This is a genomic window from Polaribacter atrinae (genome assembly GCF_038023995.1).
Taxonomy (GTDB): Bacteria; Bacteroidota; Bacteroidia; order Flavobacteriales; family Flavobacteriaceae; genus Polaribacter; species Polaribacter atrinae.
In genome coordinates, this window is the sequence record NZ_CP150660.1 from 3,063,749 (window position 1) to 3,121,419 (window position 57,671).

Here is a 57,671-nt window from a genome sequence, read left to right on the forward strand (position 1 = left end):
CATGCGAAGAAAATCAAGATAAAAAGGATGTCTTAGAAGCTAGTATTGCAGATTTAAAAGTTCAATTACAAGCAGCTAAAGATGAAGTTTCTGATGAGGTTGCACAAAATGTTGCTGATTTAAATACACAAATTTCAGAATTACCAGCTGCTACATTACAAGATCAAGAATTAATATTTTCTTTTCCTGGTCCTGGTACTTATACTGTTGGTTTAACAGTAACAGATAATTTAGGTAAATCTGCTTATACAGAAAAGTTAATAACAGTAAGTCAAGCAGTTCCTACTATTGCTGTGCCAGAAATAGGAGAGCCAGGTTTTGATGATGGTACTTTATTTGATGGAACTGGAGATGGTAGAGATTCTTGGAGAGCGCCTAGTAGTAGTGCTTGGGGAAGTGTATTTCAGATTAATTCAAAATCTGAGTTAGGTGTATTGCCTTCTGGCTTGCAAGCAGCTAAATTTCCTGCAGATGGAACTAGAGTAGGTTATCAAGAAATAGAAGTTACTCCTGGAGCAACTTATGTGTTAACATATTTTAGTGAATTAGATCCTAATAATGTTGGAGACGTAACTGTTTCCTTAATCAGTCCAAATGCAACATCACTTGCAGAATCAAAATTAGAAGCTAACATTATTGCTTCTAGAACAGATAGCAGTGTTGGGCGTGTAGCTGATGTATTTAAAAAACATGCTATTACGTTTGAAGCAGGTCTTAATGAATCAGTAATTATTTTGCTGACTAATTCTAATACAGAATGTAGATTAGATGCTTTTGATATAATAGTTAAACAATAAAATAGATTCTAAAATTAATATTATGAATTATAAATTAATTAAAAAAATCAATAAAGGCATTTTCATTATTCCTTTAATCCTTTTGGGACTTGTATCTTGCTACGATAGCGGATATGAGGAGTTTGTGCCACCAACAGGAAATGTAAATAATATACAACCTAGCACACTTTTTACAACAAGCACAAATGGAGATCATACGATGTCTATTGTATTTAGAAGTTACTCTACAGATGCGGCTTCTTACCATTGGGATTTTGGAGACGGAACAACCTCTTCAGAAGCGAATCCAGATTATACATACACAAAAGGAGGTGAGTACAATGTAAAATTAACTACTACAAGTTCAGATGGTTTAATAGCTGTAGATTCTGTAACTGTAGCACCTATTTTTGTTGATTTTAATTCTTCAAATATAGATTCAAAAGTTACTTTCGAGAATTTAACTTCTGGAGCAAAATCATTAGTTTGGAATTTTGGAGATGGATCTACTTTAACATGGAACGCAGAGGATACAGAGCAAGACCCAAGTTTTAGTCCTTCTCACATATATCAAACTGCAGATACTTTTGAAGCTACTTTAACTGCAACCAACTTTTTAGATGTTGAAGTTTCTGTTTCAAAAAATATTGAAGGATTGGTTTTATCAACAGTACCAGATTTTACTTTTGATGTAAATGGTCTTACTGTTCAATTTACAGACGCTTCACTTTTAGCAGTAACGAATACTTGGGATTTTGGAGACGGAACTACATCAACAGAAGTGAGTCCATTACATACTTTTCCAGCAGAAGCAACTTATGATGTAACTTTAACAACAACCAATGAAGCAGGTGTTTCTAAAAGTGAAACAAAGGCGGTTCCTGTAGGGGCGGTAAAACCTACTTTTAAAGCAATTGTTCAAAATGGTACAGCAGATGATTTTACAAAAAACACAGGTGATAATGCTGATGCATGGGATATGACTCCTAACAGTAGTGTAGAGGATAATTCTGGTAATACCGTAGATAGTCCATTTAGAGCATTATGGAACAATACCGCTCTAAATGCCTATATAGATGTAGCTTTTGGTACAAATGAGCAACCAGGTTCATCAAGTGATGGTTCTTATGTTAACGGTTCAAAAACTAGAGCTGTTAAATTATCTAATACCTCTAGACGTCTATATCAACTTGTACAAGTAGAGGCAGGTGTTGTTTATTCTTTTACAATTGATACTCGTTCTGAAGCAGAAGGTATCAATACAGAAGTATTCATTTTAAATAATGAAATTACAACAGAAGAAGATATCAATACAGATCCTGCAAATAATGCAAATGTAGATGCGTATTATAATATTACTAATGACTATAATTCTAGTAAAGGATCTGCAAGTGAAAATACGTTTACAACTAGCACATTTACTTTTAAAGCTACATCTAATATAGTTGTAATTTATGCTAGAGCATTAAACGCTGTAGATAGCAGCAATGAAGTGTTTATAGACAATATAGATATTATTACTCCTGGATTTTAATTCAGAAGTCAATATTCTTCTTTGAAATAGCTGTTATTTTATTTCAACTGATGAATAAATATAGACAAACTTATAGGTCTATAATAAAATGGATTACACACATTATAATTTCTAAATAATGTGTGTAATTTTTTTTTGCACTAATTTTTAGGGATTAATTCACTTTATTAATTACTAAATATAAATTTTTTAGCCAATTAATATTTCTATTAAATTCAAATTTATATACGATATTCAGGTACTGAATTGCAGTAATTTTAGAGACTATTTTAGTCTTAAAAATCAAAATATTTAGGTTAATTTCTACGAATTATAATTTGATATGATACACAGATTATAAAATTTTAATTCTTTTTCTATAATTTCGAAAAAGTATAAAGTTTTTTTCTATAATTTTTTTTGCTTTTTTCTCATTACAATTTTATTTTAATATTTACTTGACCTAATCAATTAGGATGAAGTTTTGATGATAAATAGCACTTAATTTACCTTCTAAATAGATGTAAAAGGACTCATTAAAAATCAATTATTTACATTATTTTTAATCTCATATTTATAAATTTCACTTCTTTCTTTTGATGATTTACAAGTTTAAAAAAGGCATTTAATTAATAATTAAATAGGTTATAAATTCAAGTGAATAGAGCGTTTTTTTTCTAAGTAAATTTTATTTTGAATACAATTTGACAACTCTTTTTTTTATTGTAATTAGGGTGCTCTGTGTGGTTTGTTAAGTGAAATGAGTTTAGTTTAAGGGATTGTCATTCAGCTTATTATGTTTTTAATGTGTTGATTTTTAAGCCTAAGCATATTTGTCCAATTAGTTTTATTGTTTTTTTGTATTAAATAATTTATGAGTTTAATGGAGTTTTGAAAAATTAATTAATTGTGGTGATAATTTACTTCAAAATTGTGTTCCTTTTTATTTTATTATAAGACTAAGAAGATAAGTTGAACAGGAACTAGTAACTCATTTCTAAGTAATAATTTTTTTTAATTGAAATATAATATTTCTGATTTTAACTAGAATAATCTTCAATAAAACTGCATTTAACAATTTAATTAAATTAAAATAGTTTAGTGAAATAATTAGCAAAGTTTTTTATAGGTAAAAAAAAATAGTATATCTTTGAAAAATTGAAAATGGTAAACCAATTTGGTAAACCAATTTGGTAAACCAAAAATAAATGGTTTTAGATATTCTTTATAAACCAATTTATTTTAACTATAAAATTAGCAGTATTTAAAGTTTAAAAGGTTTATTAAAATTTCTAGAATTAAAATAAATAATTCAAAACAATTAACAATAAGTTTAAAGGTTAATTTAATTTTTTTTATAACAATGTTTTTCTTATAATTAGTGTTACTATGTCATAAAACTATAAAATTTGAATAAATGAAATTAGAAGTGCTTACAAAAAATGAAAATCAAAAAATCCAAGATTCAATAATTAAAGGAATTAAAGAACTTATTAATTATAAAAATTTAGAACCTGGAGATAAACTACCTTCTGAAAGAATGCTTTCAGAAAAATTTGTAGTAAGTAGAAGTAACGTAAGAGAAGCAATTCAGAAATTAGAATTTTATGGTCTTTTAAAATCTATCCCACAAAGTGGAACATTTGTAGCCAATATAGGTGTTATTGCTATGAATGGTATGATAGACGATATTTTAAGGTTAGAGAAGTCAGGTTTTAAATCTCTCGTAGAAACTAGAATACTATTAGAATTAAAAACCGTAAGATTAGCTGCATTAAGGAGAACGGATGATGATTTACTAAAAATAGAAGAAGCGTTAGAAGCATACAAAGAAAAGGTGCTTAATGGAGAAGACGCTGTACAAGAAGACTTGTTATTTCATTTAGCAATAGCAAAGGCTTGTCGTAACAGCACTATGAATACATTTATGTTGATTGTTACTCCAGAAATTATTACAAACTTTAAGGAGCACCATGTTTGTGATGCAGACTTAGCGCATAGAGGAATAGCTGATCACCAGGCTATTTTTGAAGCTATTAAAGCTAAAGACCCTCAAATGGCAAAACTAAAAATGAAAGAGCATTTTAGAGAGCTCTATACATATTGTTATAATGTTTAATTAAATAAGTATATAAAATAAAAGGATTACGTTGGTGGGTCGTCGCATTGATTGCTATAGCTACTATTATTAATTATATTGATCGGACTTCATTAAGTGTCCTTTGGCCTGAAATAGCCAAGGATTTATATCCTGGGCATACAGCTGATGAAACAAAAGCAATTTATGCTCTTATTTCAATTATTTTCGTATTTCCTATGCTTTCGGACAAGCAATATTTGGGAAAATATTTGATTGGGTAGGTACACGATTCGGGTTTGTTTTGTCTATTGGTGTGTGGTCTGTTGCTACAGCATACACGCATTTGCTCAAGGAGTTTTAAGTTTTGGTATATTCCGTGCGATTTTAGGAGTTTCTGAAGCAGGAAACTGGCCAGGTGCTACAAAGGGAAATGCAGAATGGTTTCCTACTAAAGAACGTGCACTTGCACAAGGTATCTTTAACTCAGGTGCTGCGATAGGTGGAATTATTTCCATTCCGTTAATTGCTTTTTTAACAGTATATTTTAGTTGGAAAGGTATATTTATTTTAATTGGTTTAGCAGGTTTACTATGGTTGGTGCCTTGGTTAATTTTAGTAAAAGCACCACCAATAAATCACCCATGGATTACAGATGAAGAGCGTGATTATATTTTAACAGGTCAAAAGAATGAAGATTTTGATGTAGATGGAGTAAATGATCAAGAATACAATCCAGATACAAAAGAGTTATTAGGTCATAAAGAAAGTTGGGGTGTAATATTAGCGTCAGCATTTATTGATCCTATCTGGTGGTTGTTTGTTTTTTGGATACCAATCTATTTAAATGAAGTGTATGGTATGGATGTAAAATCTATCGGGCTTTATGGTTGGGTACCTTATGCAGGAGCTATGTTAGGAGCTTGGTTTGGTGGTCTTTTGGCACAAAACAGACTTAAAAAAGGATGGACTATTAACAAGACCAGAAAAATGATAATTACATTAGGTTGTCTAATAATGTTACCAGCTTTATTGGCAATGGCTAGTCCTGGAGGACCAACAACTGCAGTAATTATTATGGCTGTTATTTTATTCGGATTTCAAACAGCGATTGGAAATGTTCAAACTTTAACAAGTGATCTTTTTAGTGGAAAAACTTGGATTCAATGTTGTAATGCAACAAAGCGTTTATGTTTTTTGATGTTACTAAGCTACAAATTTAAGCTCAAGATCTATCATTTCTTGAGGAGTTTTATAACCAATAATTTTTCGAGGTCTGTTGTTCAATTTTTCTTGAATAATCTGTAGTTGATTTAGGTCAATTTCATTGAAGTTTGTTCCTTTAGGAAGATACCTTCTAATGAGCCCATTAGTGTTTTCGTTTGTACCTCTTTCCCAGGAAGAATATGGATGAGCAAAGTATATTTTCATACCTGTATTTTTGGTGATTATTTCGTGTCTTGCCATTTCAATTCCGTTATCATATGTCATTGATTTTTTGTAAATAGGATTTAATTTATTTAATATTTTAGAAAATTTGTTTGCTACTTCACCTGCTTTTTTAGACTCTAATTTCACTATTAAAGTAAATCTAGTTTTGCGTTCTACTATAGTTCCAATAGCACTTTTATGATTTTTTCCAATGACTAAATCCCCTTCCCAATGTCCAACTTCATTTCTGAGATCAATATGCTTAGGTCTATTGTCAATGCTGATTTGATTGATTATTTCTTTAATTTGATCAAAAGAACCATTAAGAAAAACCCATTTTACGCTATCTTTTATATTTGTGTTTAAAATAGTAAGATACTTTTCTTTTAATGCAGAACAAACTATAATACAACCCTTATCCTTTAATTGCACTATTGCTAATTTGTTTAATGTTTGTAACCAATCGAATCTATCATCATCATTTAAGGCTTCTCCATTAGACATTTTTAAAATGTTTTTTTCAGTATGAAAGTCATCTCCATCAAAAAAAGGAACATTTAATTCTTTAGATAATAAATGTCCAATAGTGCTTTTTCCAACACCAGAAACTCCCATAATAAAGGTAATGTTTGTTTTTAAATCGCTCATATATTTTTGGTTAACCAGTTTGGATACCCAAATATATGTATTTTAAATTAAAAGCCATTACATACACCTGTTTTTTTTAAATTCAGATAATTGCCTGATAATTAGTTTTAAAGATGTTTTGAGTTAGACCAGAGTTCTAGTATGTCTAATTTCTTAGAATATGATTTTTGTAAAATGTAATTTTAGAAGTAAGAATGTTTTTGATGAAAACTAAAATTCTATAGGTTGATTTTTGATCAATAGAAGTGAGTTGAAAACATTTCTTTTTATGAAGATAATTTAAATATGAGTAAATGATATGCAATAAAAAAGCCTTTAGAAAATGAATTCTAAAGGCTTTTTTTATTTTAATATTGAAGTTTTTATAACTTAAAAGCTTCTTTTATCGTATCAACATAATCTAATTTTTCCCAAGTAAAAGTTTCTACTTCTTCAGAAGTTGTTTCTCCCATTGGATTTGTAAACGTAACCGTTTTTACTTCTGGAGTTCTACCCATGTGACCATAAGCAGCAGTTTCAGAATAAATAGGAGATCTTAATTTTAAACGTTTTTCAATAAAGTAAGGACGCATATCAAAAATAGATTCTACTATTTTACTAATTGCTCCGTCAGATAAATCTACGGTTGCAGTACCATACGTTTCAACATTAATACTTGTTGGTTTAGCAACACCAATTGCATAAGAAACTTGTACTAAAACTTCTTTACAAAGTCCGGCAGCAACTAAGTTTTTAGCAATATGTCTTGTTGCATAGGCTCCAGATCTATCTACTTTAGAAGGGTCTTTTCCAGAAAAAGCTCCACCACCATGTGCACCTTTTCCTCCGTAAGTATCAACAATAATTTTTCTACCAGTTAGACCAGTATCACCGTGAGGTCCACCAATTACAAAAACACCTGTTGGGTTGATGTGATAAGTAATGTTATCTGTAAATAATTTCTGAATATGAGCAGGTAATTTTGCTACAACTCTAGGAATTAAAATTTCAACAATATCTTTTTTAATTTTAGCTAACATCACATCATCAGACTTGTCAAAATCATCATGTTGTGTAGAAATTACGATAGCATCAATTCTTTGCGGCACGTTATCATCAGAATATTCTATAGTAACCTGACTTTTAGCATCTGGTCTTAAATAAGGAATATCTTTGTTTTCTCTTCTTAATGCTGCTAACTCAATTAACAATCTATGAGATAATTCTAAAGCCAAAGGCATGTAGTTTTCTGTCTCATCGGTTGCGTAACCAAACATCATTCCTTGGTCTCCTGCACCTTGTTCTTCTGGGTTTGCTCTATCAACACCTTGGTTAATGTCTGGAGATTGCTCATGTATAGCAGATAAAACTCCACAAGAGTTTCCGTCAAACATATAAGCTCCTTTTGTGTAACCAATTTTGTTAATTACATCTCTAGCAATTTTCTGAACATCTAAATATGTTTTAGATTTTACTTCTCCTGCTAAAAATACTTGACCCGTTGTAACCATGGTCTCACAAGCAACTTTACTTGTTTTGTCGAATGCTAAAAAGTTATCAATTAAAGCATCAGAAATTTGATCTGCAATCTTGTCTGGGTGTCCTTCAGAAACACTTTCTGAGGTAAATAAATATGACATAATAAATCTTCTTTTATAATTAATGAAAAATGAAAAGAGATTGCGTTGGTCGCTAAAAGTAGTAGAATATTACTGCTTTAGCATTTTTTGTTTCAGCAGATATAAATATCAGCGTCAGAGGTTGCAATCAGTTCAAATTTTTCCTCTAAAATTCTCTGCAAAGGTACATTATAAATTTACATATCATAATTTTTAGTAATAATATTTTATTATGGTATCATCAATAAAACAAAGTTCATTGCTAGTAAATTATTTGATAAATATTAAAAGAGGGGTTTTAATATGATATTTATATTTCTAAAAAATAAATTGGATTTTTCTTGTATATTAAAATTTTCTAAACATATATTTGCATTCAGAAAGTTCAATAACTTATCGAAATGTTATCAAGAAAGGTGGAGGGAAAGACCCGTTGAAACCTTAGCAACCCTTTTCGTGAGGAAAAGAAGGTGCTAAATTCTACTTAATTTCAGATTCATTTATCAGAAATTGGATAGATAACCCAAAAACAATTACACTTCCGTGTATTTGCATAATTCTTAATAACATTTTTCTAGTAAGTACATCAAATTTTTGATGCATTCGACTTTTGGTTTAATCATTTATTAACTCAAAAAAAATAGAAAAATGAGCACGTACAAATTAGCAACAAACGCATTACATGCAGGGCATGATGTAACTAAGAATGGAGGAACAAGAGCAGTTCCAATCTATCAAACATCATCATATGTTTTTAACAACTCAGAACATGCTGCAAATCTTTTTTCATTAAAAGAATTAGGATTTATTTATACACGTTTAACCAACCCAACAAACCAAATTTTACAAGATCGTTTAGCAGCTGTAGAAGGCGGAATTGGAGCTGTAGTTTTTGCATCTGGTACAGGAGCAATTGCAACAGGTTTATTAACACTTTTAAAAGCAGGAGATCATATTGTGGCTTCTAGCAGTTTATATGGTGGAACGTACAATTTATTAAGTGTTACGTTACCAAGATTAGGTATTACAACTACGTTTGTAGATGCATCTAACCCAGAAGAATTTAAAAAAGCTGTACAAGATAATACAAGAGCATTTTTTGTTGAGTCTTTAGGAAATCCTAAATTAGATGTTTTAGATTTAGAAGCAATTTCTGTAGAAGCAAAAGCAGCAGAGGTTCCTTTTATTGTTGATAATACTGTGGCAACACCAGCATTATTAAACCCAATTAAACACGGAGCAAATCTTGTAATTCATTCTTTAACAAAATATATTGGCGGACAAGGAACGTCTTTAGGAGGTGCTATTATTGATGCAGGAACTTTTAACTGGGCAAACGGTAAGTTTCCAGAATTTACAGAGCCTTCTGCAGGTTACCATGGTTTAAAATATCATGAAGCTTTAGGTGCAGCAGCGTTTACTTTTAAATTAATTTTAGAAGGTTTACGTGATTTTGGTGCAGCTTTAAGCCCTACAAACGCATTTAATATCATTCAAGGTTTAGAGACTTTACCAGTTAGAATTAAACAACACTCTGCAAATGCATTGGCATTAGCAACTTGGTTAGAAGCGCAAGAAGAAGTAACTTGGGTAAATTACCCTGGTTTAGCAAGCAGTAAATACAAAATGTTAGCAGATAAATATTTACCAAAAGGACAAAGTGGTTTGGTAACTTTTGGTGTAAAAGGAGGATTTGAAGCAGCAAAAGTAATTGCAGATACTACAAAAGTGTTTTCTTTATTAGCTAATATTGGTGATACAAAATCATTAATTATTCACCCAGCAAGTACAACGCATCAACAATTAGATGAAGCGGCACAAGCAAGTGCAGGTGTAAGTCAAGATTTAATTAGATTATCTGTTGGTCTTGAAGATTTAGAAGATTTAAAAGCAGATTTAACTGCTGCTTTTTCAAAAATATAATAAATAGGTCTCTTTTGAGTGTAGTCGAAAGGTTGTTGTATTAGAATCAATGAGTTTTGGACTACGCTCTAACAGATAAATAATTTAAAAATTTAGCCAATAATTGGAACATCAACTAGAACATATCAAAATAAAAGATTTCACTACAGAAGCTGGTGTCTTAATCTCTGAAATGAATTTGAGTTATCAGGTTTTTGGTCAAGAATTAGGTGATGCTCCTATTATTTTAATTAACCATGCATTAACGGGTAATAGTGATGTTGCGGGTAAAAATGGATGGTGGGTTGATATTGTTGGAAAAGAAAAGGCCATAAATACTGATGTTTATACTATTTTATCTTTCAATATTCCAGGAAATGGTTTTGACGGTTTTTTAATTGAAAACTATAAAGACTTTATAGCTAGAGATGTTGCTGAAATATTTTTACAAGGATTATCAGCATTAAAAATTGATACACTTTTTGCTTTAATCGGAGGATCTTTAGGAGGAGGAATTGCCTGGGAAATGATGGTTTTAAATACCAAATTAACCAAACACTTTTTGCCAATTGCAACCGATTGGAAATCTACAGATTGGTTAATTGCAAATTGCCAAATTCAAGAACAGTTTTTAGTAAATTCTAGTAATCCTGTTCATGATGCTCGTATGCACGCAATGTTGTGTTATAGAACACCAGAATCTTTTAAAGAACGTTTTCATCGATCAAAAAAAGACGATTCAGATATTTTTGATGTAGAAAGTTGGTTGTTGCATCATGGTAAATCATTACAAGAACGGTATCAATTATCTTCTTATAAATTGATGAATCAATTATTAAAAACAATTGATGTTACTGTTGGAGGAAAAAAAGATATTGAAATTCTAGATCAAGTGAGTGCAAATATTCACATTATTGGGGTCGATTCAGATTTGTTTTTTACTGCGGAAGAAAACAGAGAAACGCATAAAAAGTTAGCATTAACAAAAGATAATGTTACGTATAATGAAATAAATTCTGTGCATGGTCATGATGCTTTTTTGATGGAGTATGACCAATTACAGAAAATTATTGAGCCTATTTTTAATAAAGATTATAGAGAAAAGAAGATGAAAGTTTTAAAATTTGGAGGAAAATCTTTAGCCAATGGCAAAGGATTAGAAAACGCAATTGAAATTATTGCAAGTAAATATAAAGCCGGAGTAAAAATTACAATTGTTGCTTCTGCAAGAGGAAACTCTACCAATGATTTAGAAGCTATTTTAGAGTTAGCAGCATCAAAAAAAGAATATAAAAGTAATTTTGAAGAGTTTAAAGAATATCAACTAGCGCCAAATAGTGCTGTTGATTTTTCTGAAGAATTTTCGAAATTAGAAACCATTTTTGAAGGTGTTTCTTTATTGGGAGATTATAGTCAGAAAATTAAAGATGAAGTTTTAGCACAAGGCGAATTATTATCTGTAAAATTAGTGGCTAGTTTGTTAGAAAAGGAACAGGTTTCTGCAAATGCAGTAGATTCTAGATCTTTAATTATTACAGATGAAAACTTTGGAAATGCCCAACCAATTACGGCGGTTTCTAAAGAAAATGTAATTAGTTATTTTAAGGAAAATAACCAGAAAATTAATATTGTTTCTGGTTTTATTGCATCAAACAAAAAAGGAGAAACCACTACTTTAGGTAGAAATGGAAGTAATTATACAGCAGCACTATTAGCAAATTACTTAGATGCTGATGAGTTACAGAATTACACACACGTTAGCGGTATTTTTACGGCAAACCCAGATTTAGTGGCAGATGCTAAAAAAATTGAACAATTATCATTCTCGGAAGCGAATGAATTGGCCAATTTTGGAGCGACTATTTTACATGCAAAAACCATTATTCCTTTATTAGAAAAGAACATTAATCTTAGAATTTTAAATACATTTAATAAAGAAGATAAAGGAACTTTAATTACTGCGGAATCATCAACAAAAGGAATAAAATCTATTTCTACGATTGAAAACGTTGCCTTATTAAATTTTGAAGGTAGAGGTTTGTTAGGTAAAGTTGGTGTTGATGCACGTATTTTTAAGACTTTAAGTGATAGAAATATTAGTATCAGTATTATTGCACAAGGTTCTTCGGAAAGAGGAATTGGGTTAATTATTGATGCAGATAAAGCGCAAGAAGCGGTTGCAGCTTTAGAAAGAGAATTCGAAAATGATTTTTATTCGCAAGATGTTAATCATATTTCTATTGTAAATAATGTGGCGGTAATTTCTATTATTGGTCAAGATTTAAGTGAGTTTCATCATCCTTATAATGCATTAATTAAAAACCAAATTGTACCTGTTTTATTTAATAATACGGTAACAGGTAAAAATGTGAGTTTGGTGGTTAGAAAAGATCAATTAAACAAGGCTGTAAATGTAATTCATGGTCAGGTTTTTGGAGTTACTAAAAAAATAAACATTGCCGTTTTTGGTAAAGGTTTAGTTGGCGGAACTTTAATTGATCAAATTATAGAAAACACACAATCTGTTTTAGAGAGAAGAAAAATTCAACTGAATGTCTTTGCCGTAGCAAACTCTAAAAAAGTGTTGTTAAATAAAAATGGAGTTTCTAAGGATTGGAAACAAAATTTATTAGAAAACGGAGAAGAAAATGTAACTGTTACTGATATTATCGCATTTGCAAATGCAAACCATTTTGAGAATTTAATAGCAGTAGATAATACCGCAAGTGTAAATTTTGTAAGTAATTATATTCCTTTTATAGAAGCTGGTTTCGATTTGGTTTCTTGTAATAAGATTGCCAATACCTTGTCTTTTGATTTTTACAAAGAAGTTAGAGCGAAGTTAAAAGAATACAAAAAGCAATACTTGTACGAAACAAATGTTGGTGCAGGTTTGCCTTTAATTGATACGATACGGTTATTGCATGAATCAGGAGAAAATATCACGAAAATTAGAGGTGTTTTTTCTGGAAGTTTAAGTTATTTATTTAATAATTTTTCAAATAAAAATGCTCCTTTTTCAGAAATATTAAAAGAAGCAATTGATAAAGGTTTTACAGAACCAGATCCTAGAGAAGATTTAGGAGGAAATGATGTTGCTAGAAAATTATTAATTTTAGCAAGAGAGTTAGAGTTAGAAAATGAATTTGATGAAGTTAAAATTAAAAATTTAATTCCAGAGAATTTAAGAGGAGGTTCTGTTGCCGATTTTTTAGGTAATTTAGAATTGTTAAATGAAGAGTATCAAACTTTAAAAGACAATCAAAAACCAAATCACGTTTTACGTTATATTGGTGAATTAAGTGGAGATTTATCACAAAATAAAGGTACTTTAGAGGTAAAGTTAGTATCCACAGAAGAAAGTACACCTTTAGGTTCGTTAAAAGGTTCTGATGCAATTTTTGAAATTTATACAGAATCTTACGGAGAACAACCAATTGTAATACAAGGAGCAGGAGCGGGAGCAAGTGTAACGGCAAGAGGTGTTTTTGGAGATATTTTAAGATTAGCAAAACATAATAATTAATATAGAAAAGAGAAAAAAATCAAGAGTACTAATATTTACTCTTTGTTCTTGATTCTTAAAGTGAAACGGTCTTTTTTCTAAAAACATAATAAATGAGCAAACATTTCGAAACAGAAGCAATTAGAAAACAAACAGAAAGAAGTCAGTTTTCTGAACATTCTACACCCTTATATTTAACATCAAGTTTTGTTTTTGACGATGCAGAAGACATGCGTGCATCCTTCGCAGAAGAAAAAGAACGTAATTTATACAGTCGTTTTACAAACCCAAATACAACAGAATTTGTAGATAAAATTGTAGCGATGGAAGGAGCAGAGGCAGGTTATGCTTTTGCAACAGGAATGTCTGCTATATTCTCATCATTTGCGGCTTTATTAAATGCAGGAGATCATGTAGTTTCTTGTAGATCTGTTTTTGGATCTACACATAGTATGTTTACCAAGTTTTTACCAAAATGGAATATAGAAACTTCTTATTTTAAGGTAGAAGAGGTTGATTTAATAGAAAGTTTAATTAAAGAAAATACAAAGATTCTTTATATAGAAACACCAACAAACCCTGCTGTAGATATTTTAGATTTAGATTTAATTGGTAAAATTGCTAAAAAGCACAACCTTATATTTATTGTTGATAATTGCTTTGCAACACCCTATATTCAACAACCGATAAAATTCGGAGCAGATTTAGTAATTCATTCTGCAACGAAATTAATTGACGGACAAGGAAGAGTTTTGGGTGGCGTAACGGTTGGTAATAAAGAATTGATGCGAGAAATTTATCTTTTTGCAAGAAATACTGGTCCTGCAATGTCTCCTTTCAATGCTTGGGTTTTATCAAAAAGTTTAGAAACCTTATCTATTAGAGTAGAAAAGCATTGTGAAAATGCTTTAAAAGTTGCTGAATTTTTAGAAAGTAATGAAAATGTAGAATTTGTAAAATATCCATTTTTAAAATCGCATCCTCAATATGAAGTAGCTAAAAACCAAATGAAATTAGGAGGAAACATTGTTGCTTTCGAAATTAAAGGTGGAATTGAAGCTGGAAGAAAGTTTTTAGATGCGATAAAAATGTGTTCATTATCTGCAAATTTAGGAGATACAAGAACAATTGTAACGCATCCATCTTCTACAACTCACGGACGTTTGTCTCTAGAAGATCGTTTAGAAGTTGGTATTACAGATGGTTTGGTGCGTGTTTCTGTAGGTTTAGAACATGCAGACGATATTATTGCTGATATTAAACAAGCTTTAGCATTGTAATAAATAATAGATATTTTGGTTGTTTAAAGAGTTGATTTTAATCTCTTTATTTAATTAAGTAATAATTTTATTTAAAATTACAGTAAATTGGTTAACCAATTTTGTATTTTTAAAAATTCAATTATTAATGTCATTATTTTTATGAAAATTTCTTTCAGATTATTGTTTATTGGTTCATTATTTTTATCTTTTTTTTCTTGTAGCTCTGCAGATTCAGAAGAAGAAATAGTCGATATTTTGTCTTTATCTACGATTGCCGAATTTTCTGCAAGCCAAGAAACACAAACCGTTGAGGTAACTGCAAATGTATATTGGTACACGAGTAATACTAATAATTGGATTGCGGTTACACCAACAAACGGAACCAATAATAGAACCATAGATATTTCGGTTACAGCAAATTCTGAGTTTAATAAACGTACAGGAGTAATTACGATTATTGCTGGTAGTGTTTCTAAAAGCTTAACAATTACGCAAGCTGCAAGGTTAGAAATTACTGGTGACTTAGATGCAAGTAAAGTACCATCAGCAAATTTTGATTTATCTACGTGGAATCTAAGTGTTCCTGTTGATAAAGGAAATGGTACCGCAAAAACAATTACGGTAAGTGAGCTTATTAGTGAATATGAAAATAGTAATTATTTTTATACAGCAGAAGATGGTGGAATGGTTTTTAAATGTCCGGTAGCGGGGTTTAAAACATCAGAAGACACGAGTTATACTAGAGTTGAGCTTCGCGAAATGTTAAGAGGAACAGATACGGATATTGATACCCAGGGAGTCAATAAAAATAATTGGGTTTTTGGTACTGCTCCGCAAGCGGATAAAAATGCAGCTGCTGCATTTGATGGAGAAATGTCTGCGACACTTTCTGTAAACCATGTAACCAATACTGGAGATTCTGGTCAACAAGGACTTGTTATTGTTGGTCAAATTCATGCAAATGATGATGAACCTATTCGTTTTTATTATCGAAAATTAAAAAACAATACATTAGGATCTATTTATTTTGCACATGAACCTACTGAAGGAAATGGTAGTGAACAATGGCATGAAATGATTGGTTCTAGAAGTAGTTCAGCTTCAAATCCAACTGATGGAATTGCATTAGATGAAAAGTTTAGTTACAGAATAAAAGTTGTTGGAGACGATTTAACAGTTACTTTATCTAGAGAAGGTAAACCTGATGTTGTTAAAGAGGTAAACATGATAAATAGTGGTTTTAATGTAAGCGGACAATATATGTATTTTAAAGCTGGTGTTTATAATCAGAACAATACTGGGGATGCAGATGATTATGTACAGGCTACTTTTTATGCCTTAGAAAAAGGACATACAACTAATTAAGACTCTTTTTTAATAAGAATCGTTTTATTGTATTTAGTATCCTATGTTATTTATAAATAAAAAAGTATATCCTACTGTTTTAGTATAGTAATTAAATTGCGTAATTTTGTAGTATGCTATCAAAGAAAACAAAATACGGAATTAAAGCACTTACCTATCTTGCAAGACTAGAAGGTAAAACACCTGTTTCTATCGCTACGATTTCTAAAAGTGAAAATATTTCTTTAAAATTTTTAGAAACCATTCTTTTAACGCTTCGTAAAAACGGATTGTTAGCCTCTAAAAAAGGAAAAGGTGGTGGCTACTATCTACTAAAAGAGCCTAAGGATATTCAAATGACTACGATCATGAGAATCTTAGAAGGGCCAATTGCTATGATTCCTTGTGTTAGTTTAAACTTCTATGAAAAATGTGATGACTGTCCTGATGAAAACCTTTGTGCTGTAAATAAGTTAATGGTTCAGGTAAGAGATAGTTCTTTGCAGATTTTTAAAAATACTACTTTGGCAGATTTATGTAATTGCTAAAAAAACTTCTTAATAAATTTACATACAAGTGAATAAAGTTGCAAGCAATTAGTATTTGTTACTGTAATTGTATTCAATATAAAAACCTATTGATCTGTATTCTTTTCATTAGGTGCATACTAACTTGGTCAAAAAAATAATAGACATAGTTCCGTTTTAGAATTAGGTCTAGATTTCCTTTATATAATTTTAATTACTAAATCCTTGTAGTAGTTAGATATTCGTAATTTATTGCTTCTTTTTTTATTAATCTACTAAATCTATAGGGTTTAGGTAATTTTTAAGATTTAATCTCGACTTTTTGTATAATAAAAATGTAAGTTTGCATACCCTATTAAAGTAGTAGGGTAATTATTTGAATTAATTTTTTTTATGATTTTAGACCAAATCATTTTTAACAAAAAAGCACAGACTAAAGGTTTTAAAGAAGATAAAACTTCTGAAAAACCTTTACGAAGTGTGCTTAAGGCATTAAGTTGGAGGGTTATAGGGACAATAGATACTTTAATAGTATCTTATCTCTTAACAGGAGAGTTATCCGTAGCAACTTCAATTGCATCAATAGATTTTTTAACAAAATTAGTTTTGTACTTTTTTCACGAGAGAGTATGGAATAAAATAAAATGGGGGAAATAATGAGCTTAAACTTAACACAAGTTAACGCAGAATTAAAAGATAAAAGTCCAGCAGAAATAATAGCTTGGGCTATTTCTTTAGCTAAAAATCCGGTAATCACAACAAACTTTAGACCTTATGAAGTTGCAATTTTAAAAGCGGTTACGGATGTGCAAAAAGACATTAAAGTAATTTGGTGTGATACAGGTTACAATACGATGCAGACTTATAAACATGCAGAAGATATTATTGAAAAACTGAATTTAAATATTCATTTATATACACCAAAACAAACAGCAGCTCACAGAAATGTTGTTTTAGGAGTTCCTTCGGTAGAAGATCCAAAACATGTGTTGTTTACAGAACAAGTTAAGTTAGAGCCATTTTCTAGAGCCATGAAAGAGCATCAACCAGATGTTTGGTTTACAAACTTAAGAAAAGGTCAGACTGCATTTAGAAACAGTATCGATATTGTTTCTCAAAGTAAAGACGGTGTAGTAAAAGTAAGTCCATTTTATAATTGGACAGATGAACAGTTAGATACTTATTTAGTAGAACAAAATTTACCAAATGAGTTTACATATTTCGATCCAACAAAAGTAGAAAGTAACCGCGAATGTGGTTTACATATCTAAAAGACATATAATTATGAGTCAAGAAACAATACAAGTAGATGCTTTAGAAAGTGAAGCAATTTATATTTTTAGAGAAGTAGTAGCGCAGTTTGAAAAACCTGTTTTATTATTTTCAGGAGGAAAAGACAGTATAACTTTAGTGCGTTTGGCACAAAAAGCATTTTATCCTGCAAAAATTCCTTTTCCTTTAATGCATATTGATACAGGTCATAACTTTCCTGAAACAATAGAGTTTAGAGATCGTTTGGCAAAAGAATTAGGCGTTGAGTTAATTGTAAGAAATGTACAAGACAATATAGATTCTGGTAGAGTAAAAGAAGAAACTGGTAGATATGCAAGTAGAAATATGTTGCAAACAGAAACGTTGTTAGATGCAATTGAAGAGTTTGGTTTTGATGCTTGTATTGGTGGAGCAAGAAGAGATGAAGAAAAAGCAAGAGCTAAAGAAAGAATCTTTTCTGTAAGAGATGATTTTGGTCAGTGGGATGAAAAAAACCAACGTCCAGAAGTATTTGATATGTTAAACGGACGTATAGATTTAGGGCAGAATGTTCGTGTTTTTCCAATTTCTAATTGGACAGAATTAGACGTTTGGTCTTATATAGAACAAGAAGATATCGAAATTCCATCAATCTATTTTGCACATAAAAGAAATATTTTTGTGAGAGACGGAATGATTTGGTCTGCAGATGATGCCGTTGTTTTTAGAGATGAAGAAGAAGTTGTAGAAGAAAGAATGGTTCGTTTTAGAACTGTTGGAGATATGAGTTGTACAGCAGCAGTTTTATCCGACGCAGTCGATATTGCAAAAGTTGTAGAAGAAATTAGAGATTCTTCAATTTCAGAAAGAGGCGCAAGAATAGATGATAAACGTTCTGAAGCTGCAATGGAGAAAAGAAAACAACAAGGGTATTTTTAAAAATTTGTTTTACAAATTTTTCACATTTCGCTTTTGGCAATTAGTCATCAGTATAAATAAAAGAATATAAAATTAGGCGAATAGCTATTTAGCGAAAAGCCAACAGCTCAAAAAAAAAATGAAAGTACTAAAAATAGCAACAGCAGGTAGTGTAGATGATGGTAAGAGTACCTTAATTGGTCGTATTTTATACGATACAAAATCATTGACTGACGATAAATTAGAAGCAATAGAAGAAAAAAGTAGACAACGCGGTTTTGACTATTTAGATTTTTCTTTAGCAACGGATGGTTTAGTAGCAGAACGTGAACAAGGAATTACTATTGATGTTGCACATATCTATTTTTCTACACCTTCAAAAAGTTTCATTATTGCAGATACTCCTGGTCATATTGAGTATACAAGAAACATGGTTACAGGTGCATCAACAGCACAAGCTTCTATTGTTTTAATTGATGCAAGAAACGGAGTTATAGAACAAACATACAGACACTTTTTTATCAATAATTTATTGAGAATTAAAGACGTTGTAATTGCCATAAATAAAATGGATTTAGTTGATTTTTCTGAAGAGAAATACAACACCATCAAAAGTGAAATAGAATATTTAGCAAGTAAGAGTGAGTATAAGGGGCAGAATTTAACCTTCATACCAATGTCTGCTTTACAAGGAGATAATGTGGTTCATAAATCTGAAAATACCCCTTGGTATAAAGGAGAAACTTTAATGCATCATTTAGAGAGATTGGATGTAGAAGATATTAATGATGCTTCTCAAACTCGTTTTCCTGTACAAACAGTAATCAGACCAAAGACAGAAGAATATCATGATTTTAGAGGATATGCTGGTAAAATTTATGGTGGAGATTTATCTGTTGGAGATGAAATTGCTGTTTTACCTTCTCAAACAAAATCGAAAATTAAGACGATTAATTTCTTCGATAAAGAATTTAAAACTGCAAAAAGAGGAAGCTCTGTTACTATTACTTTAGAAGATAATGTAAATGTAAGTAGAGGAGATATGTTGGTAAAAGTAAATGAAGAGCCAACTATTGCAAAACAATTAAACGCAACGATTTGTTGGATGGATAAAGAGCCTTTACAAGCTTCTCAAAAATACTATATAAAACATGGTGTAAATGATGCGCAGGCAAAAATCACTCAATTGTCTAGTATTATAAAAACTGATTTTTCAGGTATTGAAGAAAATCCATCAGAATTAGTTTTAAACCAAATAGGAGACATACAATTAAAATTAAGCAAACCATTATTGGTAGACTCTTATAAAGATAATAAGTCTAATGGATCTTTTATTTTGATTGACTCAAAAACGAACAATACAGTTGGTGTAGGTTTTATTAAGTAAAAAGATTTAAGAATAAAGTAGATAGTACAAAGTAAAATATATTGTAGAAAAGTTGAGGTATTAAATTTCTTAATACTTTATTCTAACTACTTAATACTAAGAAAGAATGCAAAGTTTTAGAACCGAAATAGAGAATCCAGTTGTAGAAAGAGATATTATTGAATTAGCAGATAAAATTGCAGCATTTAATAATTTACAAATAGACGAAGAAAAATTTAGAAGTTTACGTTTAGCAAGAGGTGTTTACGGTCAGCGTCAAGAAGGCGTACAAATGATTCGTATTAAATTGCCTTATGGTAAAGTAATGAGTAATCAATTACGTAGAATTTCTGAAGTTTCTGATGAGTATTCTAGAGGAAGATTGCATATTACAACACGTCAAGATATTCAAATTCACTATGTAGATTTACAAAGAACTCCAGAATTATGGGCGGAATTAGAAAGAGATGATGTTACGTTGCGTGAAGCCTGTGGTAATGTGGTAAGAAATGTTACTGCATCAGAAACTGCTGGAATTGATGTTAATGAGCCTTTTGATGTTTCTCCGTATGCGGATGCATTATATAAATTCTTTTTACGTAACCCTATTTGTCAAGAAATGGGACGTAAATTCAAGGTTTCTTTTTCTTCTACGGATGAAGATACAGGTTTGTCTTATTTACACGATTTAGGATTTATTGCTAAAATAGAAAACGGAGTAAGAGGTTTTAAAGTGATGGTTGCAGGAGGATTAGGTTCTCAGCCAAGACATGCAGAAACTTTATATGAGTTTTTACCTTCAGATAAAATAATTCCAGTAATGGAAGGTGTTTTAAGAGTTTTTGATCGTTATGGTGAACGTAAAAGTAGAGCCAAAGCAAGAATGAAATTCTTACTAAAAGATATCGGTTTAGAAGCTTTTAAAGAATTGGTAGCGCAAGAACAAAATGCAATTGCATTAAAAACGGTTGCAATTGATGCAGAAGGTTATGTTGCGTCAACTCCAGTTTCTGTTGATGCTCCAAAAGTAGAGATAAAAAATCAAGAAGCATTTGAGTTATGGAAATCTACCAACTTAATTCCGCAAAAACAAGCAGGTTATGTAGCTATCGGAATTAAAGTTTTATTAGGAGATTTTTATACGGATAAAGCACGTTTATTAGCAGATTTAGTAGATACATATGCTGCTGGAGAAATTCGTTTAACCTTGCGTCAGAATATTGTAATCCCTTTTGTAAAGGAAGATTTAGTTCCTTATTTCTATCAAGAATTAGAAAAATTAGGTTTTGTAGAAGCGGGTTATAATAAAGCGGTAGATATTACAGCGTGCCCAGGAACTGATACGTGTAATTTAGGTATTGCAAGTAGTACAGGTATTGCAGCAGAATTAGAAAAAGTAATTGCAGCAGAGTATCCTCAGTATTTAAAAAACGAAGATCTTGTTATTAAGATTAGTGGTTGTATGAATGCTTGTGGACAACACAATATGGCAAACATCGGCTTTCAAGGAATGACGGTTAGAACACCAGATAAATTAGTGGCGCCAGCGTTACAAGTTTTATTAGGTGGTGGAAACTTAGGAAACGGAAATGCATTATTTGCAGATAAAGTAGTAAAAGTACCAAGTAAAAGAGGACCAGAAGCATTGCGTAGAATTTTTAACGATTTTGAAGCAAATGCAGATGGAAAATCATTTGTAGAGTATTATAAAGTTACAGGAGAACGTTATTTTTATGATTTATTAAACGATTTACAAGATGTTACTAATTTAACTCAAGAAGATTTTATCGATTGGGGAGAGGCAGATAAATATGTAAAAGAAATCGGAATTGGAGAATGTGCAGGTGTTGTAATCGATTTAATTGCTACCTTGTTTTTAGAAAGTGATGAAAAAATTGAGAATGCTAATGAAGCTTTTGAAAACAAAGTCTATTCTGGAGCTATTTATTATGCATATCAATCTATTGTAAATTCTGCAAAAGCATCTTTATTGGCGGCAGATAAGAAAACAAATACACATGCAAGTATTGTTTCTCAGTTCGATGAATTCTTTATTTCATCAGAAAAGATAGATTTAGGAGGTTCTTTTTCAGATTTGATTTATCAAATTAATAAGTTTGCACCAACAGAAGAATTTGCAAAGAAGTATATTAGCGATGCAAATACGTTTTTACAGAAAGTAAGAGCTTTTAGAAACGCAGAAACTGCAATTGCAGAGTAGGTGATAAAAGAAAAAAATGAGTTTTAAAATACCAAAGTTAACAGTTGTAGGTGCTGGCCCTGGAGATATCGATTTAATTACAGTAAAAGCCATTAAGGTTTTAAAAACAGCCGATGTAGTTTTATATGATGCTTTGGTAAATGAAGAATTATTAGCATATATAAATCCCGATGCGGAACAAATTTTTGTAGGAAAACGTAGAGGGTGTTATAAATATCAGCAAGAACAAATTAACGAATTGATTGTTGCGCGCGCAAAAGCAAGCGGACATGTAGTTCGTTTAAAAGGTGGTGATCCGTTTATATTTGGACGAGGAGCAGAAGAAATGGAATATGCAGCTAGTTTTGGGCTAGAAACAGCGGTTGTTCCAGGAATTTCATCATCAATAGCAGTTGCGGCTTATCAAAATATACCTCTTACAAAACGTGGTAGTGCAGAAAGTTTTTGGGTAATTACAGGAACAACAAAAGATCATAAAATTTCTAATGATATTGAGTTGGCTGCAAAGTCTAACGCAACGATTGTGGTGTTAATGGGCATGAGTAAGTTGCCGCAAATTGTTAAATTATTTCAAGCAGAAGGTAAAAATAATTTGCCTGTTGCAATTATTCAAAGAGGTACTACTTCTAGAGAAAAAATGGGAATAGGAACTGTGGATACCATTGAGAAAATTGTTGCTGATAATGAATTGAAAAACCCAGCAATTATTGTTTTAGGGGAAGTAGTAAAACATCGTCAGGCAATTTTAGATATTCAAGAACAATATGCAAGTACTTTAAAAGAATAGATTTATGGAAAGAAATAATTTATATCCTATTTTTTTAAAAGCAAAAAACCTTCATGTTTTAATAATTGGAGGTGGTTTTGTAGCAGAAGAAAAATTAACGTTCTTATTAAAATCGAGTCCAGATGCAAATGTAACAATGGTTTCTCCTATGTTTAGAGAAGGAACAAAAACATTAGCTAAGAAAGGAAACGTAAAATTGATCAAAGAAAAATATCATAAACGTTACTTAAAAGGAAAACATATTGTTGTAGCAACAACAGAGTTTCCAGAAGTAAACGAAAAGGTTTATAAACATTGTAGAAAGCGAAGTATATTGGTAAATGTTGCTGATAATCCTCCTTTTTGTGATTTTTATATGGGCGGAATTGTAACCAAAGGAAATGTAAAAGTAGCCATTTCTACAAACGGAAAATCGCCAACAACAGCTAAGAGGTTACGTCAATTTTTTGAGGATGTAATTCCTGAAAACGTAGATGATTTAGTAAAGAACCTAAACGAATTTAGAAAAACAATAAAAGGAGATTTCGAAGAAAAAGTGGAAACGCTAAACGAATTCACCAAAGGATTAATAGAGAAAAAAGAATCTTAAGATGATTACAACAGACATACTTATTATTGGAGCAGGACCAACGGGGTTATTTACAGTTTTTGAAGCTGGTTTATTAAAATTAAAATGTCATTTAATTGATGCGTTACCGCAACCTGGAGGGCAATGTTCTGAGATTTATCCGAAGAAACCTATTTATGATATTCCTGCATATCCAGAAATTTTAGCAGGAGATTTAACACATAAATTAATAGAACAAACAAAGCAATTTGAGCCTGGTTTTACATTAGGAGAAAGAGCAGAAACTATTGATAAACAAGACGACGGAACTTTTATTGTTACAACCAATAAAGGCACAAAACATCATGCTAAAATTGTTGCAATTGCAGGTGGTTTAGGTTCTTTTGAACCAAGAAAACCATTAATACCTAATATTGCAGATTTTGAAGATAAAGGTGTTGAGTATATTATTAAAGAGCCAGAATTTTATAGAAATAAAAAAGTTGTAATTTCTGGTGGTGGAGATTCTGCTTTAGATTGGGCTGTTTTCTTGTCTGATGTAGCTTCAGAGGTAACTTTAATTCACAGAAGAAATGAGTTTAGAGGTGCTTTAGATTCTGTAGAAAAAGTACAAGAATTAAAGAATTTAGGAAAAATAAGAATGATAACTCCTGCTGAGGTAAAAGGAATTATTGGTACAGATAAAGTTACAGGTGTTGCGGTAGAGAAAAAAGGCGAAGATGCTTTTATTGTTGATACAGATCATTTTATTCCTTTATTTGGATTGTCTCCAAAATTAGGTCCAATTGGTAATTGGGGGTTAGAAATTGAGAAAAATGCAATTAAAGTGAATAATGCTTTAGATTATCAAACAAATATTCCTGGTATCTATGCTATTGGAGATGTAAATACATATCCTGGTAAATTAAAATTGATTCTTTGTGGTTTTCACGAAGCGACTTTAATGTGTCAGAGTGCATATCAAAGAATTTTTCCGGATAAGAAATACGTTATGAAATATACTACTGTGGGTGGTGTAGAAGGATTTGATGGAACAAGAAAAGATGCACCAAAAGCTGTTGTAAAAGCTATTCAATAATAAAACAGAATATCCTGCAAGGTTTTTTAAATCTTGTAGGTATAAAATGTGTTTATTCTAATTTTTAAATACCTTTTAGTTATAACCAATTTTTGTTAGGTTTGTGTAACTTTGCAGACAATATCAATAAAAGAAACAAATAGATGCAAGACATCAATATAAAAATAACTGATAGAAACGGTGTAATGCACGAAGTTGTAGCACCAACAGACATGGCAATGAACCTGATGGAAGTTGTTCGTTCTTACGAATTAGCAGAAGAAGGTACCATAGGTATTTGTGGCGGAATGGCCATGTGTGCTTCTTGCCAGTGTTATGTAAATTCAGATCATGAATTACCAGAAATGACAGATGATGAAGATGCTATGTTAGCAGAAGCATTTAATGTAGAAGATAATAGTAGACTGGGATGTCAGATACAAATGACACCAGAAATGGATGGTTTAGAAGTAGCATTAGCGCCAGAAATGTAAATGGTTAAAATGAAAGAAACAGAGCAGATAATTACATTTAAAAACTATAGCATGTGTTTAAGAGATGCTGTAGAGATTTTTACGAAACAGTTAATCAATAATTTGTTTGATGAACGTCATTTGTCTGAAAGTGGTGCAGAAACCAGATTAAAGTTTTTAAAAATTTTAGAAAGACTATCCGTAGAAAATGGAGAAAATTTGTGGAATGATTTTGAAAGTTCTTTTGTTTCTATTCGTTATAAATTAGATTTAGATGCTGCTGCTGCAGAAAAAAATGATCCTGCTGCTAAAAGTTTAGAAGAAATTTATTTAGCATATCCAGGTTTTTATGCCATTGCAGTTTATCGTTTAAGTCACCAATTGTTACAATTAGGAATTCCTGTTTTTCCTAGAATAATGAGTGAGTTTGCACACAGTAAAACAGGTACAGATATTCATCCAGGAGCAGAAATAGGAGATTCGTTTTTTATAGATCATGCAACAGGTATTGTTATTGGAGAAACTACGGTTATCAAAGATAATGTGCAGATTTTTCAGGGAGTTACCTTAGGAGGAATTCAAGTAAAGAAAAGTTTAGCATCAACAAAAAGACATCCAACCATAGAAAGTGGTGTTGTTATTTATGCAAATGCAACTATTTTAGGTGGCGATGTTGTGATTGGAGAAAAATCGGTAATTGGAGCCAATGTTTGTATTATGGAATCAGTTCCAGGAAACTCGGTGGTTACAGTACAATCAGAAAATAATATTTTTCAAAAAAGAAATTAAGATGAAAACCAAAAGTATCATAGATTTTGTTGGAAATACACCACTTGTAGAGGTGCAAAATATCTTAAAAAAAGATGGAGTTACTTTATTATTAAAACTAGAAGGGAATAATCCTGGTGGAAGTGTAAAAGATAGAGCAGCTTATTATATGATTTCTGAAGCTATTAAAAGAAAAAATATAAAGAAAGGGGATACTTTAGTAGAAGCAACAAGCGGAAACACAGGAATCGCATTGGCATTAATGGCAAAGGTTTTAGGTGTAAATATGGTATTAACAATGCCAGAAAACTCTACAATAGAACGTGTTAAAACAATGAGAGCTTACGGGGCAAAAGTTATTTTAACTCCTGCAGATAAAGGTATTGAAGGTGCAATTGATTATGCTTTAAAATTGAAATATAAAAAAGGATATTTTCGCTTAAATCAATTTGATAATTTTGATAACCCAAAGGCACACTTTAATACAACAGGTCCAGAAATTTGGAGGGATACAGAAGGAGAAGTTACTCACTTTGTATCTGCCATGGGAACTACTGGAACTATTACTGGAGTTTCTGATTATTTAAAATTACAGAATAAAAATATAACGATTATTGGAGCACAGCCAACCGAAGGAGCTAAAATACCTGGAATTAGAAAGTGGTCTGAAGAATATATGCCTGCTATTTTTAAAGCTAAAAAAATAGATCAAGTATTAGAAGTAAGTGAAGAAGAAGCAAAAGAGATGACTGTTCGTTTAGCAAAAGAAGAAGGTATTTTTGCAGGTATGAGTAGTGGAGGTGCAGTTGCTACCGCTTTAAAAGTTGCTAATTCTATAGATAAGGGTGTAATTGTAGCTATTATTTGTGATAGAGGAGACCGTTACTTGTCTTCAGATATCTATGAATAAATTATAAAAACAAAAAAAAAGTTCGTTACTTTGTAACGCAAATTAGTTCATTTATTTAATATTGTTATCAAGAAAGGTTGAGGGATTAGACCCGAGGAAGCCTTAGCAACCCTTTATCTTTAAAGAAGGTGCTAATTTCTACTGATTCTTTCTGAACTAGGTTCAGATCTTCAGAGAGATAACGGAAAAAGTTTCAATTCTTCTTTTCCTGATAACACAAAAATTAATTTTCAGGAATGTCAAATATATACAAAGCTTTACAAGAAAGAATTTTGGTTTTAGATGGTGCAATGGGTACTATGCTACAAGCCTATAAATTCACGGAAGATGATTTTAGAGGAGAACGCTTTAAGGATTATCCAACACCATTACAAGGTAATAACGACTTGTTATCTATTACCCAACCAGAGGCAATTAAAACCATTCATGCTAAATATTTTGAGGCAGGTGCAGATATTATAGAAACCAATACTTTTTCTGGAACCACTATTGCAATGGCAGATTATCAAATGGAAGATTTAGTGTATGAACTAAATTATCAATCTGCAAAAATAGCCAAAGAAGTAGCTAATGAGTTTACAGCAAAAGAGCCACACAAGCCACGTTTTGTAGCAGGTTCAATTGGTCCAACAAACAGAACTGCAAGTATGTCTCCAGATGTAAATGACCCTGGTTACAGAGCTGTTACTTTTGATGAATTAAGAATTGCTTACAAGCAACAAACAGAAGCTTTGTTAGATGGTGGAGCAGATTTGTTGTTGATAGAAACAGTGTTTGACACTTTAAATGCAAAAGCAGCTTTATTTGCCGTAGAAGAGGTAAAGGATGAAAGAAATATCGAGATTCCAATTATGTTGAGTGGTACCATTACAGATGCTTCAGGTAGAACCTTATCTGGACAAACTGCAGAAGCATTTTTAATTTCTGTATCTCACATACCGTTATTATCTATAGGATTTAATTGTGCTTTAGGAGCCAATTTATTGCAGCCGCATTTACAAGCGATAGCTAATAAAACAGATTTTGCTATTTCTGCACATCCAAATGCAGGATTGCCAAATGCGTTTGGTGAGTATGATGAAACTGCGGAAGAAATGGGTGAGCAAATAGAAGAATATTTAAAGAAAGATTTAATCAATATTATTGGTGGATGTTGTGGTACAAGTCCAGATCATATTAGAGAAATTGCAACGATTGCAGCAAAGTACAAGCCAAGAGAATTTGTTGTAAATAAATAAAAGATAAGTGATTTTAGATACAGCCTTTTTAGTATTAAGAAGGCTTCTTTAAACACATTAAAATTAGCTTTTAAAAGGCGAAAATATTATTTCTTTAGAGGAAGAATATGTTTCTCATGAGTTGAAAAATTGTGAGAAATATATTGTGCGAGTAAATAGAGAAATAGTTGAAGATTATAAAGTAAGGTTAAGGGAATTTTTATGAATGTGAACAATAAAAAGAATTATTGCATCATTTTTAGAAACCATTTTTAACTGTAGAACATTATATATAATGAAAGTGAAACAAACAAAATACATGCGTTTATCAGGATTAGAACCTCTAGTCTTGAATGAAAATAGCAACTTTATCAATGTAGGTGAACGTACAAATGTAGCAGGGTCCCGTAAGTTTTTAAGATTGATAAAAAACGAGCAATTTGATGAAGCTTTAGATATTGCAAGACATCAAGTAGATGGAGGTGCGCAAATTATAGATATTAATTTTGATGACGGTTTAATTGATGGGAAACAAGCTATGGTTCGTTTTCTAAATTTAATTGCAGCAGAGCCAGATATTTGTAGAGTACCAATTATGATTGATAGTTCTAAATGGGAAATTATAGAAGCTGGATTGCAAGTTGTGCAAGGTAAATGTGTTGTGAATTCTATTTCACTTAAAGAAGGAAAAGAAAAATTTATTTGGGAAGCAAAACAAATAAAACGTTATGGTGCTGCCGTAATTGTAATGGCTTTTGATGCTGAAGGGCAAGCAGATAATTATGAGCGTAGAATAGAAATTGCTAAAACTTCGTATGATATTTTAGTAGACGAAGTTGGTTTTCCTAGTGAGGATATTATTTTTGATTTAAATATATTCCCCGTTGCTACAGGGATGGATGAGCACAGAAGAAATGCTATCGATTTTATTGAAGCAACACGTTGGGTAAGAGAAAATTTACCAAATGCAAGTGTTAGTGGAGGTGTAAGTAACGTATCGTTTTCTTTTAGAGGAAATGATGGGGTTAGAGAAGCTATGCATTCTGTTTTCTTATATTATGCCATTCAAGCAGGTATGAATATAGGAATTGTAAACCCTGCACTTTTAGAAGTGTATGATAACATTCCGAAAGATTTATTAGAACGTGTAGAAGATGTAATTTTAGATAGAAGAGAAGATGCAACTGAACGTTTATTAGATTTTGCAGATACTGTAAAAGGTTCTAAAGTAGAAAAAACGGTTGATTTATCTTGGAGAGAAAATCCTTTACAAGATAGAATTACACATGCTTTAGTAAAAGGGATAGATGCTTTCATTATTGAAGATATAGAACAAGCAAGACAAGAAGCAACCTCACCAATTGAAGTGATTGAAGGTCATTTAATGATTGGTATGAATGTGGTTGGTGATTTATTTGGAGCCGGAAAAATGTTTTTACCACAAGTAGTAAAATCTGCTCGTGTAATGAAAAAAGCAGTTGGTTATTTAAATCCGTTTATTGAAGCAGAAAAAGGAGATAAGCAAGAGCCTGTTGGTAAGATATTAATGGCTACTGTAAAAGGTGATGTACATGATATTGGTAAAAATATTGTAAGTGTTGTTTTGGCTTGTAATAACTACGAAATTGTAGATTTAGGGGTAATGGTTCCGCCAGAAAAGATTATTGAAATGGCCATTAGTGAACGTGTAGATGCTATTGGATTATCTGGTTTAATTACACCATCGTTAGATGAAATGGTGTATCTAGCCAAAGAAATGCAACGTCAGAATTTTGTATTGCCTTTATTAATTGGTGGTGCAACAACCTCTAAAGCACATACAGCTGTAAAAATTGATACACAATATACCAATGCCGTTGTACATGTAAACGATGCTTCTAGAGCAGTAACTGTTGTGGGTGATTTGTTGAATAAAAAAACATCTCATGCGTATGTTGCTAAAATGAAAAAAGATTATGATGAATTTAGAACCAAATTTTTAAAACGAGGTAAAGAAAAGTCATACATCTCCATAAAAGAGGCACGTAATAGAAAATATAAAATTGATTGGAAAACGTCTGAAATTGTAAAACCTAATGAATTAGGTGTTCAAACTTTAGAGCAATTAAGCTTAAAAGAATTATTACCATTTATAGATTGGAGTCCGTTTTTTAGAAGTTGGGATTTACACGGTAAATTTCCAGCTATTTTAACAGATGAGGTTGTTGGTGAGCAAGCTTCAATAATGTATGAAGAAGCACAAGCAATGATTAAAGAAATTATTGCAAAACAATTGCTAAAACCAAAAGCTGTTTTTGGTTTGTTTGAGGCAAATACTATAAATGACGATGATATTTCTGTACAGAAAAAAGGTGAAGAAATTACCATTTTTAGAACGCTTCGTCAACAATTAAAAAAGAGAGAAGGCATACCAAACCATGCTTTGGCAGATTTTATTGCACCAAAAGAAACTGGGAGAACAGATTATATAGGCGTATTTTGTGTCGGTATTTTTGGCGCACAAGAATTGGCAGAAAGTTATAAGGCTAAAGAAGACGATTACAATGCAATTATGGCGCAAGCAATTGCAGATCGTTTTGCAGAAGCAATGGCAGAATACTTACACAAGCAAGTAAGAACGAAGCATTGGGGTTCTGATTCGGATGAAGGTTTAACCAATGATGATTTAATAAAAGAAAGTTATAAGGGAATACGTCCTGCACCAGGATATCCTGCGTGTCCGGATCATTTAGAAAAAGAAACTATTTGGGATTTACTTAAAGTGGAAGAAAATATTGGTGTTACATTAACAGAAAGTATGGCAATGTGGCCAGCGGCAGCAGTATCTGGATATTATTTTGCAAACAAAGAATCTAAGTATTTTGGTTTGGGTAAAATTACAGATGATCAAGTAACCGATTATTCAACAAGAAAAGGTATTACTAAGGAGAAAGCTAGAAAATGGTTGCATCCAATACTTGCAGAAGAATAAAAATACCTCCTAATATTCCGAAGGTGAATAGTAAATTATACTATTGAGATCCTTCTAGTTTTTACAACTTGAAGAGGAATAAAATAAGAGTTTTATAATAGGGCAAAAAATGGTTGCGTTCTATTTAGTTTAAGAATAATAATTAACCCTGAAAGGGTTTTAAATCCTTTCAGGGCTATTCTGACAAAGAGAGTATATATGGATTTTATAGAATTACATTTAGGAGGTTATGTTATTTCTCATGGTTATGATAAAAATAACAAGGAGATAATGACACATATTCCTGCAGAGAAATTTGGAAAGAAGTTAATTGCAGTTTCTAGAATTAAATCTTTAAGTGAAAAATATATTTTAACAGATTATGTAGATGGGAGATGGATATATTGGGAATATCAAGAAGATTTTGAAGATGTAAAAAAGCTACTAAATAGCTAGCGTTAGCGATTGAAAAGGCATCCTTTTTTTGTTTAAAAAAAGATATAGTGTAAAGCGCGACCCTTGTGGTAACGCCCAAGAAACGAATAAAACATTAAATTAACAATTTGTTACATTTAAATCAATAAATAATACAATAGGAAAGTACATTTTTGCGGAAAATTTAAGAGATGAAAAGATATAGAATAGAATTAAAATTCCTTCTACAGTTTTTATTGTTATCGTTTTCGGCATTAGTTGTTGCTTATTTCTATTAAATACTGAAATAAATTCAGCAGAAATGAAAGTTACAGATCACATTAAAAAAGCAAACGGAAAAACGTTATTTTCTTTTGAAGTAATTCCGCCACAAAAAGGAAAAAATATTCAAGATTTATATAATAATATAGATCCTTTAATGGAATTTAACCCGCCTTTTATAGACGTAACAACTTCTAGAGAAGAGTATGTTTATGTAGATAAAGGAAACGGACTTTTAGACAAGAGAATTACTAGAATGCGCCCTGGAACTGTTGGTATTTGTGCGTCTATTATGCATAAATATCAGGTAGATGCCATTCCGCATTTATTGTGTGGAGGTTTTACCAAAGAAGAAACAGAATATGTTTTGGTTGATTGCCATTATTTAGGGTTGGATAACGTGGTTGCGTTAAGAGGAGATGCTAGAAAAGATGAGTCTTATTTTAAAGCAACTCAAGGAGGTAATGCCTTTGCGAGCGATTTGGTGCAACAAATATCTGACTTAAATAAAGGAAAGTATTTGCATGATGACATTATAGTAGAGCATAATTATGATTTTTGCGTGGGGGTTGCTGGATATCCGGAAAAGCATATGGAATCTCCATCTTTAAATACAGATTTAAAACGCTTAAAACAAAAGGTAGATGCAGGTGCAGATTACGTGGTGACGCAAATGTTTTTTGATAATAATAAGTATTTCGAGTTTGTTAAAAAAGCAAGAGAAATAGGGATAACGGTGCCAATTATACCAGGTATTAAGCCATTGGCAGTAAAAAGACATTTACAGGTTTTACCACAAGTTTTTAAAATTGATTTACCAGAAGATTTAATTGATGCTGTAGAAGGTTGTAAAGACAATAAAGCGGTAAGACAGGTTGGTATAGAGTTTGCTATTCAGCAATCTAAAGAATTAAAAGAAGCTGGCGTACCATTTTTACACTATTACTCTATGGGTAAAAGCGATAATATACAGGCAATTGCATCGAAGTTATTTTAGAGAATATCGTTTTTTATAGATTTTTTTAGGTTGTAAGCATAACTACTATTTATAGACAAATAAGAAAAAGTAATTTTTTAGAAAAGAACAAAGTAAATAAAATGATTACTTTTGTAGTTCGAAATAGAAATAACAATTTTAAAAATATAAAGATGGCATTAGAAATAACAGACGCAAACTTTGACGAATTAGTATTAAAATCTGACAAACCAGTATTAGTAGATTTTTGGGCAGCTTGGTGTGGACCATGTAGAATGGTAGGACCAATAGTTGATGAAATTCATACTGAGTACGAAGGAAAAGCTATTGTAGGTAAAGTAGACGTTGATGCTAACCAAGAATTTGCAGCAAAATACGGAGTACGTAACATACCAACTGTTTTAATCTTTAAGAACGGAGAAGTTGTAGATAAGCAAGTTGGGGTTGCACCTAAAAATGTATATACAGGTAAAATTGATGCTGCTATATAATAAGTAGTATTCATTTTTTTATAAGATAAAGGTTTGGCTAACGTCAAACCTTTTTTTATTTTAGGTGTTTCGTTATTGAGAAATAGATTCTCATAACAAATTTTATCGCTCCTCTAAAATTTACTCTTACTGACAGTTGTAGAATCTAACATTGGGTAATTTTGATTTTTTATCGGGATGTATTGAGGTATTTTAAACTCCAAAATAAAATGAAAACGTATTTATATTTTTTGTGCTTTTTAATTGTAATTTCTTGCACCAAACAAGAGAGTGAATTAAAACTAGAAAAAGGCATCTCTTTTGAATTGGCTCAATACAGAAAGCAGCAAATTGCTGATGTTGTTTATAGTTTAGATTTTAAAATTCCGAAGGAAAGAGATAAAGTGATTGCTTCTAAATTGAGCCTTAATTTTACGATTAATGATCTAATAAATGATGTTTTTTTAGATTTTAATGAAGCTGCTTCAAAGTTGAAGTCTTTAAAAGTAAATGGAGTTACATCTGCAATAAATCATCAAAAAGAACATCTTATCATTGATAAAAAGTTATTGCGTTTGGCTAAAAACTCAATAGAAATACTTTTTGATGCAGGAGAAAACTCATTGAACAGAAACGAAGAGTTCTTGTACACCTTATTAGTTCCGGATAGAGCAAGTACTTTGTTCCCTTGTTTTGATCAGCCAGATATAAAAGCAATCTATAATCTAAAAATTACTGCACCAAAGGATTGGAAAGTTTTAGCGGCTGGTTTTGAGGAAAGCAATTTAGAAGTAGATGGTTTTATAGAACATACTTTTACATCTTCAGATTTAATGACTACCTATTTATTCTCTTTTGTAGCAGGTAAATTTACAGAGGAAACTAAAAACCCTGGTGCTTTTGATATGCGCTTTCTATATCGAGAAAATAATAAAGAAAAAATAAGTGAAAGTGTAGATGAGGTGTTTAACATTCATCAGCAATCAATCAATTTTCTTGAAGAATATACACAAGTCAAATTTCCATTTCAAAAAATGGATTTTGCAGCAATTCCGCCTTTTCAGTATGGTGGAATGGAACATGTTGGGGCTATACAATACAGACAATCGTCTTTGTTTTTAGATAAAAATGCCACGCTAAATTCGAAATTAAGGAGAGCGAAATTAATAGCCCATGAAACATCGCACATGTGGTTTGGAGATTTGGTAACCATGAAGTGGTTTAACGATGTTTGGATGAAAGAAGTGTTTGCTAATTTTATGGCAGATAAAATTATGAATCCTGTTTTTACAGATGTAAATCATGAGCTTAACTTTATGATGTCTCATTACCCAAGCGCGTATTCTGAAGATAGAACAAAAGGAACAAATGCGATTCGCCAGTATTTAGGAAATTTAAAAAATGCAGGTTCTTTATACGGAAGAATAATTTATAACAAAGCGCCAATTATGATGCGCCAGTTAGAATATTTGTTGGGAGAAGAAGCTTTTAAAGAAGGAATTCAAGAATATATAAAAACCTATGCAAACTCTAATGCAGATTGGAATGAGTTGGTTGCTATTTTAGACGAGAAGTCTGAAGGAGATATTAAAAAATGGTCTGATGTTTGGGTAAATTCATCCGGAAGAGCTATTTTTTATGAAGAAGTGGAGTTGAACGAAAAAGGAAACGTAACTAAATTTATCATTCATCAAAAAGCAGAAGACGGTTCTGATAAAGTATGGACACAATCTTTTAAAATTAAATTGATTGATAAAAGAGGATATGAGAAGATCATCAACATCAAAAATATGGGGAAATCTTTTGACATAACACCCGCAGTAAAAGATTTTAAACCAGGTCTGGTTCTATACAATACAAACGGATTTGGTTATGGTGTATTTCCTATTTATAAAAAAGAGATTGGTACTTATAAAGTGGTTAAAGATGCTGTTTCTAGAGGATCTCAATTTATTAATTTATATGAAAATATGCTCATTGGTGAAGTTACTCCATTAGAAATGTATCAAATTTATTTGGATGCCATTCAAGTTGAGAAAAATGAACTAATCATAAGTTATTTGTCAGGTAGAATTCAGACTATTTTCTGGAGCTTCTTAACAGAAGAGCAACAACAAGATGTTCAGAATAAAACAGAACATCAGATATATAAGCTATTAGAAAAAGAATTGCCAAAGAATATTAAGAAAACATTGTTTAAGTTGTATCAAGAAATTGCTATTTCAGAAGAAGGAAAAGAAAATTTATATGAAATTTGGCAAGAAAATAAACGTATCAAAAACGTACTCTTAAATGAGGATGATTTTACTTCCTTAGCTATAAAATTAGCCATTTTTAAGCATCCTAAATCATCTGATATTTTAGATCAGCAACAAGCCAAAATAACCAATAATGATAGATTAGAACGGTTTAATTGGTTAATGCCTTCTCTTTCTGATAATGAAAATGTAAGAGATGATTTTATGAGATCACTTTTACAAAAAGAGAACAGGGAAAAGGAATCTTGGGTAGAAGCTGCATTGAGAAATATACATCATCCATTGAGGCAAAAAGCAGGAACAAAATATTTAAACTCCATTTTAAATGCATTAGAAGAAGTGCAGTTAACTGGAGATATTTTCTTTCCAAAAGGATGGTTATCGAACTCAATTGGTCAATATTCTTCACGGGAAGCAAATGATATTTTAAACCAATTTTTAGTAGAAAACCCTGATTATAATCCTATTTTATTGAAAAAGTTATTACAAACTACAGATAATTTAACAAGAGCTCAAAATATTAAAAAATAAGATGAATTTATCTGAAGTTACATCAGAAATAAAAAACTTAGACCTACTTGCTAAACAAGTGGTAGAAGGTTTTATTACCGGAATTCATAAGAGTCCGTTTCACGGGTTTTCTGTAGAATTTTCTGAACATAAATTATATAACAAAGGAGAAAGTACACGGCATATAGATTGGAAATTGTTTGCAAAAACAGAAAAGTTGTATACTAAAAAGTATGAGGAAGAAACCAACCTAAGATGCCATATTATTATAGATAATTCTGCTTCTATGCATTATCCTATTGTTGGGAAGCAAACGGTAGGGAATTTAAATAAAGTGGGGTTTTCTGCTGTAGCTGCGGCATCTTTAATGGAAATTTTAAAAAGACAGCGAGATGCAGTGGGGTTAAGTATTTATGCCGATTCGTATGAATATTATGCACCTGAAAAGGGGAGTGAGCGTCATAGAAAGATGTTGTTACATCAATTAGAAGAATTAATGGTTTCTAATTCTAAATCGACTACAGAAACCTATAAATACTTACATGAAATTGCCGAGAAAATACATAGACGCTCTTTAATTTTTGTTTTTACAGATATGTTTCAAGCAAATAAAAACAATGAGGCACTTTTTGAAGCTTTAAAACATCTTAAATTTAATAAACATGAAGTTGTTTTGTTTCATACTTATGATGGTGAAACAGAATTTAACTTCAATTTTGACAATGTTCCAAAAAAGTTTGTAGATGTAGAAACTGGTGAGGAAATTAATTTATATGCAGAAAATGTTCGAGAAAAATATAAAGAATTGATTGAAGGTTATTTTAATGAGTTGAAAAGTAAATGCTTACAATATAAGATTGATTATGTACCGGTTGATATTCATAAAGCATACAATACCATTTTGACTTCTTATTTAACTAGTCGAAAAAAAAATAAATAATTTTTCTTATTTTTTGTTGTGTATGTAAAAATAGATTGTATATTTGCAACCGCTTAAAGCAACGGTCTGGTAGTTCAGCTGGTTAGAATACCTGCCTGTCACGCAGGGGGTCGCGGGTTCGAGTCCCGTCCAGACCGCGAAAAGCACTTCATTTATGAGGTGCTTTTTTTGTGCTTAAAATTTAGGTAGTACATATTTTGGTTGTTCTAAAAAAAAATAAATAATTTTTCTTATTTTTTGTTGTGTATGTAAAAATAGATTGTATATTTGCAACCGCTTAAAGCAACGGTCTGGTAGTTCAGCTGGTTAGAATACCTGCCTGTCACGCAGGGGGTCGCGGGTTCGAGTCCCGTCCAGACCGCGAAAAGCACTTCATTTATGAGGTGCTTTTTTTGTGCTTATAAGTTTCATTAGAATCTTAATAGTTTGCCATGGTATTGCGCTTTAGGTTTTGAGAGAGTTTTGAGGTTATTAATTCCTTTTCGCTGTAGAAAAGTATTCTATAATATTTTTGATTCAATCAGCTTGCTGTAAAAACGTAAAAAGGCGCATTGTTAAATGCACCTTTTTTATATATGAAAATGAAATGCTCTTGCTTTAAAAACCTTGAGCAATTTTATCTAATTCAGCACTATTCAATATTGAAATATCCTTTCCTTTAAACTCAATAATTTTTTTCTTTTTTAATTCAGATAACAAGCGAATTGCAGACTCTGTGGCTGTTCCTATAATGTTAGCAATATCTTCTCTAGAAAGGTGAATATCTATAGTGTTTTCTGTATTTGTACCAAATTTTTTATGCAGATTTAAAAGTGTTTCCGCTAAACGTTGTTTTACCGTTTTTTGCGCCATATCTACAATAACGTTATCAGCCTGTTTTAAAGTTTGTGCCATATCTTTAAGCACATCCATTGTAAAGTTTGGGTTTTTAGATAAATCTTTTAAAATTTCTTCTTTAGGAATAAAACAGATTTCCATATCATTTAAAGCAACTGCTTTAAGGTTAGATGCTTCGTCAGAAATTAAACTTCTCTCTCCTAATAAATCTCCTTTAGTAACCAAACCAATAATTTGATTTCTACCATTTTCACTCATTTTAGAAATCTTGCAAACACCATCTTTTATGCAGAAAATACCTTTTAATCGCTCTCCTTCCTCAAAAATAGCTTCTCCTTTTTTTATAATTTTAGATGTTTTACAGTTAGAGATCTTAACCAATTCTTCTTTAGTTAAGTGTTTTAAGGAATTAAATTGACGAATAATACATTGCTCACATTTACTCATAATGACTAACGGTATTTGGATGTCAAATATATTAAAAATGTGATATATATCATGTTCTAAAACATGATTCTTATTGTAAATTTGCAAAAGGCAAAAGAGTAAATATGAAATCTACACAATGTTATCACTGTGGTGATTCTTGTGATGATAATTTAATAAAGTTTGATGAAAAAAGTTTTTGTTGCAATGGTTGTAAAACTGTTTATGAAATTTTTTCTGAAAATGATTTAACTTGTTATTACAATTTTCAAGACAATCCCGGAGCAATCCCAATAGAAATTCAAGGAAAATATGATTTTCTAGATACTGCAGAAATAGCGGAGAAATTATTGGATTTTAATGATGGGAATACTCAAATTGCAACGCTGTATATACCACATATTCATTGTAGTTCTTGCATTTGGATATTAGAAAACTTACACAAACTAAATGATAAAATATCTTCGTCTCAAGTAGATTTTCCAAAGAAACAAGTAAGGGTTACTTTTAATTCTGATAAAATCACTTTAAAAGAAATTGTTCTTTTAATAAGTTCTATTGGGTACGAACCTTATATAAGTTTAGATGATTATGAAGGTGGTAAAAAAGCAGTAGACAGAAGTTTAATTTATAAATTAGGAATTGCTGGTTTTGCTTTCGGAAACGTTATGTTTCTTTCTTTTCCTGAGTATTTTGAAGTAGATGGTTTTTGGATTGAGAAATATAAAACGCTCTTTAGGTGGTTAATGTTTGCCTTTTCTTTACCGGTTGTTTTTTATGCGGGACAAGGTTATTTTGTTTCTGCTTACAAAGGGTTGCGATCAAAAATATTAAATATTGATGTTCCTATTGCACTAGGTATTTTTGTGTTATTTGTAAGGAGTACTGTAGAAATTATTTTCGATCTAGGAACTGGTTTTTTCGACAGTTTAACCGGATTGGTTTTCTTCCTTTTACTAGGGAAGTTTTTTCAGCAGAAAACATATAATTTCTTGTCTTTTGAGCGTGATTATAAATCTTATTTTCCTATTGCAGTTACGCGTATAACCTCTAAAGGAAAAGAAGAGAACGTTGCTATTTATGATATAGAAAAAGGAGATAGGTTGCTTATTAGAAATCAAGAATTAATTCCTACAGACGGTATTCTTATTAACGGAACTGCAGACATCGATTATAGTTTTGTTACAGGAGAAGCAGAGCCCGTTTCTAAGAAATCTGGAGACAAATTATTTGCCGGTGGTAAACAGCTTTCAGGAATCATAGAAATGGAAGTTTTGGCTTCTGTTTCTCAGAGTTACTTAACGCAATTATGGAGTAATGATGTATTTAATAAAGATAGTATATCACCTTTTAAAACCATTACAGATACGATTAGTAAGAATTTTACAATATTAGTTTTACTGGTTGCTTTTCTATCAACCTTCTTTTGGTTGTTTTTTGATGCAAGTAAAGCGTTAAATGTATTTACTGCAGTTTTAATTATAGCTTGTCCTTGTGCAATTGCTTTAGCTGCTCCATTTACTTTAGGGAATATGCTACGTATTTTTGGTAAAGAAAAATTTTACTTAAAGAATGCAACGGTTGTAGAGCAGTTGGCGGCTATAGATTCTATTATTTTTGATAAAACAGGTACATTAACAACACATAAAGAAAATACTATTTCTTACGATGGGATTCTGTTAAATGACCTAGAAAAAAGTATTTTAAAAAGTTCATTAAGGGCTTCTAATCATCCGTTAAGTAGAACATTGTATAACAGTTTAGGAGAAGTAGAAGTGCTCGCTATTTCCGATTTTAAAGAAATTGTAGGAAAAGGTATTGAAGTAAGTTGTAAAGATGTAAAATTAAAATTAGGCTCTTCTTCTTATGTGAAAAATACAGATGATTCCTCTGCTTTAGATACCTCTGTATATGTTAGTTTTAATGAGGTTTACAAAGGGAAATTTACTTTTAAAAACTCTTATAGAGAAGGGGTGAAGCCGTTATTCGAATCTTTAAAAAAGGGATATGACTTAGCTGTTGTTTCTGGAGATAATGAAGGTGAGAGAGTTTATTTAGAAGAAAACTTGCCAAAAGATACCAAGTTGTTATTCAATCAAAAACCAGAAGATAAATTAGATGTCGTTGCAGGTCTTCAGCAAAAAGATCAAAAAGTGATGATGATTGGAGATGGTTTAAATGATGCTGGTGCTTTAGCAAAAAGTGATGTTGGTATTGCTTTATCAGAAAATATTAATGTGTTTTCTCCTGCTTGTGATGGGATTTTAGATGCATCAAAATTCAATAAAATTGGTACGTACATTAAAGCATCAAAAAAAGCGATTAAAGTAATCAAGTACAGTTTTATGCTCTCTTTATGTTATAACGTAATAGGCTTGTATTTTGCAGTAACAGGGCAATTAATACCTGTAATGGCAGCAATTCTAATGCCTTTGAGTTCTATAAGTATTGTGGTCTTTACAACAATCTCTACCAATTTAATTGGGAATAAAATAAAATAAAGAAAGTAACCTCTTTTTTAGAAGGTGTAAATTGGAGTTTTTAACTCATTTAAAATAAATAATTATGAGTGTTCATATCGAAGCAAAAAAAGGAGAAATAGCAGAAACAGTTTTGTTGCCTGGAGATCCTATGAGAGCCAAATGGATTGCAGATACTTTTTTAAAAGATATTAAGCAATATAATGATGTGAGAGGTATGTTAGGTTTTACGGGCACTTATAACGGTAAAGAAATATCTGTGCAAGGCACGGGAATGGGAATTCCGTCTACCTTAATTTATTGTACAGAATTAATTACAGAATATGGAGTTAAAAATCTGGTTAGAGTAGGTTCTGCAGGTTCTTATCAAAAAGATATAAAAATTAGAGACATTGTTTTAGCAATGGCAGCTTCTACCAATTCAGGATTAAATACCATCCGTTTTAACGGAGCAGATTATGCACCAACTGCAAGTTTTAAATTGTTTCAGAAAGCAATAGAAATTGCAAAAGAAAAAAAGATAACTGTAAAAGCAGGAGGAATTTTAAGTTCAGATGAATTTTACGCAGATGAATTTGATAGTTATAAAAAATGGGCAGAATATGGCGTTTTGTGTGTAGAAATGGAAACTGCCGGTTTGTATACCGTTGCAGCAAAACACAATGTAAACGCATTGTCTATTTTAACAATATCAGATAGTTTGGTAACCAAAGAAAGAACCACTGCAGAAGAAAGAGAACAAACGTTTAAAGAAATGATAGAAATTGCTTTAGAATTGGCGTAAGATAGTAAATGTCTCCTCGAGCGCAGTCAAGAGGTTAATTAGGTCTCGACTGCGCTCGACCTGACAAAAAGTTAAACAAAATGAAAAAATCATTAGTACAAAAATATAACATTCCAGGACCAAGATACACTAGTTACCCAACGGTACCTTATTGGAACAAAGAAGGAATTGATAAACAAGATTGGATACACTCTTTTCAAAGGTCTTTTAAAGAAAGTAATTCATCCGAAGGAATCAGTATTTATATTCATTTGCCTTTTTGTGAGAGTTTATGTACGTTTTGCGCATGCCATAAACACATTACAAAACGTCATGAAGTGGAAGATGAATATATAGATACCGTTTTAAAAGAATGGAAATTATATGTCGCCTTGGTAGATGAAGTTCCTGTTGTTAAAGAATTGCATTTAGGTGGCGGAACTCCAACTTTTTTCTCAAAAGAAAACCTAAAATATTTAATGGATGGTATTTTCGAAATTGCAAAAAGACATCCAGAAGCAGAGTTTAGTTTCGAAGGGCATCCTAATAATACCACTAAAGAACAATTGCAAACATTGTTTGATGAAGGCTATACAAGAGTAAGTTTTGGTGTGCAGGATTATAATGAAAAAGTACAAAAAGCAATTCATAGAGTGCAACCTTTTGAAGCTGTAGAACAAGTGACTAGATGGTCTAGAGAAATTGGGTACACTTCTGTAAGTCACGATTTAATTTTTGGGCTTCCACATCAAACTAAAGAAAACGTCATTTACAGTATCAACAAAACAAAAGAATTACAACCAGACAGAATCTCATTTTATAGTTACGCGCACGTGCCTTGGGTAAAAGGTGTTGGGCAAAGAGGTTTTAATGAAGATGATTTGCCGAAAGATGATGAAAAAAGAGCCTTGTATGAAATAGGAAAAGAACTTTTTGCAGAATTAGGCTATGTAGAGATTGGTATGGATCATTTTGCGTTAAAGACCGATAGTTTGTATAAAGCAACCATCAGCAAAACATTGCATAGAAATTTTATGGGCTATACAGCCAATAAAACAAAGTTAATGATTGGTTTAGGAATGTCTGCAATTTCAGATTCTTGGTATGCATTTGCACAAAATGTAAAGACGGTAAAAGAATATCAGAAAATTGTAAATGAAGGAGAGATTCCTATTTTTAAAGGGCATTTATTATCCGAAGAAGATATCGTTATTAGAAAACATATTTTAAATATTATGTGTCATTTTTCCACTTCGTGGGATGAAAAAACGATGAAAATCAATAAAATAGAAGAACATCTAGCATTATTAGAAGAAATGGAGCAAGATGGATTGGTTAAAATTGATGTAAAATCAAAGTCATTATCTATTCCCGAAGAGGCAAGACCTTATGTTCGAAACATTTGTATGGCGTTTGATATACATTTGTTAAAAAATAAACCAAAAACACAGTTGTTTTCTATGACTATTTAACAAAAAATTAAGATATTTGAAAAACATGATATTTGTCATGTTTTAAGAAACTGACCAATACTATTTTTGACAAATCAATTATCAGGCAAGATATGAGCGTAATATACCTACTACTAACTATTAGTATTCTAGTAGCAATCTTATTTTTTATCGCATTTATTTATTCAGTAAAAACTGGACAATTTGACGATTCTTATACGCCATCTGTTCGTATGCTGTTTGATGATGAATTAGTAAAAGATAAAAAAGAAAAATCAACTAAAGACTAAACATTAAATTATGGAAATGCAACAATTTTATTACGATAATAAAATCGTAAAGAAATTTATCTATGCTACCCTGTTGTGGGGGATAGTAGGGTTTACAGTGGGATTACTACTCGCTTTTATGTTTTTATTCCCTGGGCTTACAGAAGGAATTTCATGGTTAAGTTTTGGCCGTTTAAGACCATTACATACAAATGCCGTAATTTTTGCCTTTGTTGGTAACGCTATTTATGCAGGTGTTTATTATTCGCTACAGCGTTTATTAAAAGCAAGAATGGCTAGTAATTTTTTAAGTAATTTTAACTTCTGGGGTTGGCAAGCAATTATTGTTGCAGCAGCCATAACATTGCCTTTAGGTTATACTTCATCTAAAGAATATGCAGAGTTAGAATGGCCAATAGATATTGCTATTGCATTGGTTTGGGTTGCATTTGGTGTAAATATGATTTGGACTATTTTACAAAGAAGACAACGTCATTTATACGTAGCTATTTGGTTTTATTTAGCAACATTTGTAACAGTTGCAGTATTGCATATTTTTAATAGTTTAGCATTGCCTGTTACCTTTTTAAAATCTTATTCTGTATATGCAGGGGTACAAGATGCTTTAGTACAATGGTGGTACGGACATAATGCCGTAGCATTTTTCTTAACAACACCTTTTTTAGGCTTGATGTACTATTTTGTGCCAAAAGCAGCAAACAGACCTGTGTATTCTTATAGATTATCTATTGTACACTTTTGGTCTTTAATATTTATTTATATCTGGGCAGGACCACACCACTTATTATATACTTCATTACCAGAATGGGCTCAGAATTTAGGAGTTGCATTTTCTATAATGTTATTAGCTCCTTCTTGGGGTGGTATGATAAACGGTTTGTTAACATTAAGAGGTGCTTGGGATAAAGTTAGAACAGATCCTGTTTTAAAATTTATGGTAGTTGCAATTACTGGTTATGGTATGGCAACTTTTGAAGGGCCAATGTTATCTTTAAAAAATGTAAATGCTATTGCACATTATAGTGATTGGATTATTGCTCACGTGCACGTTGGGGCATTAGCTTGGAACGGTTTCTTTACTTTTGGTATGTTATATTGGATGGTACCAAGAATGTTTAAAACAAAATTATACTCGTCTGCCTTAGCAAACGTACACTTCTGGATTGGTACTTTAGGAATCATATTGTACACGTTGCCATTGTATGTAGCAGGTTTTGTACAAGCTTCTATGTGGAAACAATTTAATCCAGATGGATCTTTAACATACGGTAACTTCTTAGAAACTGTTAGTGAAATTATACCAATGTACTGGATGCGTGCAATTGGAGGAAGTATGTATATTATAGGCGCATTTGTAATGTTATACAACATTATCTTAACAGTAAGATCTGGTAGTAAAGTAGAAGATGAATTAGCAGAAGCAGCTGCATTAACAGTAGTACCTAAACATAGAACTAAAGGAGAAGGATGGCATACTTGGATAGAAAGAAAACCTATCAAATTAACAATTTATGCAACGATCGCTATTTTAATTGGAGGAGCAGTTCAAATTATTCCAACATTATTAGTAAAATCTAATATTCCTACAATTAGTAGTGTAAAGCCTTATACGCCATTAGAGTTAGAAGGACGAGACCTTTATATTAGAGAAGGGTGTGTTGGTTGTCACTCTCAAATGATAAGACCTTTTAGAAGTGAGGTAGAACGTTATGGTGAATATTCTAAAGGAGGCGAGTTTGTTTATGATCATCCTTTCTTATGGGGATCTAAACGTACAGGACCTGACTTACATAGAATTGGAGCCAAATATTCAGATAGCTGGCACTTAAACCATATGTACGATCCACAGAGTACATCACCAGGTTCTATTATGCCATCATACAAATGGTTAATTACAGATGAACTAGATAAATCTGAGACGGAATCTAAAATGGAAGTGATGGTTACTTTAGGAGTTCCTTACTCTGAAGAAGAAATAGCAAATGCACAACAGCATATGTTAGCACAAGGAACAGAGATTGAGCAAAACTTATATGCAGATCCAGATTTTGCTAAAAATTACGAAGCAGATAAACAATACGCAGAAGAAAATGGTGAAGCTTTTATTGAAATGAAAAACAGAGAAATTGTTGCTTTAATAGCGTACATACAACGTTTGGGGACTGATATAAAAGTAAAAGACGAACAAAAAATAACTAAAAAATAAGACGATGTTAAAATTTGTAAAAGGTCACATGGAGAGTATTTTAGGGATAGAAATTTATCCTTTAATATCATTAATCATATTCTTTACTTTTTTTGTCGCATTGTTCTTGTGGGTATTTACAGCAAAAAAAGAATATATAAATAAGGTAAGTAATATACCGTTAGAGAACTAAAAAGGAAAAAAAATGAAAAAATATTTTCAATCTACAATCTATATAATCTTTGTAATTGTTACGTTTTTAGCGCTTGCAAAGTCGTTTATGGTGTACGCGAACCCATTTGATATTTATGAGAATCCATTAGTTTGGATAGCTCTAATTGGTTTTGTTTTAGTTGTTGTACTAAAAGAAATGGTAAATGTTATTGCAATTAATAAAGCAACAGAATTAAGAAATGAAAAATTAGGTATTGTTCCAGAAGAAAGTAATGCATGGATTAAAAAGCTATTAAAATCTTGGACAAGATCTAAAGATATTGATAGTGAGCAAGAAATAATTTTAGAGCATAACTACGATGGAATTCAGGAATTAGACAATACATTACCTCCTTGGTGGGTGTATATGTTTTATGCCTCTATTGTTTTTGCAATTGTGTATTTAGTAAGATTTGAAGTTTTAGACGGAGACAACCAAATTGTAGAATATAATAAAGCCGTTGCAGAAGCAAAAGCAGCTTTAAAAGAATACAAATCTAATGCACCAGCAACAGACTTTATTACTGCAGAGAATGTTACGTTGTTAACAGATGCTAAAGATTTAGGTAGAGGTAAAGCTATATTTAAATTAAACTGTGCATCTTGTCATATTGCAGATGGTGGTGGAGCTATTGGACCTAACTTAACAGATGAATTCTGGATTTTAGGAGGAGGTATTAAAAACGTTTTTAGCACTATTTCTAATGGTGGTAGAGATGGTAAAGGAATGATTGCTTGGAATAAAACTTTAAAGGCTGATGATATGGCTAAAGTAGCAAGTTACGTGCTTTCTTTACAAGGTACTACCCCAGCAAACCCAAAAGCAGCCGAAGGAGATAAATGGGTTGCAGAAGGGACAGAAGTTAAAGAAGTTCCTTTAGAAACAGAAATAGAATAACTGGTAGTAAAAGTTAATTAGTAAATTTATGGAAACGCCCAAAAACGAGCAATTTAGAGATAGTATTGGTACGATTGATAAATCTGGTAATCGTTCTTGGGTTTTTCCAAAAAAGCCTAGCGGAAAATTTTATAAGTACAGATCTTATGTAAGTTACTTTCTGTTAATTATCCTTTTAACAGCTCCTTTTATAAAGATAAATGGAAATCAGTTTTTGCTGTTTAATGTTCTAGAACGTAAATTTAATATTTTCGGATTTCCTTTTTGGCCACAGGATTTTTATTTATTAGTAATTTCAATGATTGTTGGAATTGTTTTTATTATTCTGTTTACCGTTATTTTCGGACGTATTTTCTGTGGATGGATTTGTCCGCAAACCATTTTCTTAGAGATGGTTTTTAGAAAAGTAGAATATTGGATAGATGGAGATAGAGGAAAACAAATTCGTTTAGATAAACAACCCTGGAATGCCGAAAAAATAAGGAAAAGACTTTTAAAATGGTTTATTTTCTTTGTTATATCCTTTGTTATTGCCAATGTATTTTTAGCGTATCTAATTGGTGGAGATACATTAATAAGCTACATAACTGGTAGTCCCTTTGATAATATTAGTACACTAATTTCACTAACAATATTTACGTGTGTTTTCTATTTTATTTTTGCTTGGTTTAGAGAGCAGGTATGTATTATAGCTTGTCCGTATGGTAGATTACAAGGTGTTTTATTAGATAACAAAACCATTAATGTAGCTTACGATCATAAAAGAGGAGAGAGAGAGAAGGGAAGATCAAAGTTTAAAAAAAATGAGGATAGAGAAGAGTCAGGGAAAGGAGATTGTATCGATTGTAAACAATGTGTTGTTGTGTGCCCTACTGGTATAGATATTAGAAATGGTACACAATTAGAGTGTGTAAATTGTACCGCTTGTATTGATGAATGTGACCACATGATGGAAAGTGTTGGCTTACCAAAAGGGTTGATAAGATACGAAAGTGAAGAAAATATTGAGAAAAAGAGACCTTTTAAATTAAATGCAAGAATTAAAGGGTATTCTGCTGTCTTATTTATTTTAGTAGGAATTTTAATAGGAATGTTGTTTTTAAGAAATGATGTAGAAGCAACTATTTTAAGATTGCCAGGACAATTATATCAACATAAAGAAAATAACATTATTAGTAATGTATATACATTTAAGGTTATTAATAAAACAACCAAAGATATAAATGATGTAAGTTATAAAATACTGTCTCATAAAGGAACTATAAAATTAGTAACGAATCAAGATTTTAGTATTCCAAAGCAAGGTTTAGCAGAAGGAACCTTATTTATAGAGATAAATTCAGCAGCATTAAAAAAAGATAAAATAAAGTTAGAAATTGGTGTTTATAGTGGAGATAAATTAATAGAAACTACAATAACCAACTTTTTAGGACCTAGAAGTTACAAATAAACAATATTATGAAGATTAATTGGGGAACAGGGATTGTTATTGCAATAGTAGCTTTTATGAGTTTTATTTTATACATGGTGATTACTATGAGTACAGATAATACTTATAGCTTTGATTTGGTTACTGAAAATTATTACCAAAAAGAGGTACACTTTCAAGGAGAAATTAATGCAGAACAAAATGCATTAGAATATAAAGATAAAGTAACTATTCAGAGAACAGTAGATGGTTTAAAAATAGAATTTCCTAAAGAGTTTTCTCCAAAAGAAATTAAAGGAAAAGTGTTCCTATATAGACCGTCTAATAAACAATTAGATTTTGAAATACCTATTTCAATCTCTAATACATATTTGCTCGTGCCTGAGAAACGTTTATTAGATGGTCGTTGGAACATTAATTTGGCTTTCAAATATAAGGATAAAGAATACTTAATTAAAAGAGAAATACAGTATTAATGTTTTTATCGGCAATATTATTTGGGTTATTAGGTAGTTTTCACTGTGTTGGTATGTGCGGTCCTATAGCTTTTATGTTGCCAATTGATAGAAAAAATACAACAAAAGGTTTTTTTCAAATTTTAAGTTATCATTTAGGAAGACTTATTAGTTATAGCCTTATTGGATTGTTGTTTGGGTTTTTAGGTAAAGGGTTTTATTTTTTCGGATTTCAGCAACAACTATCTATAATAGTTGGTGTTAGTATGATCTTGATGGTTCTTTTCCCTAAGTTCTTTTCAAAAGTAAATTTTTCTAAGGGCATTAATAAAGTTATTTTTAAAGTAAAAAATGCATTAGGTAAAGAATTGAAGAAGAAAAGAACTGATACTTTTTTTACTATCGGTTTTTTAAATGGATTTTTACCCTGTGGTTTGGTTTATATGGCTGTCTTTGGTGCTTTAGCAACTACAAATGCTTTTTCTGGTAGTTTATATATGTTTTTATTTGGTTTGGGTACTATTCCTTTAATGACTTCTGTTGTTTATTTAGGTAATTTTACCAAAGGTACTTTTAGAAAAAAAATTCAAAAAGCAATACCGGTTGTCGTTGTTTTTATTGGAGTCTTATTTGTGTTAAGAGGTCTTGGCTTAGGAATTCCTTACGTATCTCCAGCCCCTGTTTTAGATATTATAGATGCTAATGATGTTTGTCACTAGTAATTTTGCCTTTTTAATTTTCGTTGTATTATTCTTAAAAGTAGTAGCTTAAGTAAGATATATATAACTAATTGAGTAAAAATTTTAAGTTGAAAAGTGTTTTCTATAAGAAAAAGAATATATTTGATATCTTATAATACTTTTCCTTTAATGAAATTAAATTATGTAAAATATTGTTTACTGTGTTTTTTGTTTTTTTCTTTAAAAAACTATACACAAGAAACATTACCAATTTATCAAGATTACTTATCTGATAATGTGTATTTGGTACATCCATCTGCAGCAGGTATTGGTAATTCTAGTAAATTACGTTTTACGGCAAGGCAGCAGTGGTCTGGTATACAAGATGCACCTGCTTTACAAACTATAAGTTTCCACTCTAGATTTGGTGATGAAATGAATGCAGCGTATGGTTTTGTATTGTTTAATGATAAAAATGGGTATCATTCACAAAAAGGAGTACAAGGTACGTATGCGTATCACATACCTTTAAATGATAATGGTAATTATTTTGAACAACTATCTTTTGGGTTGTCATTTACTTTTGTTCAAAATCAATCAGATCAAAGATCATTTGGTAATGATGATGTTGCTGCAATTATTCAAAGTTCTAGTTATTACAACTCAGATTTTAGTGCTGCTTACCATAGAGGAGGATTCTCTTCTTACTTTACTATTAAGAACTTATTACTAACGGCTAAAAATAATTTAAATGTTTTAGAACCTTTAGATTTAAGAAATTATGTTTTTTCTGCTGGATATTATTATGATAAAAATTATTACTTTCAATTAGAGCCTTCGTTTATGTTACAGGTAAAAGAAAGTACAGGTCAAAAAATTGCAGATTTTAATATTAAGGCATATAAAACACTTAATAATTATCAGTTGTGGTTAGCTTTATCTTACAGAAGAAGTTTTGATGCTAATTCTATTAATAATTCTCAATTTGTATCTCCAATACTTGGATTGAATTATAAAAACGTAATGTTTTCATATACCTATACAAACCAAATAGATAGTGTTGTTTTAACAAATTCTGGCTTTCATCAATTAACTTTAGGTATTAATTTATGGACTAAAGATAAAACTTGGCGTAGTATGCCAAATATTAATAATTCATTTATTGGTTTCTAAAAATCTTTTTCAGTTACCGTTATTGAATTCCCTTTACTAGAAACTAAAGTTTCTAAAACGGCTTTTTCTTTATTTATAAAAAATTGATGTACACTTTTTTCTTTGCTACTATTAATTAGTAAAAATTTTTCTAAGATATTTTTGGTTTGTCTTGCAACTGCTTGACCAGAATCTATAATTTGAATTTTATTACCCACCATTTCCCTAATTTGTGGAATTAAATAGGGGTAATGTGTACAACCTAAAACTAAGCAGTCTACGTTATCTTTTATTAAAGGATTTACATAAGAAAATAACAATGTATTCATCTCATTAGAATGCAGTTTACCGCTTTCTATAAGCTCTACTAAACCAGTGCCTATTATTTCTTTGCGTATAATTTTTTGATTGATAGTATGCGATGTTTTCTCAAACAATTCACTATTTAAAGTGCCTTTGGTGGCAAGTATGCCAATGATATTGGTTTTGGTTTGTAATGCTGCCGTTTTAATAGCTGGTTCTATGCCTATAAATGGAACATCATATTTTTCTCTTAATACTTTTATTGCATTGGTTGTTGCAGTATTACAGGCTACAATTATTAGTTTACAATTTTGCTTTAGTAAAAATTCAGTGTTTTTAATGGATAAATCAATAATCTCCTGTTTGCTTTTTTCGCCATAAGGAGCATTTTTACTATCTGATAAGTAAATAGTATTCTCTTCAGGTAAAAGTGCGTTAATTTCTTTCCAAATAGAAGTACCACCCACACCAGAGTCGAATATGCCAATAGAAAATTTATTAGGTTTTACCATGTTCTGTAAAAATAAAAAAACCTACTGAATTTCAGTAGGTTTTAATTTGTAATATTAAGTAGTTTTATTAAAAACCTAATTTAGCTTTTACAGCATCAAATAAGTCTTCACCTTTTTTAACTAATAAACCTTTACCTACAGAAGCGTCTAAAACATAAACTACATTTTTAGAGGCAGCTACAGCATCGATTGCAGTTTGAGCTTTTTCTATAATTGGTTGTAACCCTTCATTTTGTTTTTTCTGCATATCTTGGTAAGCAAATCTTCTTGCTTGTTCTATTTTTGCAGCTTCTTGTTGTAATTCTTGAGCTCTTTGATCATTAGTCTCGTTTGTTTGACCTTTAGACTCAGCAACATATTTTTGTCTTGTTGCTTCAATTTTCTTTTCCATTCCTGTAATCTCATCTTGGTAAGTTTTACCAAGCTTCTCCATGTCTAATTTTAGGGTCTTAGTTTGAGGCATTTCTGCAACTAATTTTTCAAAGTCTATATGACCTATTTTTTGTGCATTTGTAACACCTGCTAGTCCTAAAGTAAATACAGCGATTAATAGTAACGATTTTAAATTTTTCATTCTTGTTTTAATTTAATTATTATTCTTGTTCTTCTTTTTGTTCTTCTTTTTTCTTTTTTAGAGCTTCTTTCTTGGCTCTTAACAACGCTCTTTTAGCTTCTCGTTCTTGTAAAAGTTTTTCTCTTTTTTCAGCTATTAATTTCTTTTTTGCTTCTACATCTGCAATTCTCTTTGCTTGTGCTTCTTCTTTTTTTGTAATAGCTTCTTTTTGTCTATCTGTTAACTCGTTTTGAGGAGCCAGATTTCTCTCTTCTCTCTGTTTGTCTTTTTCTGCGATTAATCTACTTCTATCTATCGTTGCCAAAACAAGGTCGCTAATATCGTATTTTTTATTTGAATATAGCATTACCAAGTCACTAGATTTATCAAAAACAAAGTCATAATTTTTTCTTAAAGAAATACTTTGTATTGCATTGTAAACTTGATCTTGAATTGGTTTTACCAATTGTTTTCTAACAGAAAACATATCTCCATTTGGTCCAAAGTATAAAGACTCTAGTCTTCTTAATTCTACTTGCTTTAAACTAATTTCTTCTTCTTTTTCTTCAATTAAATCTTTTGTTAGAATTGCTTTTTCGTTTGCTAAATCTGTTTTTAAGATTTCTATATGTCTAGCTTGTTCATCTAATTTTTTTCTCCATTTTGCAACTTTAGCATCAAGGGTGTTTTGCGCATCTAGATATTCTGGAACATTTTCTAGAATATATTCCATATCTATATAAGCAATTAATTGATTTCTTTGTGACCAAGAAAATGTAACACTAAGAAAAAGAACGACTAATAAAAATATTTTTTTCATTTGTATAATGTATTTAGAAAAAACCGTGCCAAAAAAACTTTTCCTTTACAAAGTTACAGTTTTATTAGAATTGTTTTCCAATTATAAAGTGTGTTTGCCAACCAGATTTTGTAGTTTGTCCAGGTAATGGATCAAAACCATGTGCAAAATCGATTCCTAATAAACCAAATGCAGGCATAAATATTCTTACACCAACACCAGCTGAACGTTTTAAGTCAAACGGATTAAATTCATCAAAATTGTCATAAGAATTACCAGCTTCTAAGAAACCTAGTGTATAAATAGATGCAGAAGGTGCATCTGTAATTGAGTAACGTAATTCTAACTGAAATTTATTATAAATAGTACCTCCATAATTAGATGAAAGTCCACTGTTTTCATATCCTCTTAAACCTACTGTTTCTCTACCATCTAATTGGTAAGCAGCAATACCATCTCCACCAACAAAATAACGCTCTACAGGGGTTGCACCTAGTTCACTGTTATAAGAACCTAAGTATCCTGCTTCTGCATTGGTCATTAAAACCAATTTATCTGTAAATGCAGTATACCATTTTCCTTTAAAGTTTAATTTATAGTATTCTAACCACTTGTATTTGTCTACAGCGTCTAAATCACTATCGTTATAATCTTTATTATTCAACAAAGAATAAGGGAATGTTGCTTTTGCTCCAACTGTAAATTCAGATCCGTATGTAGGAAATATTAAACTTGGTCCTGCAGAATTTCTTGATAAAGAAATGTTATATGAAAGGTTGTTTAATGTACCGTTGTTTAAGTTTAAACCTGCTAAACCAAAATTATAATTGTTAGATTTTAATGCTTGGTAACTGATAGATTGCGATAATTGGAAAAAATCATCTGGCCATTTTAAACGTTGTCCCAATCCTACAGAAGCTCCAATAATTCCTAAACTTTTACTTTTATCTACATCATAAGTAGTATAATCTAATTGATATTGATTAGATGAATATACAGAAAAAGATAATGATTTTGGTTTTTTACCACCTAACCATGGTTCTGTAAAAGAAAAACTATACGTATTGTATGTTCTACTTGTTTGTAACCTTAAAGATAATGTTTGACCATCTCCCATTGGTAAAGGTTTGTAAGCCTCTTTATTAAAAATATTTTTGATAGAAAAGTTGTTGAATGATAAACCTAAAGTTCCAATAAAAGAACCACCACCGTAACCACCTTGTAATTCTATTTGACTACCTCCTTTTTCTACAACAGAAAAGTCTATATCTGTTGTTTTGTTTTGGTAATCTGGTATTACATCTGGAGAAACATTAGAGTCAAAGAAACCTAATTGACCAATTTCTCTAATAGATCTAATAATGGCACTTCTGCTAAATAAATCTCCCGGTTTTACACGTAGTTCTCTAAACAATACATGGTCATTGGTTTTTTCATTACCAGAAACAGTTACTTTTTTAATACGAGCTTTTTCATCTTCTCTAATTCTAATTTCTACTGTAATAGAATCATTTTCTACTTTGGTTTCTACAGCATTTACAGAAGAGAATAAAAAACCGTTATCTTGGTATAGTGTAGAAATATCTTGAGATGTTGGGCTACCATCACCTTTAACGCGCTCTTCTAAAACAGCACCATTATACACATCACCTTTTTCTATTTTTAAATATAGTTGAAGTTGTTCTGCAGTATATTCTTTATTTCCAACAAATAATATTTCTGCAAATCGGTATTGTCTACCTTCTTCTAACTCTATGTCAATGTTGATAGTGTTATCATCATTCCAACTAATTTTATCACTAAGAATACGAGCATCTCTGTATCCTAATCTACTATATTTATCTAAAATACTTTCTAAATCTTCTTGAAAATCTTCTTCGATATATTTAGATCCTTTCCAAAAACGCCCTAAAAGTTTTTGTTTTGTATTCTTCATTGCTTTTCTAAGATTTTTCCCAGAAAGCGCTTTATTTCCTACAAAATTAATATCCTTAATTTTAATTTTTTTGCCTTTATCAATAAAAATAGCCATATTAACAATGTTAATATCAGATGTATCTTTTTTAACATCTAAATTAACTTTAGTTTTTAGGAAACCTTTATCTGTATATTTTTTTGTGAAGTAATTTTTAGTAGTAACAATAAGGTTATCAGTAACCATTGCACCTTTCTTTAATTCAGCGTCTTTTTGAAGTTCTTTTGCTTTTCCTTTTTTAATACCTGCAATTGTAATGTTGTTTAATTGAGGTAACTCTAATACATCAAACTGAAGATAAACCGTATTTCCGTCTAATCTAGCAAGGTAAACGTCTACATTACTAAACTGTTTACTTTCGTATAGTTTTTTAATAGCACTTGTAAGTTTGTCTCCTGGAAGTTTAATAGGTTGCCCATTTCTTAAGCCTGTAAAAACTCTAACAGTTTCTTCACTAAACTTTTTTAAACCGGTTACACTTATGCTTCCTAGTATATATTCCTTCCCTTTTTCGAAGGAAGTACCTTTAGTAGAAGTAGTGTCTATTTTTACTGTTGATAAACTATCTAGTTCAGTTTGTGCTTTAGCACTAAAAGTAAAAAATAATGCTGTTAGCATTATTGTAGCAGAAAATAATTTCATATAAAATTTATTCTGTAATTTGTTCGCTTGTTTTTCCAAATCTTCGTTCTCTATTCTGATAGTCTATGATTGCATCGTAAAAATGCTCTTCTCTAAAATCTGGCCAAAGTATATCTGTAAAATATAATTCGGCATATGCCATTTGCCATAATAAGAAATTACTAATGCGTTGTTCTCCACTAGTTCTTATCATTAAATCTACGTCGGGCAAATTAAACGTATATAAATGGTTATTTATAGTGTTTTCATCTATTTCTTCAATATTAAGCTCTTTATTAACAACTTTTTTAGATATATTTTTAATTGTATTAACAATTTCTTCTCTTGATCCATAGCTTAAAGCAAAAGTTAATACAATATCTGTGTTGTCTTTTGTTTGAGAAATTACATCTCCCAAAACTTTTTGAGCTTTTTTAGGTAAGCTTTCTATAGCTCCAATTGCGTTTACTTTTACTCCATTTTTCATGAAGCCTGGTAATTCTTTTTTTAAAGAATTAATTAATAAACTCATTAAAGCGTCTACTTCTAATTTAGGTCGGTTCCAGTTTTCTGTAGAAAAAGCATATAAAGTAATTGCGTCTACATTTATTTGTGAGGCTGCACTAACAGATTCTCTAACAGCGGTTAAGGCGTTTCTATGTCCGAAAATTCTATTCATTCCTTTACCTTTAGCCCAACGACCATTACCATCCATTATAATGGCAACATGTTTTGGCGTTCTTTGCAAGTCGATTAGTAATTTTTTATCCATAGTTTTTTTTAAAATCCGTTTGTATAACAAGCTGGCCTACCAAAGGTATAGATTAAAGAAACTCCTGTAAACATGTACCAATCATTACCTGTGCCTTCTAAATTTACATTTGGTGTATCTTTAGAAAGGTAGTCTAAACCATCTTCAAATGTATATCTAAATTTTGCTTCAATAGCCAACGCTAAAGTACCATATAATTTAGACTTATAACCAAAACCGAAAGGAATGGCCAAAGACGTTTTCTTCTCAAATTTTTCTATTCCTCCTGTTGTTAAGTATGAACTTACGTTTGTATGATTAAAAACAGCCAATTCTAAGATTAGGTAAGGAGTCCAAGTTTTATCATAAGAAGATAAATCATACTCATAGAAATTATATTCGATACCAGCAGCTAATTCATTGATATTGTTAGAAAACTTGTATGTTTTTCCGCTAGCGTCTAATCGATCTCTTCTAAAACCAGTGTCTGCATCTGCATCATTACCAGAAATTGGTAAAAAACTGTAAGTTGCTCTTAAAGCAATTCTAGGATTCCAATTGTATTTATATGTAAGTCCTCCTGCTAGTTGGTTTGGATAAAAATAGTAGTTTTTACCAATATCCCCAACATAGTTAGTACCTCCAATAGTTAGGCCTACTTCATGAAGTTGCCCCAAGAAAATAGAGGTAAAACTTACAAATACATAAAATAATATTCTTTTTTTCATTATAAAATAGTGGGCAAATATAGAAATTTCAAATTGCTTTATAAAGTTAATATATAGTCTTTTTTGAATAACAACTTTTTTAAAGAAATATTGTAAGTGCTTTGTTAAACATTTGTTTTGTTTCTAATGTCTTCTCCCCATAAAAGTTTACTTCTTAATGTCTTTAAAAAGGATTGATTTTTAGGTAAAATACTTTTTATTGTGAAGTCTGTTTTCTTTACAAAAATCTTAGTATTGTTTGGTACACTTGTTACCCTAGAATCTAATGATATTAAAAAGCTTTTTTCTCTAGAGTCTACATTTAACTCTACTTTAGTTTCGTCAGAGATTACTATTGGTCTTGCATTAAGGTTATGCGGTGCAATTGGCGTAATTACTATGTTTTTAGAATCTGGCAAAATTACAGGTCCGTTACAGCTTAACGAATACCCTGTAGAGCCTGTTGGTGTAGATATAATTAATCCATCTGCCCAGTAATTGGTTAGGTATTCACCGTTTAAATAGGTTTTTACCCCAATCATAGAAGTGGTGTTCTTTTTGGCAATGGTTACTTCGTTTAAAGCAAAATTTAACTCTTCAAAATCTTTTGTTTTAGGCTCTGTTTTAACAGATAAAAGAGTTCTTTCTTGTATGGTATATTCGCCTTTTAAAACCAAATTGATACTTTCTTCAATAACGTCTTTAGCAACGATGGCTAAAAAACCTAACCTACCTGTATTAATACCTAATATAGGAATGTCTAAATCTCTAATATGGGTTGCAGAACGTAAAAAGGTACCGTCTCCACCCAGTGTAAGCATTATATCAAAAGTATTGTCTAAATCATTAAAGTTATCAAATGATTTGTAGGAATCTTCCAGTATCTTGTTTTCTGTTAAAAGGTTGTAAAACTCATGTTCAATATAAAAATCAATCTTATTATTTTGTAAAACGTGTATTAAGGTTTTAACCTCTTTTTCTGATGTAATCGCGTAAGATTGACCGTAAATTGCTGCTTTTTTCAATATTTTGTTTTTTTAGTAAATGCCTTGTTAAAGGTTTACATTTCTAAGTATTTCTGTAAATATTCAGACCTACTTTTTAAATCTTCTAAATAGATATCATTTTCATGCATAGATATAATTTTATAATCATACCTTCTAAAAGTTTGCATAATTTCATTTATTTCTTCGGATATTACTTTGATAGTAACTTGTACGCTATCTAATTTTTTTTCTGAGATATATAAACCTAATAATTGGCCGCCACTAG

49 protein-coding genes, 2 tRNA genes, 2 pseudogenes and 2 riboswitches (2 of these 55 running past the window's edge) are annotated in these 57,671 nt (G+C 31.0%); of the genes and pseudogenes, 40 read left to right on the forward strand and 13 right to left on the reverse strand.

Annotated features, from left to right (window positions below; genetic code table 11):
• The 4 genes from WG945_RS13330 to WG945_RS13345 form a co-directional block, all read left to right on the forward strand.
• On the forward strand, window positions 1–797 hold the 3' portion of the coding sequence (locus WG945_RS13330; RefSeq protein WP_231874703.1) for a PKD domain-containing protein. The gene continues 379 nt to the left of window position 1, outside the view; 797 of the gene's 1,176 nt are visible here — the last part of the coding sequence; the start codon falls outside the window, past its left edge; it ends in the stop codon at window positions 795–797.
• Window positions 798–819: 22 nt separating this feature from the next.
• Entirely contained in the window at window positions 820–2,310 is a 1,491-nt protein-coding gene (locus WG945_RS13335; protein WP_082864310.1) for a PKD domain-containing protein, read from the forward strand.
• Window positions 2,311–3,706: 1,396 nt separating this feature from the next.
• Window positions 3,707–4,408 carry a FadR/GntR family transcriptional regulator gene (locus WG945_RS13340; RefSeq protein ID WP_068452200.1) on the forward strand — a complete coding sequence of 234 codons (702 nt, stop codon included), beginning with the start codon at window positions 3,707–3,709 and terminating at the stop codon, window positions 4,406–4,408.
• 234 nt (window positions 4,409–4,642) lie between these two features.
• Window positions 4,643–5,674, forward strand: coding sequence for an MFS transporter (locus tag WG945_RS13345; RefSeq protein WP_340866688.1), 1,032 nt, complete (start codon window positions 4,643–4,645; stop codon window positions 5,672–5,674).
• Here the strand turns inward: WG945_RS13345 and WG945_RS17785 are convergent.
• From WG945_RS17785 to WG945_RS13360, 4 genes and pseudogenes are all read right to left on the reverse strand, one after another.
• A pseudogene (locus WG945_RS17785) lies at window positions 5,573–6,097 on the reverse strand (IS30 family transposase); the annotation flags it as partial. The gene WG945_RS13345 and the pseudogene WG945_RS17785 overlap by 102 nt on opposite strands.
• Window positions 6,071–6,445 (reverse strand): annotated as a pseudogene (locus WG945_RS17790) (gluconokinase); the annotation flags it as partial. The pseudogenes WG945_RS17785 and WG945_RS17790, both read right to left, overlap by 27 nt.
• A gap of 362 nt (window positions 6,446–6,807) precedes the next feature.
• Window positions 6,808–8,064, reverse strand: coding sequence for a methionine adenosyltransferase (gene metK / locus WG945_RS13355; protein ID WP_068450280.1), 1,257 nt, complete (start codon window positions 8,062–8,064; stop codon window positions 6,808–6,810).
• A 380-nt stretch (window positions 8,065–8,444) separates the two neighbouring features.
• Window positions 8,445–8,568, forward strand: a riboswitch (SAM riboswitch).
• A complete protein-coding gene (locus tag WG945_RS13360; protein ID WP_262501956.1) occupies window positions 8,524–8,646 on the reverse strand; it encodes a hypothetical protein in 123 nt (40 codons plus the stop codon). It overlaps the preceding riboswitch by 45 nt.
• A gap of 45 nt (window positions 8,647–8,691) precedes the next feature.
• Between WG945_RS13360 and WG945_RS13365 the strand changes: the two genes are divergently transcribed.
• The 25 genes from WG945_RS13365 (at window position 8,692) to WG945_RS13485 (ending at window position 37,280) form a co-directional block, all read left to right on the forward strand.
• Window positions 8,692–9,966, forward strand: coding sequence for an O-acetylhomoserine aminocarboxypropyltransferase/cysteine synthase family protein (locus WG945_RS13365; protein ID WP_068450282.1), 1,275 nt, complete (start codon window positions 8,692–8,694; stop codon window positions 9,964–9,966).
• A gap of 103 nt (window positions 9,967–10,069) precedes the next feature.
• Complete coding sequence (thrA, locus tag WG945_RS13370; protein ID WP_068450285.1) at window positions 10,070–13,471, forward strand: bifunctional aspartate kinase/homoserine dehydrogenase I; 3,402 nt, start codon at window positions 10,070–10,072, stop codon at window positions 13,469–13,471.
• Between the two features lie 92 nt (window positions 13,472–13,563).
• On the forward strand, window positions 13,564–14,730 hold the full coding sequence (locus WG945_RS13375; RefSeq protein ID WP_068450295.1) for an O-succinylhomoserine sulfhydrylase: 1,167 nt from the start codon (window positions 13,564–13,566) through the stop codon (window positions 14,728–14,730).
• Window positions 14,731–14,871: 141 nt separating this feature from the next.
• Complete coding sequence (locus WG945_RS13380; RefSeq protein WP_068450297.1) at window positions 14,872–16,077, forward strand: polysaccharide lyase family 7 protein; 1,206 nt, start codon at window positions 14,872–14,874, stop codon at window positions 16,075–16,077.
• A 113-nt stretch (window positions 16,078–16,190) separates the two neighbouring features.
• Window positions 16,191–16,604: an RrF2 family transcriptional regulator gene (locus WG945_RS13385; protein WP_068450299.1), complete on the forward strand. Its 414-nt coding sequence runs from the start codon at window positions 16,191–16,193 to the stop codon at window positions 16,602–16,604.
• A gap of 372 nt (window positions 16,605–16,976) precedes the next feature.
• Entirely contained in the window at window positions 16,977–17,240 is a 264-nt protein-coding gene (locus tag WG945_RS13390) for a DUF2061 domain-containing protein (protein WP_068450301.1), read from the forward strand.
• Complete coding sequence (locus tag WG945_RS13395; RefSeq protein WP_068450389.1) at window positions 17,240–17,854, forward strand: phosphoadenosine phosphosulfate reductase family protein; 615 nt, start codon at window positions 17,240–17,242, stop codon at window positions 17,852–17,854. The genes WG945_RS13390 and WG945_RS13395 overlap by 1 nt, the downstream gene beginning before the upstream one ends.
• 13 nt (window positions 17,855–17,867) lie before the next feature.
• Window positions 17,868–18,773 carry a sulfate adenylyltransferase subunit CysD gene (cysD, locus tag WG945_RS13400; RefSeq protein ID WP_068450304.1) on the forward strand — a complete coding sequence of 302 codons (906 nt, stop codon included), beginning with the start codon at window positions 17,868–17,870 and terminating at the stop codon, window positions 18,771–18,773.
• A gap of 118 nt (window positions 18,774–18,891) precedes the next feature.
• Window positions 18,892–20,139 carry a sulfate adenylyltransferase subunit 1 gene (locus tag WG945_RS13405; protein ID WP_068450305.1) on the forward strand — a complete coding sequence of 416 codons (1,248 nt, stop codon included), beginning with the start codon at window positions 18,892–18,894 and terminating at the stop codon, window positions 20,137–20,139.
• Between the two features lie 106 nt (window positions 20,140–20,245).
• Window positions 20,246–22,339, forward strand: a complete 2,094-nt coding sequence (locus WG945_RS13410) for a HEPN domain-containing protein (RefSeq protein WP_068450307.1) — start codon at window positions 20,246–20,248, stop codon at window positions 22,337–22,339.
• Between the two features lie 16 nt (window positions 22,340–22,355).
• The gene (gene cobA / locus WG945_RS13415; RefSeq protein WP_068450309.1) at window positions 22,356–23,126 is read left to right on the forward strand and encodes a uroporphyrinogen-III C-methyltransferase; all 771 of its coding nucleotides are present in this window, start codon (window positions 22,356–22,358) and stop codon (window positions 23,124–23,126) included.
• 4 nt (window positions 23,127–23,130) lie between these two features.
• A complete protein-coding gene (locus tag WG945_RS13420; protein ID WP_068450311.1) occupies window positions 23,131–23,715 on the forward strand; it encodes a precorrin-2 dehydrogenase/sirohydrochlorin ferrochelatase family protein in 585 nt (194 codons plus the stop codon).
• 1 nt (window position 23,716) lies between these two features.
• Window positions 23,717–24,772, forward strand: coding sequence for an NAD(P)/FAD-dependent oxidoreductase (locus WG945_RS13425; protein WP_068450314.1), 1,056 nt, complete (start codon window positions 23,717–23,719; stop codon window positions 24,770–24,772).
• 143 nt (window positions 24,773–24,915) lie between these two features.
• Complete coding sequence (locus tag WG945_RS13430; protein WP_068450316.1) at window positions 24,916–25,245, forward strand: 2Fe-2S iron-sulfur cluster-binding protein; 330 nt, start codon at window positions 24,916–24,918, stop codon at window positions 25,243–25,245.
• Window positions 25,246–25,254: 9 nt separating this feature from the next.
• Window positions 25,255–26,013 carry a serine O-acetyltransferase EpsC gene (epsC, locus tag WG945_RS13435; RefSeq protein ID WP_068450391.1) on the forward strand — a complete coding sequence of 253 codons (759 nt, stop codon included), beginning with the start codon at window positions 25,255–25,257 and terminating at the stop codon, window positions 26,011–26,013.
• A 1-nt stretch (window position 26,014) separates the two neighbouring features.
• Entirely contained in the window at window positions 26,015–26,902 is an 888-nt protein-coding gene (cysM, locus tag WG945_RS13440; protein ID WP_068450319.1) for a cysteine synthase CysM, read from the forward strand.
• Between the two features lie 61 nt (window positions 26,903–26,963).
• A riboswitch (SAM riboswitch) is annotated at window positions 26,964–27,087 on the forward strand.
• Between the two features lie 51 nt (window positions 27,088–27,138).
• Window positions 27,139–28,140, forward strand: coding sequence for a homocysteine S-methyltransferase family protein (locus tag WG945_RS13445; protein WP_068450320.1), 1,002 nt, complete (start codon window positions 27,139–27,141; stop codon window positions 28,138–28,140).
• A 274-nt stretch (window positions 28,141–28,414) separates the two neighbouring features.
• Window positions 28,415–31,090, forward strand: coding sequence for a methionine synthase (gene metH / locus WG945_RS13450; protein WP_068450323.1), 2,676 nt, complete (start codon window positions 28,415–28,417; stop codon window positions 31,088–31,090).
• A gap of 198 nt (window positions 31,091–31,288) precedes the next feature.
• Window positions 31,289–31,525: a hypothetical protein gene (locus WG945_RS13455; protein WP_068450325.1), complete on the forward strand. Its 237-nt coding sequence runs from the start codon at window positions 31,289–31,291 to the stop codon at window positions 31,523–31,525.
• A gap of 280 nt (window positions 31,526–31,805) precedes the next feature.
• The gene (metF, locus tag WG945_RS13460) at window positions 31,806–32,762 is read left to right on the forward strand and encodes a methylenetetrahydrofolate reductase [NAD(P)H] (protein ID WP_068450327.1); all 957 of its coding nucleotides are present in this window, start codon (window positions 31,806–31,808) and stop codon (window positions 32,760–32,762) included.
• Between the two features lie 101 nt (window positions 32,763–32,863).
• Window positions 32,864–33,232: a thioredoxin gene (gene trxA / locus WG945_RS13465; RefSeq protein ID WP_157603661.1), complete on the forward strand. Its 369-nt coding sequence runs from the start codon at window positions 32,864–32,866 to the stop codon at window positions 33,230–33,232.
• Window positions 33,233–33,441: 209 nt separating this feature from the next.
• Complete coding sequence (locus tag WG945_RS13470; protein WP_068450329.1) at window positions 33,442–36,000, forward strand: M1 family metallopeptidase; 2,559 nt, start codon at window positions 33,442–33,444, stop codon at window positions 35,998–36,000.
• A 1-nt stretch (window position 36,001) separates the two neighbouring features.
• Window positions 36,002–36,919: a DUF58 domain-containing protein gene (locus WG945_RS13475; RefSeq protein WP_068450331.1), complete on the forward strand. Its 918-nt coding sequence runs from the start codon at window positions 36,002–36,004 to the stop codon at window positions 36,917–36,919.
• Window positions 36,920–36,982: 63 nt separating this feature from the next.
• A tRNA-Asp gene (locus WG945_RS13480) sits at window positions 36,983–37,056 on the forward strand.
• Window positions 37,057–37,206: 150 nt separating this feature from the next.
• A tRNA-Asp gene (locus tag WG945_RS13485) sits at window positions 37,207–37,280 on the forward strand.
• A 236-nt stretch (window positions 37,281–37,516) separates the two neighbouring features.
• On the opposite strand, the gene WG945_RS13490 is transcribed toward WG945_RS13485, so the two are convergent.
• Window positions 37,517–38,203: a Crp/Fnr family transcriptional regulator gene (locus tag WG945_RS13490; protein ID WP_068450333.1), complete on the reverse strand. Its 687-nt coding sequence runs from the start codon at window positions 38,201–38,203 to the stop codon at window positions 37,517–37,519.
• 104 nt (window positions 38,204–38,307) lie between these two features.
• On the opposite strand from WG945_RS13490, the gene WG945_RS13495 reads away from it, so the two are divergent.
• The 11 genes from WG945_RS13495 to WG945_RS13545 all read left to right on the forward strand — a co-directional run bounded on the left by WG945_RS13495 (window position 38,308) and on the right by WG945_RS13545 (window position 50,199).
• Entirely contained in the window at window positions 38,308–40,683 is a 2,376-nt protein-coding gene (locus tag WG945_RS13495; protein WP_068450335.1) for a heavy metal translocating P-type ATPase, read from the forward strand.
• 64 nt (window positions 40,684–40,747) lie between these two features.
• Window positions 40,748–41,446 carry a purine-nucleoside phosphorylase gene (deoD, locus tag WG945_RS13500; protein ID WP_068450337.1) on the forward strand — a complete coding sequence of 233 codons (699 nt, stop codon included), beginning with the start codon at window positions 40,748–40,750 and terminating at the stop codon, window positions 41,444–41,446.
• An 80-nt stretch (window positions 41,447–41,526) separates the two neighbouring features.
• Complete coding sequence (gene hemN / locus WG945_RS13505; protein WP_068450339.1) at window positions 41,527–42,897, forward strand: oxygen-independent coproporphyrinogen III oxidase; 1,371 nt, start codon at window positions 41,527–41,529, stop codon at window positions 42,895–42,897.
• A gap of 92 nt (window positions 42,898–42,989) precedes the next feature.
• Window positions 42,990–43,166 carry a cbb3-type cytochrome oxidase assembly protein CcoS gene (ccoS, locus tag WG945_RS13510; RefSeq protein WP_068450341.1) on the forward strand — a complete coding sequence of 59 codons (177 nt, stop codon included), beginning with the start codon at window positions 42,990–42,992 and terminating at the stop codon, window positions 43,164–43,166.
• Between the two features lie 10 nt (window positions 43,167–43,176).
• Window positions 43,177–45,372, forward strand: coding sequence for a cytochrome-c oxidase, cbb3-type subunit I (gene ccoN / locus WG945_RS13515; protein WP_068450343.1), 2,196 nt, complete (start codon window positions 43,177–43,179; stop codon window positions 45,370–45,372).
• A gap of 4 nt (window positions 45,373–45,376) precedes the next feature.
• Window positions 45,377–45,544, forward strand: coding sequence for a cytochrome C oxidase subunit IV (locus tag WG945_RS13520; protein WP_082864248.1), 168 nt, complete (start codon window positions 45,377–45,379; stop codon window positions 45,542–45,544).
• Window positions 45,545–45,556: 12 nt separating this feature from the next.
• Window positions 45,557–46,462 carry a cbb3-type cytochrome c oxidase N-terminal domain-containing protein gene (locus WG945_RS13525; RefSeq protein ID WP_068450345.1) on the forward strand — a complete coding sequence of 302 codons (906 nt, stop codon included), beginning with the start codon at window positions 45,557–45,559 and terminating at the stop codon, window positions 46,460–46,462.
• A 28-nt stretch (window positions 46,463–46,490) separates the two neighbouring features.
• Window positions 46,491–47,912 carry a cytochrome c oxidase accessory protein CcoG gene (gene ccoG, locus WG945_RS13530; RefSeq protein ID WP_068450347.1) on the forward strand — a complete coding sequence of 474 codons (1,422 nt, stop codon included), beginning with the start codon at window positions 46,491–46,493 and terminating at the stop codon, window positions 47,910–47,912.
• Between the two features lie 8 nt (window positions 47,913–47,920).
• A complete protein-coding gene (locus WG945_RS13535; RefSeq protein WP_068450349.1) occupies window positions 47,921–48,367 on the forward strand; it encodes a FixH family protein in 447 nt (148 codons plus the stop codon).
• The gene (locus WG945_RS13540) at window positions 48,367–49,065 is read left to right on the forward strand and encodes a sulfite exporter TauE/SafE family protein (protein ID WP_068450352.1); all 699 of its coding nucleotides are present in this window, start codon (window positions 48,367–48,369) and stop codon (window positions 49,063–49,065) included. The genes WG945_RS13535 and WG945_RS13540 overlap by 1 nt, the downstream gene beginning before the upstream one ends.
• Window positions 49,066–49,215: 150 nt before the next feature.
• Window positions 49,216–50,199, forward strand: coding sequence for a PorP/SprF family type IX secretion system membrane protein (locus WG945_RS13545; RefSeq protein WP_068450355.1), 984 nt, complete (start codon window positions 49,216–49,218; stop codon window positions 50,197–50,199).
• On the opposite strand, the gene murI is transcribed toward WG945_RS13545, so the two are convergent.
• From murI to WG945_RS13585, 8 genes are all read right to left on the reverse strand, one after another.
• Window positions 50,196–50,993, reverse strand: a complete 798-nt coding sequence (gene murI, locus WG945_RS13550) for a glutamate racemase (RefSeq protein WP_068450357.1) — start codon at window positions 50,991–50,993, stop codon at window positions 50,196–50,198. The two genes, WG945_RS13545 and murI, sit on opposite strands and share 4 nt — an antisense overlap.
• A 67-nt stretch (window positions 50,994–51,060) precedes the next feature.
• Window positions 51,061–51,567: an OmpH family outer membrane protein gene (locus tag WG945_RS13555; RefSeq protein WP_068450359.1), complete on the reverse strand. Its 507-nt coding sequence runs from the start codon at window positions 51,565–51,567 to the stop codon at window positions 51,061–51,063.
• 19 nt (window positions 51,568–51,586) lie between these two features.
• The gene (locus WG945_RS13560; protein ID WP_068450360.1) at window positions 51,587–52,366 is read right to left on the reverse strand and encodes an OmpH family outer membrane protein; all 780 of its coding nucleotides are present in this window, start codon (window positions 52,364–52,366) and stop codon (window positions 51,587–51,589) included.
• Window positions 52,367–52,430: 64 nt separating this feature from the next.
• Entirely contained in the window at window positions 52,431–54,962 is a 2,532-nt protein-coding gene (gene bamA, locus WG945_RS13565) for an outer membrane protein assembly factor BamA (RefSeq protein WP_068450362.1), read from the reverse strand.
• Window positions 54,963–54,969: 7 nt separating this feature from the next.
• Window positions 54,970–55,713 (reverse strand): isoprenyl transferase, encoded by a 744-nt coding sequence (locus tag WG945_RS13570; protein ID WP_068450364.1) that lies wholly within the window; start codon window positions 55,711–55,713, stop codon window positions 54,970–54,972.
• A gap of 8 nt (window positions 55,714–55,721) precedes the next feature.
• Complete coding sequence (locus WG945_RS13575; RefSeq protein WP_197482087.1) at window positions 55,722–56,420, reverse strand: DUF6089 family protein; 699 nt, start codon at window positions 56,418–56,420, stop codon at window positions 55,722–55,724.
• A gap of 104 nt (window positions 56,421–56,524) precedes the next feature.
• Window positions 56,525–57,424 (reverse strand): NAD kinase, encoded by a 900-nt coding sequence (locus WG945_RS13580; protein WP_068450366.1) that lies wholly within the window; start codon window positions 57,422–57,424, stop codon window positions 56,525–56,527.
• A 35-nt stretch (window positions 57,425–57,459) separates the two neighbouring features.
• Window positions 57,460–57,671, reverse strand: the end of a protein-coding gene (locus WG945_RS13585; RefSeq protein WP_231874660.1) for a CBS domain-containing protein. It continues 442 nt past the right edge of the window; 212 of the gene's 654 nt are visible here — the last part of the coding sequence; the start codon falls outside the window, past its right edge; its stop codon occupies window positions 57,460–57,462.

Bases quoted from the DNA above. Each gene is read 5' to 3' on its own strand.
- WG945_RS13335 (WP_082864310.1), top strand. From the start codon at position 820: ATGAATTATAAATTAATTAAAAAAATCAATAAAGGCATTTTCATTATT.
- WG945_RS13340 (WP_068452200.1), top strand. From the start codon at position 3,707: ATGAAATTAGAAGTGCTTACAAAAAATGAAAATCAAAAAATCCAAGAT.
- metK (WP_068450280.1), bottom strand. From the start codon at position 8,064: ATGTCATATTTATTTACCTCAGAAAGTGTTTCTGAAGGACACCCAGAC.
- WG945_RS13360 (WP_262501956.1), bottom strand. From the start codon at position 8,646: ATGCATCAAAAATTTGATGTACTTACTAGAAAAATGTTATTAAGAATT.
- WG945_RS13365 (WP_068450282.1), top strand. From the start codon at position 8,692: ATGAGCACGTACAAATTAGCAACAAACGCATTACATGCAGGGCATGAT.
- WG945_RS13375 (WP_068450295.1), top strand. From the start codon at position 13,564: ATGAGCAAACATTTCGAAACAGAAGCAATTAGAAAACAAACAGAAAGA.
- WG945_RS13380 (WP_068450297.1), top strand. From the start codon at position 14,872: ATGAAAATTTCTTTCAGATTATTGTTTATTGGTTCATTATTTTTATCT.
- WG945_RS13385 (WP_068450299.1), top strand. From the start codon at position 16,191: ATGCTATCAAAGAAAACAAAATACGGAATTAAAGCACTTACCTATCTT.
- WG945_RS13390 (WP_068450301.1), top strand. From the start codon at position 16,977: ATGATTTTAGACCAAATCATTTTTAACAAAAAAGCACAGACTAAAGGT.
- WG945_RS13395 (WP_068450389.1), top strand. From the start codon at position 17,240: ATGAGCTTAAACTTAACACAAGTTAACGCAGAATTAAAAGATAAAAGT.
- cysD (WP_068450304.1), top strand. From the start codon at position 17,868: ATGAGTCAAGAAACAATACAAGTAGATGCTTTAGAAAGTGAAGCAATT.
- WG945_RS13405 (WP_068450305.1), top strand. From the start codon at position 18,892: ATGAAAGTACTAAAAATAGCAACAGCAGGTAGTGTAGATGATGGTAAG.
- WG945_RS13410 (WP_068450307.1), top strand. From the start codon at position 20,246: ATGCAAAGTTTTAGAACCGAAATAGAGAATCCAGTTGTAGAAAGAGAT.
- cobA (WP_068450309.1), top strand. From the start codon at position 22,356: ATGAGTTTTAAAATACCAAAGTTAACAGTTGTAGGTGCTGGCCCTGGA.
- WG945_RS13420 (WP_068450311.1), top strand. From the start codon at position 23,131: ATGGAAAGAAATAATTTATATCCTATTTTTTTAAAAGCAAAAAACCTT.
- WG945_RS13425 (WP_068450314.1), top strand. From the start codon at position 23,717: ATGATTACAACAGACATACTTATTATTGGAGCAGGACCAACGGGGTTA.
- WG945_RS13430 (WP_068450316.1), top strand. From the start codon at position 24,916: ATGCAAGACATCAATATAAAAATAACTGATAGAAACGGTGTAATGCAC.
- epsC (WP_068450391.1), top strand. From the start codon at position 25,255: ATGAAAGAAACAGAGCAGATAATTACATTTAAAAACTATAGCATGTGT.
- cysM (WP_068450319.1), top strand. From the start codon at position 26,015: ATGAAAACCAAAAGTATCATAGATTTTGTTGGAAATACACCACTTGTA.
- WG945_RS13445 (WP_068450320.1), top strand. From the start codon at position 27,139: ATGTCAAATATATACAAAGCTTTACAAGAAAGAATTTTGGTTTTAGAT.
- metH (WP_068450323.1), top strand. From the start codon at position 28,415: ATGAAAGTGAAACAAACAAAATACATGCGTTTATCAGGATTAGAACCT.
- WG945_RS13455 (WP_068450325.1), top strand. From the start codon at position 31,289: ATGGATTTTATAGAATTACATTTAGGAGGTTATGTTATTTCTCATGGT.
- metF (WP_068450327.1), top strand. From the start codon at position 31,806: ATGAAAGTTACAGATCACATTAAAAAAGCAAACGGAAAAACGTTATTT.
- trxA (WP_157603661.1), top strand. From the start codon at position 32,864: ATGATTACTTTTGTAGTTCGAAATAGAAATAACAATTTTAAAAATATA.
- WG945_RS13470 (WP_068450329.1), top strand. From the start codon at position 33,442: ATGAAAACGTATTTATATTTTTTGTGCTTTTTAATTGTAATTTCTTGC.
- WG945_RS13475 (WP_068450331.1), top strand. From the start codon at position 36,002: ATGAATTTATCTGAAGTTACATCAGAAATAAAAAACTTAGACCTACTT.
- WG945_RS13490 (WP_068450333.1), bottom strand. From the start codon at position 38,203: ATGAGTAAATGTGAGCAATGTATTATTCGTCAATTTAATTCCTTAAAA.
- WG945_RS13495 (WP_068450335.1), top strand. From the start codon at position 38,308: ATGAAATCTACACAATGTTATCACTGTGGTGATTCTTGTGATGATAAT.
- deoD (WP_068450337.1), top strand. From the start codon at position 40,748: ATGAGTGTTCATATCGAAGCAAAAAAAGGAGAAATAGCAGAAACAGTT.
- hemN (WP_068450339.1), top strand. From the start codon at position 41,527: ATGAAAAAATCATTAGTACAAAAATATAACATTCCAGGACCAAGATAC.
- ccoS (WP_068450341.1), top strand. From the start codon at position 42,990: ATGAGCGTAATATACCTACTACTAACTATTAGTATTCTAGTAGCAATC.
- ccoN (WP_068450343.1), top strand. From the start codon at position 43,177: ATGGAAATGCAACAATTTTATTACGATAATAAAATCGTAAAGAAATTT.
- WG945_RS13520 (WP_082864248.1), top strand. From the start codon at position 45,377: ATGTTAAAATTTGTAAAAGGTCACATGGAGAGTATTTTAGGGATAGAA.
- WG945_RS13525 (WP_068450345.1), top strand. From the start codon at position 45,557: ATGAAAAAATATTTTCAATCTACAATCTATATAATCTTTGTAATTGTT.
- ccoG (WP_068450347.1), top strand. From the start codon at position 46,491: ATGGAAACGCCCAAAAACGAGCAATTTAGAGATAGTATTGGTACGATT.
- WG945_RS13535 (WP_068450349.1), top strand. From the start codon at position 47,921: ATGAAGATTAATTGGGGAACAGGGATTGTTATTGCAATAGTAGCTTTT.
- WG945_RS13540 (WP_068450352.1), top strand. From the start codon at position 48,367: ATGTTTTTATCGGCAATATTATTTGGGTTATTAGGTAGTTTTCACTGT.
- WG945_RS13545 (WP_068450355.1), top strand. From the start codon at position 49,216: ATGAAATTAAATTATGTAAAATATTGTTTACTGTGTTTTTTGTTTTTT.
- murI (WP_068450357.1), bottom strand. From the start codon at position 50,993: ATGGTAAAACCTAATAAATTTTCTATTGGCATATTCGACTCTGGTGTG.
- WG945_RS13555 (WP_068450359.1), bottom strand. From the start codon at position 51,567: ATGAAAAATTTAAAATCGTTACTATTAATCGCTGTATTTACTTTAGGA.
- WG945_RS13560 (WP_068450360.1), bottom strand. From the start codon at position 52,366: ATGAAAAAAATATTTTTATTAGTCGTTCTTTTTCTTAGTGTTACATTT.
- bamA (WP_068450362.1), bottom strand. From the start codon at position 54,962: ATGAAATTATTTTCTGCTACAATAATGCTAACAGCATTATTTTTTACT.
- WG945_RS13570 (WP_068450364.1), bottom strand. From the start codon at position 55,713: ATGGATAAAAAATTACTAATCGACTTGCAAAGAACGCCAAAACATGTT.
- WG945_RS13575 (WP_197482087.1), bottom strand. From the start codon at position 56,420: ATGAAAAAAAGAATATTATTTTATGTATTTGTAAGTTTTACCTCTATT.